The sequence below is a fragment of the Arthrobacter paludis genome, from assembly GCF_056782315.1.
The window spans coordinates 56806-113131 of record NZ_JBXAEW010000004.1; the positions used below are offsets into that span (position 1 = coordinate 56806).

Here is a 56326-nt window from a genome sequence, read left to right on the forward strand (position 1 = left end):
GCGGCGACGGGAAGACCCGGCCGCCGTCGTCGAGCTCGAACATCATCATGTCGAACTCGCCGGCGCCGGGGAACTCGATCTTGTCGTGGACCACCTTGAGCTCGTGGCGGGGCATCCCCGGCTGCAGGAACTCGGTCTCGGGGCTGCCCTCGTGCAGCTGGGCCGAGGCGAACGCGACCTGGCTGGCGAAGTGCGGGTGCTCCGGCGGGCGGAGGCCGCTCCCGGGCTCCGCGGTGGGCTCGGGCGGGCCGGCCGTGCCGTCCGGCGGGGGAGCCACGGGCCCCGGGGGCGCCGGCACGTCCGCCGGCTCCGCGACCGTCCAGTGGCCCACCAGCCCGCCCGGGTAGAGGCCGCCACGGGCCACCTGCGACGGCTCCGCGTGGCAGTGCATCGGGAAGTGCCAGTCCCCCGCCCGCGCGTCCCACACCTGGCGCACGGTCTCGCGCGGGCGGTGGAACGGCAGGACGCATTCCTTGCGGTCCAGCGGGTGGACCTCGACGACGTCCTCCCACTGCTGCAGGAGGATGTGCCCCTCCGCGTCGACGCGGCCCCGCCGGCGGGGGAAGTCCGCCCCGTTGCGGCGCAGCGTCCACAGGTGGTTGCCGTGGAAGTGCAGCTGGTGGTGGACCACGCCCGCGTTCACGAAGCGCATGAGCTGTCCGGCGCGGATCGTGTCCGGGGTGGCGGCCTGGTTGAAGTCGCGCGCGTCGACCTCGCGGGCGGAGCCGGACATCAGCGTGTCCTCCTCCCGCTCGCGGTTCGCGTCCTCGTCCAGGGTCAGGCCCAGCGACTGGAACCCGCTGCGGCCGTTGAGGGTGAAGTACCGGGGGTACGCGGGCACCGCGTCCGGGTCCACCTCCCGGCCCAGCGAGGCCAGGCGCGCCCACTCCGGGTCCACGTTGTGCAGCAGCCACAGCCACTGGCGCTCGAACTCCGGCCCGTCCCGCCACGGGGCCCACGCGTGGGCGGGGTCGATCACGACCAGCGCCCCGTGCAGCCCGAGCACGCGCTGGACGGGATCCGCGTCCGGGTTGGCCGGATCGCCGCCCGGATCGCAGTAGAGGTAGGTCCCGGGCGCGGGCGCGTCGAAGGCGAGGTCGGCGGTGCGGCCCGGGGCGACCGGCCCGGTGCCGAGGTGGCCGCCGCCGGCGGCGGCGGAAAGGACGCTGAGCGCGTGCGGCTCGGCCAGGTGGTTGTGGACGCGGAGGACGACGGCGGCGCCCGCCTCCACGACGATCGTCCGCGACGGGAAGTAGCTGGCCCAGTGCCTGCGGTGCACCAGGTACTCGCCCGGGTGGAAGGGGTCCCGGTACGCTGGAGCCGGGCGCCCGCGCGGCGGCAGGGCGGCCCGCAGCGGGTAGTGCCGGCTGGCGATGCTGCGCCCGTCCGCCGTGAGGACCCGCGGCGCCAGGGCGAGGCTCGGCGCCGGGTCGTCGGTGGCGGTCGGGCGGTCGCCGAAGCCCCGGTGGTAGACGAGGGACCCGTCCACCATGGGCAGGAAGCCGTCGTTGATGTGGACGTCCAGCAGCGCCATGTCAGGTCTCCAGCAGCGTCATGGGCGGCAGGCCGAGCCGCGTCGCGGTGCCCGTCCACGGGTCCGAGTACTCGACCGCGAAGTCCAGGGCGCCCTCGGGCGCGAGGTAGCCGGCCCACATGCGGGCGGCCCGGCCCGGCGGCAGCGGCCGCGCCGGCGCCGTGGCCCAGGGGGCGACCCCCGGCCCGGTCCCGCCGGGCACGAGGCGCAACTGGCCGGGGGAGAAGGGGACGGGACGGGTGCGGTCGCTGCGCACCTCGAAGTCGAGCAGCACGACGTCGGCCCAGGTGAGGTTCTGCGGTTGCGGCCAGCGCCGGCCGGGCCGGGCGCCGCCGTCGTGCCCCGCGTGGCCGCCCGGCCCGCCCGGGCCCGCCGCCAGCGGAAGCCCGCCGCCGTCGAGCATCGCCAGGGCCACGGCCGGCGTCACGGGCGACTCCCCGCCGTCCGGCGCCAGGCGGGCGAACCGGCCCGCGCGCAGCAGCTGCAGGGTCCCGAAGCCGGTCGCGGTCCGGCGCTGTCCGCGGTCGACGGCCGTGCCGACCAGGCCGTAGGCCGTGCCGGAGAGCAGCAGCGAGGCGGCGCCGGCCAGCAGCAGGCCCACCTGCCGCCGGGTCAGTTCCCGCGGCACCGCGGGCCCTTCCGCCGTCCCCCACGCCGGCGCGTCACGCCCCCTCGGGCCGCCGGGCTCCGCCGGTCCGCCTGGGTGCGCCGGCTCCCCGGCAGGGTGCTCCCGCGACATCTCGCCCTCCTCGGCGGTCGAAGGCTCGGTCCCACGGTCTCACCCGGACCTTGGGAAGAGGTTGGGGAGCCCGGCGGCCGTGGCCGCCGCCCGGTGTGGTTTGATGTGAGCCACGGAACACAGGGGCGCGTGGCGCGCCGAGCCGCGGCCCAGGCGGACGACGGCGGCGCGCCGAACGGGAGGGAAGGTGCGATGCGGCGGATCGTCATCGGGTGCATGGAGGACGACCGGGACCGCGAGGCCATCGCGCTGGGCCGGACCCTGGCGTCGTCGCTCGACGCCCAGCTCGACCTGGTGCACGTCGTCCGCGGCCCCTCCCCGGAGCGCTCGTCGACGGCCCAGGAGCGCAACTTCCAGTCCTTCCTCGCGCAGGAGGCGCGCGCGTGGATGGCGCGCGCGCAGGACCTGGTGCCGCCCGGGATGCGCTCCGAGAGCCACGTCGTCTACGCCGATTCCTTCGCCGAGGGACTCATCGACGCCGCGCGGGACCTCGGGGCCGCGGTCATCGTCGTCGGCGCCTCGAGCCGGGCGCCGTGGCGCCGGTTCACGGTGGGCTCCGTCGCCAACGCGCTCCTGCACGCCTCGCCGGTGCCCGTCGCGTTGGCGCCGTCCGGCTACCGCCCGCCCCGGTTCCTCGCCCGGCTCACCTGCGCCATCGGCACCCGGTCCGGGCACGAGGCGCTGCTCGAGTCCGCGGTCGAGGCCGCCGCGCTGCGCCACGTGCCGCTGCGCCTGATCTCCCTCGTCACGGTGGACGCCCACCGGGCCGGCGCGGAGGCGGTGGGCTGGGCCCGGGCCCACGCGCAGGTCGTGCTGGACCGCGCCGTCGCGGCCGTGGACCGCAGGACGCTGGTGCAGGCGGACATCGCCGAGGGCGCCTCGATCGAGGAGGCCATCGCCCGGCTGGACTGGGACGAGGGTGAGGTGGTCGTCATCGGCTCGAGCCGGCTCGCGCGCCGGCGGCGGATCTTCCTGGGCGCGACGGCGAAGAAGATGCTCCGGGCGCTGCCGGTGCCGATGGTCGTCGTCCCGCGCGACCACCCGGGGCTCGACCCCCGCCCCGACCGGCGTGGCTGAGCGCCGGAGGCGCGAGGACGCCACGCGCGGCCGCCCGGCGACGACCCTGATCGGGATCGACCCGTCCTCGCCGGTGCCCCTGTACCGGCAGCTGCGCCAGGCGCTCCAGCACCAGATCCTCACCGGCGGGCTCGACCCGGCCCTGCCGCTGCCCGGTTCCCGCGAGCTGGCCCGCGAGCTGGGGCTCTCCCGCAACACCGTCACCGCCGCGTACGAGGAGCTGCTCGCCGACGGGGCCATCGAGTCCCACCGCCGGCGCGGCTACTTCATCAACCCGGACATGGTCGCCGGCCCCGCCGCCGCCCGCGACGAGCCCGGCGCGAGCGGCGTCGACTGGGGCCGGCACGTCGTCCGCCGGGCCGACGCCGGGATGCCCGAGATCACGAAGGTGCGGGACTGGGCCGACTACCCGTACCCGTTCGTGGCCGGGCAGATCGACCCCGCGGACTTCCCGCGCCTGGCCTGGGCCCGGTGCCTGCGGGAGGCCCTGGAGCCGCCGCACCTGCACGTCTCCCTCCGGGACAGCGTCGACGAGGACGACCCCCTGCTGCTGGAGATGCTGTGCCGGCACGTGCTCCCATCGCGGGGCATCGAGGCCGCGCCCGAGAACGTCCTGGTCACCTCCGGCTCCCAGCACGGGCTCGACCTGCTGGCCCGGACCCTCATCGAGCCCGGAGACGCCGTCGGGGTCGAGGACCCGGGGTACGCGGACGCCCGCCACCGGTTCGTCCAGGCCGGGGCCCGGCTGGTCCCGTTCCCGGTCGACGGCGCGGGGCTGGTCCCCGACCGGGGCCTGTCCGGACTGCGCCTGGTCCACGTGACCCCCAGCCACCACAGCCCCACGAACGTGACGCTGTCGGGGGAGCGGCGGCAGCGCCTCCTCGCGCTCGCGGAGGAGGCCGACTCCCTCATCGTCGAGGACGACTACGACAGCGAGTTCCGGTACCAGGGCAAGCCGACGCCCGCGCTGAAGGCCCTGCCCCACAGCGGCCGGGTCGTCTACCTCGGCTCGTTCACGAAGTTCCTGGCCCCCGGCCTGCGGCTGGGCTACCTCGTGGCCGACGCCGCCCTCGTCGCGGAGCTGCGCAGCCGGCGCCGGTACCTGCTGCGCCACGTCTCGGGGCACCTGCAGCGCGCCATGGCCCTGCTCGTGGACTCCGGCCAGTACCGCAGGACCGTCCGCCGCCGCCGCACGCAGCTCAGCCGCAAGTGGACCGAACTCGCCACGGCGCTGGAGGAGGAGCTCGGCTGGGGGATCGGGGCGCCGCCCGGGGGCGTGAGCATCTGGGTGCCGGGCCCGCCCGGGCTGGACTGCGCCGAGCTCGCGGTCCGCGCGCTGGCCGCCGGCGTCGTCATCGAGCGCGGGGACGTGTTCTTCGCGGACCCGGCGGCCCACCGCAACTGCTTCCGGCTCGGGTTCGCGGCCATCCCCCTCGAAGCGATCCGCCCCGGCGTGGCGGCCCTGGCGCGCGTCATCCGCGACGCCCCGCCGCTGCCGTAGCCCCGCCGCGCCCCCATCTGGCACCACCAATTTCACCCCAAAGTGGTTCTTTGAAGGGTCCGTGAATGCGGGCAGAGTGAGCTGCACCACAGGCCGGCGCATCGGCGCCGGCGGCACCGCAGTCCGAACGGAGGGGTCCAGTGACCACCTTGGCCACGATGGCATCGCAGCAGCAGTCCACGTCCCGGAACCGCGCGCTGGCGCAGCAGCACATCTTCCCGCACTTCACCGCCGGCCGGGTCTGGCGCGACGAGAAGCTCCCCATCATCGTCCGCGGCGAGGGAAGCTACCTGTTCGACGAGGACGGCAACCGCTTCCTCGACGGGCTGGCCGGCCTGTTCTGCGTGAACGTGGGGCACGGGCGCCAGGACATCCCGGCCGCGGCCTACGCCCAGATGTCCGAGCTCGCCTACTGGACGAACTGGGGCTCCGCCCACCCGGCCGCCATCGAGGCCGCCACGGAGATCGCGAGCCTGGCCCCGGGCGACCTGGAGACCGTGTTCTTCGTGAACTCCGGCTCCGAGGCCGTGGAGTCGGCCATCAAGTTCGCCCGCCAGTACCACCGCAGCCAGGGCCAGCCGCGGCGCACGAAGATCATCGCCCGCCACATGGCCTACCACGGCACGACGCTCGGCGCGCTCGCCGTCACCGGCATCCCCGCCTACAAGGAGCCGTTCGGCGACCTGATGCCGGGCGTGCGCCACGTGCCGAACACCCTGGGCGAGTCCATTCCCGCCGGGGGCACGGCGGCCGACCTGCCCAGCATCCAGGCCATCCGCCAAGTCATCGAGGAGGAGGGCGCCGAGACGATCGCGGCCCTCTTCGCGGAGCCCGTCCAGAACTCGCGCGGCGCCCTGGTCCCGCCGGAGGGCTACTGGCAGGAGCTGCGCTCCATCTGCGACGAGCACGGCATCCTGCTCGTGGCCGACGAGGTCATCTGCGGCTTCGGCCGGCTCGGCGAGTGGTTCGGGAGCACCAAGTTCGGCGTCGTGCCGGACCTGCTCACGTTCGCCAAGGGATCCACCTCCGGGTACGCCCCGCTCGGCGGCGTCATCATCCGCGAGTCCCTGGCCGCCCGGCTGCTGGACTCGCCCGAGGCCGGAATGTTCACGCACGGTGCCACGTGGGGCGGCCACCCCGTCTCCACCGCCGTCGCCGTCGCCAACCTCAAGGCCCTGCGCGACGAGGACGTCCCCGGGCACGTGCGCAGCCTCGAGCCGTACTTCCAGAACGGGCTCAACCGGATCCGCGACGCGCACCGCAGCGTCCTGGAGTGGCGCGGCACCGGCTTCTTCTACGCGCTGGAGCTCACGGGCGACCGGGAGAGCGGCCGCGAGCTGACGCCCGAGCAGTCCAAGGCCCTGCTGACCGAGGTGATGCCCCAGGCGATGCGGGAGGTCAACCTCATCACCCGCCCGGACAACCGCGGCGCCACCATGCTGGTCCTGTCCCCGCCGCTGACTTCGGACCAGGACGTCCTGGACGACCTGCTCGGCAGCGTCGACCACGTGATGTCCGCCGCGGACCGTTTCCTGGGGCTGTAGCCGTGCACGCACCCACCCTGCCGGCGACCCCGGGGCGGCGGCCGTGAGCGTCGCGATGCTCCGGGACGCAGCCGCCACCGGGCTCGGCGCGCGCTGGCGCGCGCGGCTCGGCGGGTCCGGGCGCCGGGTCGTGCTGGCCGACGGCGCCGATCCCCGGATCCTGGAGGCCGCCGCCGCACTGGCCGGCCTCGGTGTGGTCCCCGTCGTCGTCGACGACCCGGACCGGGTCCGCGCCGCGGCCCACGGCGCGGGGCTCGACCTGCCGGCCGGCGTCGAGGTCCTCGACCCGGCGGAGCTGCGCCTCGGCACCGCCGGGGAGGCCGTCGCGGAGGCGGCGTCCCACCGGGACGCCGACCCCGGCGCCTGGCTGACGGACCCGCTCAACCTCGCCGTCGGCGCCGTCGCGGCCGGCCTGGCCGACGCGTGCGTGGCCGGGGCGACGCGCCCGACGGCGGACGTCCTGCGGGCCGCGCTGCGGATTGCCGGGACGGCCCCGGGCGCGGCGTGCGCGAGCAGCTGCTTCGTGATGGAGCTGCCGGACGGGCGGATGCTCGCCTACGGGGACTGCGCCGTCGTCCCCGAGCCCGATGCCGGCCAGCTCGCCGACATCGCCATCGCCAGCGCCGACACGTTCCGCACCCTGACCGGCGGGGACCCGAAAATCGCGCTGCTGTCCTTCAGCACCCACGGCAGCGCCGAGCACCAGAGCCTCCGCGCGCTGCGCGACGCCGCGGCCGCCGTGCGCCGGCGCCGCCCGGACCTGGAGGTCGACGGCGAGCTGCAGTTCGACGCCGCCGTCGTCGACGCCGTCGGCCGCAGCAAGGCGCCCGGCTCCTCCGTCGCCGGACAGGCGAACGTGCTGGTCTTCCCGAACCTCGCGGCCGGGAACATCGGCTACAAGATCACCGAACGCCTGGCCGGCGCCCGCGCGCACGGCCCGATCCTGCAGGGCCTGGCCCTGCCCGTCAACGACCTCTCCCGCGGCTGCACCGCCGCGGAGGTCGTCACCGTCGCCCTGGTCAGTGCCCTGCAATCCACCCAATTGAACGGCGGGCGTCCCGTGTCCGCCGCCGGGGCGGCGCCCGCCGCCCCCGAGGGAGTGAGGTTCCCATGAAACCGAGTACCCAGACCGCCGGCACGCCCGGCTCGACGTCCGCCCAGTCCGGCTCCACGCCCGGCGCGGCCGGGGCCGGTCCCGCGGCCGGGCCCTCCGCGCCCCCGCCCGCCGGCGGCGGGGACCAGCCCGAGCGCCTCGCCAAGACCCTCAAGCCCAGCTGGGTCTGGGCCATCGCGCTCGGCTCCGCCGTCGGCTGGGGCGCGTTCATCCTGCCCACCGACTGGCTCGCGACCGCCGGCCCCGTGGGCGCGATCACGGGCTTCCTGATCGGCGGGGCACTCATGGTCGTCATCGCCGTCAGCTACGGGATGCTCATCCGCAGCTTCCCGGTCTCCGGCGGCGAGCTCGCCTACGCACTGATCGGCTTCGGGCGGACGCACGCCTTCTTCGCCGGGTGGTTCCTGACGCTCGGCTACACGTGCATCGTCGCCCTCAACGCGTCCGCGTTGGCGCTGCTGTTCCGGAAGCTCCTGCCCGGGATCGTGCAGCAGGGGCACCTGTACACGATCGCCGGGTTCGACGTGTACCTCGTCGAGGTGCTCATTTCCATGACGGCCCTGATCGTCTTCGGCTTCCTCAACGTCCGCGGGGCCGCCCTGTCCGGGCGCGTGCAGTTCATCGCCTGCATCATCCTCCTCGTGGCGGTGGCCTGCATCCTCGTGGCCGTGCTGGCCAGCCCCCAGTCGCTTCTGTCGAACGCGACGCCGGCCTTCCCCAGCGACGTGGCGCCCGTGTCCGCGGTCCTCGCCATCGTCGCGATCGCCCCGTGGGCCTACGTGGGCTTCGACAACGTCCCGCAGGCCGCGGAGGAGTTCGACTTCGCGCCCAGCAAGGCGATGCGGCTGATCGTGCTGGCGCTCGCCGCCGCGGCGCTGCTGTACGCCGCGATGATCGGGGCCGTGGCGGTGTCCGGCCCCTGGCAGCGGCTCGTCTCCGGGGACTCCGCCTGGGGGACGGCCGACGCGCTGACCGGCATCCTCGGCGGCGGAGGCATGGCGCTGCTCGCCATCGGCATCACGATGGGCGTCAGCACAGGGCTCAACGGGTTCTTCGTCTCCGCGAGCCGCCTCCTGCTCGCCATGGGGCGCGCCCAGATGATCCCGCGCGTCTTCGCCAAGCTGCATCCCGTGCACAAGACCCCCTCCGTGGGGATCTGGTTCGTCGCGGCGTTCTGCCTCGTCACCCCGTGGTTCGGGCGGGCCGCCCTGGGCTGGGTCGTGGACATGACGTCCGTCGGCGTGACGATCGCGTACCTCTACACCTGCCTGTGCGCGTACCGGGTCTTCCGCTGGAGCCACGTGCCGGACCGCCCGGGGGAGGTCGAGGCCACCCGCTCGACGGCCAAGAAGCTGCTCAGCGCGCTCGGCGCCGTCACGGCCCTCGTGTTCCTGGCGCTGCTGCTCATCCCGGGCTCCCCGGCCCTGCTCGGCCCGCAGTCCTTCACGGCCCTGGCGGTCTGGGTGGCCATCGGCGTGGTGTTCTTCCTGTCCCGCCGGAAGCACTTCCGCTCCCTCACCGACGAGCAGGTGGACCTTCTGGTGCTGGGCAACCCGCGCCCGGAGTTCCTGCGGCTGGGCCGCAAGCCGGCGCCGGCCGTGTCCCGCGGCTGACGCCCGCCCGGGCCCCGGTGGCCGGCGTGCCCCACGGCGCGCCGGCCACCGGCGTGTGGGGGTGGGTCCTCCGGCTCGCAGGCCATGCATGTTGGAGCGTAGTGGTTGGTCAGGCCGGATCCTGGAGCGTAGTGGTTGCTTTGCGGGCCGCAGACCAACCACTACGCTCCATTATTTTTCCTACCGTCTGTTGCGGTGCCGGTCTTAGGGCGCCGGCACGGGCAGGCGAGCGATGACGCCGAGCAGGTCGGCCACCGACTCCGACGTGCCGAGCCGGTCCGGGTCCAGGATCGTGGAGCGGCGGAAGTACGGGCTCATGTCCAGGCCGAGGCCCACGCCGACGACCGTGGTCCCGGACGCCTCGGCCCCGCGGACCGCGGCAGCCAGGTGCGCGCCGAGGTAGCCGTCGTCGTTGGCCAGGGCCGTCGCGCCGTCCGACGGCGACCCGTCGGAGACCACGAACAGGATGCGGTGCCGCTCGGAGCGCCCCGCCAGCCGGCCGGCGGCCCACTCGACCGCCTCGCCGTCGATCCCCTCGCGGTAGAGCGTCGTCTTCAACAGCGCGGCGAGGCCGAGGCGGGAGGACCGCCAAGAGGCGTCGGCGTCCTTGAACACCAGGTGCTGGACCTCGTTGAGGCGCCCGGGGTGCGGCGGCGAGCCGGCGCGCTTCCAGTCGCGCAGGGCCCGGCCCCCGTTCCAGGTCGCCGTCGTGAAGCCGAGGACCTCGCAGGCGACGCTGGCCCGGTCGAACGCGCGGGCGTACGCGTCGACGAGCGTGGCCAGCGCCTCCCCGTGCTCCTTCATGGAGCCCGAACAGTCGAGCAGGAACGAGACCGCGCTGGCCGAGACCGGTCGCGCGGCGGGCCGCGTGAACAGCCGGCGCTCCGTGGGGGAGGCGACCAGCTGGGCCAGACGCGCGCCGTCGAGGTGGCCATCCTCGTGGCCGCCGTCGAACCCGTCCGGCTCCGGAAGGCACAGGAGGGCCTCGAGCCGCCGGGCCAGGCGGGGCACATTGAGGCCGGCCGCGGCGGTCCGCGCGTCGACCGCCTCCCGGTACCCGCGGAGCGCGTCGGCCCGGACGAGGGACGCCGCGGGCAGCGTGCGGTCGTAGGCCGTCGTGAAGCGCCGGTAGCCGTGGGCGGCCAGGGCCGGGGAGGGGGTCCCGTCCCCGGCGGACCCGTAGTCGCCGGCGGCCTCGTCCAGGGGGACGAAGAGGCTGAAGTCCGGGGCGCGGCGCCCGGGCCGCGGGCGTCGGACCCGCGGGTCGGCCGGCTCGGCCCGCTCCTGCGCCAGCCGCGCGAGGTGCAGCGCGTGCGGGGCGAACGCCCGCTGGTCGAAGCGGTGCGTGCGCAGCGCCCCCAGGTGGATGCCGGCGGCCGCCACGAGCTCGACGCGCATGCCCTCGATCGCGTCCTCCGTGTCCGGCACCACCGGCTCGCCCGTGAGCCGCGACCGGCAGACCTGCGCCACGGTGTACAGGAACATCCCCAGGTCGGTCTCGGTGAGGCCGCTGGCGTGGAAGCGGCGCGACCACTCCACGTGCCGGGCGCGCAGGTTGGCCCGCCACCCGGGCAGGGGAGGGGCGAGGGACTCGGTCCGGTACTGCTCGAGCAGGTCGAACACGGCCGCGGCGGCGGTCTCCTCCGGGGCGAATCCGGCGTGCACCGACGCGTCCGAGTGGCGCAGCCGCAGGGCCATCCCGTCGACGGCGCCGCGGAAGGACCCCAGCGAGTCCTCGCCGTGCCGCGGGTACAGGTGCGGGGCGCCGAGCGGCAGGAGCCCGCCGCCGCGGAACACGTAGCCGCCGCGCAGGTCCAGGGCGGGGTCCGCGGCCTCGGCGCGCAGGCTGGCCGCGCAGACCTGGCGCAGCGCGTCGGCGTCCCGGGACGCCCGGGTCGGGGCCGGCATCGCCTACGCCGGGACGGGCTCGGGGGAGAAGGCCTCCGCCAGCTCCGTGCCGAGGCAGCGCTGGTAGTGCTCGGCTACCAGGGGGCGCTCGGCCTCGTCGCACTTGTTGAGGAACGTGAGCCGGAAGGCCGTGGCCGGATCGGCGAAGATCCGGATGTTCTCGGCCCACGAGATCACGGTGCGCGGGGACATCAGCGTGGACAGGTCCCCGGCGCGGAACGCCTCCCGGGTGAGGTTCGCGACGGCGACCATCCGGGCGAGCAGCTCCCCGCCGTCGCGCTCCGCGACCTCCGGGACCCGCGAGGCGACGATGTCCGCCTCCTCGCGGGGCGAGAGGTAGTTCAGCGTGGCCACGACGTTCCACCGGTCCAGCTGCGCGTGGTTGAGCCGCTGGACCCCGTGGTAGAGCCCGGTCGTGTTGCCCAGGCCCACCGTGTTGGCGGTGCCGAAGAGCCGGAACGCGGGGTGCGGGCGCAGCACGCGGTTCTGGTCGGCGAGCGTGAAGGAGCCGTCGCGCTCGAGGAGGCGCTGGACCACGAACATGACGTCCGGGCGGCCGGCGTCGTACTCGTCGAGCACCAGGGCGACCGGCCGCTGCAGGGCCCACGGCAGGACCCCCTCCTGGAACCGCGTGACCTGCCGGCCCTCCTCGACGACGACGGTGTCCTTGCCGACCAGGTCCAGCCGGCTGAGGTGCCCGTCCAGGTTCACCCGGAAGCACGGCCAGTTCAGCCGGGCGGCGACCTGCTCGATGTGGCTCGACTTGCCGGTCCCGTGCAGGCCCTGGACCAGGACGCGGCTGTTGTGCGCGAAGCCGGCCAGGATCGCCAGGGTGGTGTCTCGGTGGAAGAGGTACCCGGGGTCGCGCTCGGGGACGTGCTCGGTCGGTTCCGCGAACGCCGGGACGCGCAGGTCCGCGTCGATCCCGAAGGCCTCGCGGACAGAGACGGACCCTCCGGGCCCCGGCTGGCCGGCGCTCACCGCGCCGCCCCCGCCAGCTCGGCCTCCCGGGCGTCGGAGGCGAGCTGCTGCGCCTCGATCCCGGCCAGGGCGTCGGCGGCCTCGCGCAACAGGGGCAGGAGCTCGACGAGGTCGTCGGCCGTCTTGCGCACCACCGGGGCCTGGACGGCGACACAGAGGTTGGAGCGGCCGGCCCCGCTCGGCACGAGCACCGCGATGCAGACGAGTCCGTCGAGGAACTCCTCCCGGTCCAGGGCGTACCCCTGTGCCCGGACCTGCCGGAGCTCGTCCTCGAGGAGGGCGGGGTCGGTGGTCGTGTGCCGGGTGCAGGCCTCGAGGCCGCCCTCGGGAAGGATCCGCTGGCGCTGCGCGGGACCGAACTGGGAGACGATCATCTTCCCGCTCGCGGAGGCGTGGGCGGGCACGCGCGAGCCCGGCCCCAGGTGGATGCGCAGCGGCTCGGTCGTCTCCACGCGGTCGAGGTAGATGACCTCCCCGCCCGAGAGCGAGGTGATGTTGCAGCTCTCGCCGACCGCCTGCCCGAGGCGCCGCAGGACGGCGTGGCGGGCGCCGTGGCGGGTGTCGTTGAGCAGCACGTCCTCGGCGAAGCGGCGCATCCGCGACCCCGTGCCGTAGTGCTTGCCGTCGCTCTGGCGCATGAGCAGGTCCGCGCCCTCGAGCTGCTGCAGCATCCGGTGCAGCGTCGGCTTCGGGATGCCCGTCTGCTCCACGAGGGACTGCAGCGTGAACAGCTGGTCCCTGGTGGTGATGAACTCCAGCAGCGCCAGCAGGCGCAGCGCCGGGGTCTCGCCCTGCACGCTGCCCGCGGCGCCCAGCTCCGGTTCGGTCACGCCCTCCATGGCGGCACCTCCAATCGCTCCTGTTTCAAAAAACCGTACCATCCGCACTAAAAAACAAGATAGCCCTTGACTGTTGTGAGCCAAGTCGCATAGCTTGAACACGAATCCCGGTTTCGGGAACGAATCGCACCGGAATCCGGAACAGGAGCGGTGCCCGGCAATCCACAAGGAGACTCGAGATGAGCGAAGCGCAGGTCGAGAAGAGCGGAGCGCAGCCGGGGCGGGAGGTCGTCCAGGGCAAGCAGCGGATGACGACGTCCGAGGCCTTCGTCGAGACGATGGTCGCCAACGGCGTGACCGACATCTTCGGGATCATGGGCTCGGCCTTCATGGACGCGATGGACATCTTCGCGCCGGCCGGCATCCGGCTGGTCCCCGTCGTCCACGAGCAGGGCGCCGCGCACATGGCGGACGGCTACGCCCGCGCCAGCGGCCGCCACGGCGTCGTCATCGGCCAGAACGGCCCCGGCATCAGCAACTGCGTCACCGGCATCGCCGCCGCCTTCTGGGCCCACAGCCCGGTCGTCATGATCACCCCGGAGGCCGGGACGAACAGCATCGGGCTGGGCGGCTTCCAGGAGGCCAACCAGCTGCCGATGTTCCAGGAGTTCACGAAGTACCAGGGCCACGTCGTCAACCCGTCCCGCATGGCCGAGTTCACGGCCCGCTGCTTCGACCGCGCCATGTCGGAGATGGGCCCGACCCAGCTGAACATCCCCCGCGACTACTTCTACGGCGAGGTCGAGACCGAGATCCCGCGCCCCAGCCGCGTCGACCGCGGCGCGGGCGGCAACGCCAGCCTGGCCGCCGCCGTCGAACTCCTCGCCGAGGCCAAGAACCCCGTGATCGTCTCCGGCGGCGGCGTGGTCATGGCCGACGGCGTCGAGGAGTGCAAGGCGCTCGCCGAGCGGCTCGGCGCCCCCGTCGTCAACAGCTACCAGCACAACGACTCGTTCCCGGCCAGCCACCCGCTGTGGGCCGGCCCGCTCGGGTACCAGGGCTCCAAGGCGGGCATGCGGCTCATCTCCGAGGCCGACGTCGTCCTGGCCCTCGGCACCAGGCTCGGCCCGTTCGGCACGCTGCCCCAGTACGGCCAGGCCTACTGGCCCGAGAACGCGCGCATCATCCAGGTCGACGCGGACCACAAGATGCTCGGCCTGGTCAAGAAGATCGACGTCGGCATCACGGGCGACGCCAAGGCCGTCGCCGCCGAGCTCGTCGAGCGCCTGGCCGGCCGCGACCTCGCCGCGGACTCCACCAAGGCCGAGCGCGCCGCGTACGTCAAGCAGGTCAAGGCGGACTGGGAGCAGGAGCTCTCCGAGTGGACCCACGAGCGCGACGAGTACTCGCTGGACGTCATCGCCGAGGCCGAGCAGGAGGAGGGCGACTGGCTGCACCCGCGCCAGGTCCTGCGCGAGCTCGAGAGCGCCATGCCCGAGGACGTCATGGTCTCCACGGACATCGGCAACATCAACTCCGTGGCCCACAGCTACCTGCGCTTCGAGAAGCCGCGCAGCTTCTTCGCCCCGATGAGCTTCGGCAACTGCGGCTACGCGCTGCCGACCATCATCGGCGCCAAGGCCGCGGCCCCGCACCGCCCGGCCGTGGCGTACGCCGGCGACGGCGCCTGGGCCATGAGCATGGGCGAGGTCCTCACCGCCGTGCGGCACGACATCCCGGTCACCGCCGTCGTCTTCCGCAACCGCCAGTGGGGCGCCGAGAAGAAGAACCAGGTCGAGTTCTACAACCGCCGCTTCGTCGCCGGCGAGCTCGACAACGGCGAGAGCTTCGCCGAGATGGCCCGCTCGATGGGCGCCGAGGGCGTCGTCGTCGACCGCCTCGAGAACGTGGGCGCGGCCCTGAAGGAGGCCATCAACGCGCAGATGGTCGACGGCAAGACCACGGTCATCGAGGTCATGTGCACCCGCGAGCTGGGCGACCCGTTCCGCCGGGACGCCCTGAAGAAGCCGGTCCGCATCCTCGACAAGTACAAGGACTACGTCTAGGAGGCCACCGGCCGGGCGGCGCCGCGGGGTGGTGGGCCCCGCGGCGCTGCCGCGCGTCCGCCGCCGGAAACCCCGTGAACGGCGCCGCCCCGCGTGCTAGGGTTCCCCGCGACCAGCGCAGCGTGCCAACCCCCGGCGTGCGGCGCGCGAGCCCCTAGGGAACGAGGTTCCGATGACCCCACCGACTCCGCCCTCCGGGGCCGGCCCCCGACCCGGCACGCCGGGCGCAGGCGTCCCTGCCGCAGCCGGAGGCGACCCCGAGCGCCTCGCCAAGACGCTGAAACCCGGCTGGGTCTGGGCCGTCGCGCTCGGCTCCGCCGTCGGCTGGGGCGCGTTCGTGCTGCCGACCGACTGGCTCGGCACCGCGGGGCCCGTGGGCGCGATCACGGGCTTCCTGATCGGCGGGGCACTCATGGTCGTCATCGCCGTCAGCTACGGGATGCTCATCCGCAGCTTCCCGGTCTCCGGCGGCGAGCTCGCCTACGCGCTGATCGGGTTCGGCCGGACGCAGGCCTTCTTCGCGGGGTGGTTCCTGACGCTGGGCTACACGTGCATCGTCGCCCTCAACGCGTCGGCCCTGGGGCTGCTGTTCCGCAGGCTGCTGCCGGACATCGTCCAGCAGGGACACCTCTATACGATCGCCGGGTTCGACGTGTACCTCGTCGAGGTCCTGATCTCGATGACCGCCCTGGTGGTGTTCGCGCTGCTGAACGTGCGCGGGGCGGCCCTGTCCGGTCGGGTGCAGTTCATTGCCTGCATCGTCATGCTCGTCGCGGTGGCGGCCATCCTCGTCGGGGTCCTCATGAGCCCGGGGGTGGTCCTGTCGAACGCGACGCCGGCCTTCCCCGACGGCGTGGCCCCGATCTCCGCGATCCTGGCCATCGTCGCGATCGCCCCGTGGGCCTACGTCGGCTTCGACAACGTCCCGCAGGCCTCGGAGGAGTTCGACTTCGCGCCGAGCAAGGCCATGCGCCTGATCGTCCTGGCCATCGCCGCGGCCGCCCTGCTCTACGCCGCGATGATCGGTTCCGTGGCGCTCGCCGGCCCCTGGGAGCGTGTGGTCTCCGGCGACGCCGCCTGGGGCTCCGCGGACGCCCTGACCGGGGCCCTCGGCGGGGGCGGCATGGCGCTGTTGGCGATCGGCGTGGCCATGGGCGTGGGCACCGGCCTCAACGGGTTCTTCGTCTCCGCCAGCCGGCTCCTGCTGGCCATGGGGCGCGCCCAGATGATCCCCGGCCGGTTCGCCAAGCTCCACCCGGTGCACAAGACGCCGTCGGCGGGGATCTGGTTCGTCGCCGCGGTCTGCCTCATCACCCCGTGGTTCGGCCGGGCCGCCCTCGTGTGGGTCGTCGACATGAGCGCCGTCGGGGTCACCGTGGCCTACCTGTACACCTGCCTGTGCGCCTACAAGGTCTTCCGCTGGAACCACGTTCCGGACCGCCCCGGCGAGGTGGAGGGCACCCGCTCCACGTCGAAGAAGATCCTCAGCGCGCTCGGCGCCGTCACGGCCGTGGCGTTCCTCGGGCTCCTGCTGGTGCCCGGCTCGCCCGCGCTCCTCGGCCCGCAGTCCTTCACTGCCCTGGCCGTCTGGGTCGCGCTCGGGGTCGTGTTTTTCCTGTCCCGCCGCCGCCACTTCCGGACCCTGGCGGACGAGGACGTCGACCGCCTCGTGCTCGGCGGTCCGCGTCCCGAGTTCCTCGGCCTGCGCGGCCACCGCGCCCCGCTGGGCTGACTCGGCCCTCCTCCGGGGCATGGAAGAGGGGGACGACGGCGGGGCTCCCGCCGCCGTCCCCCTTCGTCCGTGCGCGGCGGCTACGCGCCGGTCCCGGCGAGGGCCCCCGTCGTCCCGTCCCCGGTGGTGCCCGCGGACCGCGCCGCCGCCCTCGCGGCACCGGCGGCCGGCCTCCGCGAGGCCGCGTGGAGTGCGGTCCGCCCCTCGGCTGGCGGGTGCTCCGCCACGTCGACGAGGCGCTCCATGAGGTCCTCGAACCGCTGTGTCATCCGGCCCAGGGAGTAGCCCCGGGCGTGGAGTTGGGCCTCGGCCCCAGAGAGCCGCCGGGCCCGCAGGGCCGCGCGGGCGAGCGCCTGCGGCGAGCAGTCCTCCGCGACGACCCCGGTGCCGGGCACGAGGAGCTCCTTGGCGGAGGCGCTGGGCAGCGCGGCCACGGGCGTGCCGCAGGCCATCGCCTCGAGCGCCGCGTGTGGGAACGGCTCCTCCCACTGCGGGGCGTTCAGGAACACCTCGGCGGAGGCGAGGTGCGGGGCCAGCTCCTCCGGCCGGAGGTGTCCGACGTACTTGTGGTGGTGGTTCAGGCGCGGGACCACCTCTTCGGTGAAGTAGTCGTGGTCCTCCACCCGGCCAGCCAGCGTCAGCCGGAGCCCGGCCTGCGTCGCTGCCTCAAGCGCCACGTGCGGGCCCTTGTGCGGGGCGATGCGGCCGGTCCAGACGGCCGTGCCGGGCTCCTTCTCGTCGACGGGGCGCCACCAGTGCATGTCGATTCCCGGGGGGATGGTCTCCATCCGCGGGATGTACGGCCGCCAGGCGATCGCATTCGGCTCCGAGACCGTGATGTGGGCGTGGAGCGGATCGGAGCGGAGCCCGCCCCGCAGCGCCATGCGCACCCGGTGCGCCTCCCGGAAATGATGGACGTGCACCGCCGGGAAGCCGGCGAGGCGCTGCGGAACGACCGGGCTGTCCGAGGCATTGAGCACGACGTCGAACGCCCCGCCGAGAACCACGTCCATGGCCTCGTTCATCGCCCCGTCCAGGCGCGCGTGCAACGCCCGGAACTCGCCGTCCTTGGGATAGCCGTCGATGTCGAACGCCGCGTCCATGGTTTCGACCAGGCCGCAGGGAACGTGGCTGCCTTCCTTGGAGAAGACGGTGACCTCGTGGCCGCGCCGGTGCAGGGCCGCCGCCAGTTGGGCGGTGTGGGACTCGACGTGACCGGCGAACGGCACCACCAGGGGGTGGTGCGGCCGGGCGACGACGGCGATGCGGAGCCGGCGCTCGACGCTCTCTCCAGGGCGCACGGGGGCGTGGGAATCCCCTCCGGAATGGGGCGCGTCGCTTGAATCTTGTTTTTTCACTGTGATGTAACCTCCCCGGTCATATAACGGTTTCGTATCCCAAACCGTCCGGAGAAGGAAGACTTGACATCAATATTCACTCAGATTGTGAAATTCGCCATAGTCTCTTCGGCCGCAAACCCCGTCCTCAGCCGCATTCTGGACTGTTCCGTCTAGAAGCCGACGCCCGGTCCTGAAAGGTGATGGTTTACATCCTCCGGCCGGGTTTCACAGCCCCCTGCCTAGGGCGACCGTAGGCCACGACCGGCAGCTTGGACACCCCCACGTTTAGGTGTTTACTTTCGCTTCGCCCGTGCTTACCGTGGAGCCAATTCCGCCTCGGACCGGTCGTCCGGGGCCGCGCTCATCGGGGGGTGCATTGTGGGGGGACGTCTGGCGACGCTTGCCGCCGCATCCCGCGTTGCCCTGGGTCTTGGACTGGGGGTCGGAGGCCTCTGGCTCGGAGCCTCGGCGGCGCAGGCGGAGACCACCGCGCCCGCGTTGTCCGTCGTCGACGAGGCCACCTTCCCGGTGACTGAGACCGCCACGACCGGCGGCACCGTGGCGAAGGCCGGCTCATCCGCGCCGAGCGGGACCCAGGCCTCCCCGGAGACGGTAGACCCGGGTGCGGTCAAGGGTGCGCTCGAGACCGTGAGCGAACCCGTGGCCCCCACGCCCGCCAAGGCACCGGTCGCCGAGGCGCCCGCGCGGGAGCCCATGACGGACACTGCCGGGCCAGTCCTCGACACGGCGAAGCCTGCGGTCGAGCCCATCGTCGACTCCGCCGAGCCGGCGCTTGAGTCCATCGCCGGGACGGCCAAGCCGGCCGTCGACGCCGTCGAGGATGTGGCTGTGCCGGTGGTCGTCGACGCCGTCGATACGGCCGGCCCCGCCGCCGAGTCCGCGGTGGAGGCCGTGAAGCCGGTGACCGGTGCCGTCGGCGGCGTGGCCGACTCGGTGAAGCCCCCGGTCCTGGAAGCGGTCCTGCCCCGGGCCGAGGTCCCGGTCCCCGTGGAGCCCGCACCGGCAGAGCCGAAGAACGCCAGCGCGCCCGCCGGGGCCCCCGTCCCGGCGCCACCGGTTGCAGACGATGCCGCAGCGCCTTCGGCGGACCGGGTCTCGACCGCGCCCGACCCCGCCCCGGAGACCGAGTCCGTTGTCGGCGGCTCCGCCGACGATCCCGGATCGGGCGAGGACGCGGCGCCGCCAGGTCTCGAGGTCCTCCCGGAGCTCCTCCTTGGCGGGCAGGACCCGGCCTTGGACGGCGACCGCAACCTCTGGGGCCAGTTTGTCGACTTCCTCTCCGGCGCCGTGGAGCGGGATGCGGCGGCGCCGCCGTCGTCCGCCCACGGGCCTTACGGCGCCCCTGCACCCGCACCACTCGGCGCGACCGGGGGAGCGGCAGCGGGCGCAGCCGGCGGGGCCGGTCCGCCGATGGCCGACTGCCCCTGCGGCCCCGTACCGCTCGAATTCGCCGCAGCGCTCGTGCGCGCCGCCGGCGACGCCCTCCTGCCCGACGGGCCGGCCTTCGACCCCGGTTCCACTCCCGACTGAGTGCGGCCGCGCCACCCCTGGCGGTGGCACGGTCCCGCGGCGCTCGCCGCCGCAACAACACCAGTCTTCAGGAGCAGAACCATGCGCAAGTGCTTACAGCGGGGGCTCTACGGCGCCCTCTTGGCCGGGGGCGTCGTAGCCCTCGGAGCGGCGGCCGCCACGGCCGCCACCACCTCCGGCGACGACGGCGCGGCCTCGGGAAACCAGGCCGTGGTCGACGCCACCGCCCCTGTCACCGTGGGCGGCAACGCGGTCTCCGGGGTCGGAGACTCGACGTCCGAGGGAGCGGCCACGGACGCCGGCGGCGACGCGGACGCGCCGAGCGCCACCACCTCGGGAACCGATGCCCTCCTCGGCGGGCAGCAGGGAGTCGTTGAGGTCGACGTTCCCGTGACGGTCGGCGGGAACGCCGTGTCCGTGGTTGGGGACAGCGGTTCGTCGGGTTCGACGGCGGCGTCCGATGCGGGTGCCGGTGGCGGTGCCGCGGCGGGCGATGCCGGGGCGGCGACCTCGGGCGACGAGGGCACGGCGTCCGGGACCCAGGCGGTCGTGGACGCGGACGCCCCGGTGACGGTCGGCGGGAACGCCATCTCTGTCCTCGGCGACAGCAACGCCACTGGCTCGGAGGCGACGCCAGGAACCGGCGACGGCACCGCCGCGGATGGTGCCGGGACGGAGCCGGCCGGGGCGGCGACCTCGGGCGACGACGGCGCGGCGTCCGGGACCCAGGCGGTCGTGGACGCGGACGCCCCGGTGACGGTCGGCGGGAACGCCATCTCTGTCCTCGGCGACAGCAACGCCACTGGCTCGGAGGCGACGCCAGGAACCGGCGACGGCACCGCCGCGGATGGTGCCGGGACGGAGCCGGCCGGGGCGGCGACCTCGGGCGACGAGGGCGCGGCGTCTGGGACCCAGGCGGTCGTGGATGCGGACGCCCCGGTGACGGTCGGCGGTAACGCCGTGTCCGTGGTTGGGGACAGCGGTTCGTCGGGTTCGGCGGCGGCGTCCGATGCGGGTGCTGGCGACGGTGCCGCGGCGGGCGATGCCGGGGCGGCGACCTCGGGCGACGAGGGCGCGGCGTCTGGGACCCAGGCGGTCGTGGACGCGGATGCCCCGGTGACGGTCGGCGGTAACGCCGTGTCCGTGGTTGGGGGCAGCGGTTCGTCGGGTTCGACGGCCGGGTCCGATGCGGGTGCCGGTGACGGTGCCGCGGCGGGCGATGCCGGGGCGGCGACCTCGGGCGACGAGGGCGCGGCGTCCGGGACCCAGGCGGTCGTGGACGCGGACGCCCCGGTGTCGGTCGGCGGGAACGCCATCTCTGTCCTCGGCGACAGCAACGCCACCGGCTCGGAGGCGACGCCAGCAACCGGCGACGAGGAGGCTCCGCATCCGGACGACGGCGAGGAGGCTCCGCACCCCGACGAGGGTGACGAGGGCGCCGACGCGGGCGACGGCCACGAAGGCGACGGCGGAACCACCGGCGGTGTGAACCACGGCTCCGGCACGGTCGGCGCCGACGCGGGCGCCGATGCGGGAACCGACGCCTCTGCGGGGACGGAGACGGACGCCGACCACGGCACCGACACCGCGACCGACGCGGAGCACGACGCGACCGTTGGTGCCGGCGCCGAATCCGGGACCGACGCCGGCACCGCGACCGGCACGCACGCCGGCGTCGCCACCGCCGGCACGTCGACGGCGGGCGCGGAGGGTTCGCTTGCGGACGGAGATGCCGGGAGCGGCACCCTCGGCGCGGACTCCACGGTGACCGCCAGCGGGAGCGGGACCCTCGAGTCGTCGGGGTCGGCCGGAGAGCAGGGAACCGGCGATGACCGGGCCCCGGGCCTGTGCACCGTCCTCTCGAGTGCCGCGACGGCCTCCGGGCCGACCGATGGGATGGCGCTGACCGCCGGCTTCCTCGCGGTGGCCCTCCTGGGGGCGGCCCTGGGACGCGTCGGGAGGCGCCCCGCCCGCGCGTAGGGCAGGGGGCGTAGCGCCCCCACGGGTCTCCCGGCCGGTTCCCCCTCCGGCCGGGAGGCTCCCGCGCGTCCGCGGGCCGTCTCGGTGGCCGGGACCGCTACGCCGCGCGCTCGAGTTCCCGCTCGGGGCGCGGGGCGGCCCGGACGCCCCACAGCGAGGCGGCCGCCAGCCAACACAGCACGGCGGCGGACAGCCAGGCCAGCAGGTAGGAGCCCGTCGCCTCGCGCAGCCAGCCCGCGGCGACCGAGGCGATGCCCGCGCCCACCATGTGCGCCGCGAAGACCCATCCGAAGACGACGCCGGCGCGCTCCACCCCGAAGTGCGTCCGGCACAGGGCCACGGTGGGCGGGACGGTCGCGACCCAGTCCAGCCCGTAGAAGACGATGAACACCCACAGCGGCGCCGCGATCTCCGGACCGAGCAGCGTGTTCAGGAAGACGAGGGAGAGACCGCGCAGCCCGTAGTAGGCCATGAGCAGCACGGCCGGATTGAACCGGTCCGTCAGCCACCCGGACGCGACGGTCCCCACGAGGTCGAAGATCCCGATGAGGGCGAGCAGCCCGGCCGCGGTGGTGGCCGGCATGCCGTGGTCGTGCGCGGCGGGGATGAAATGCGTCTGGACCAGGCCGTTCGTGGACCAGCCGCAGACGGCGAACGTGAATACGAGGACCCAGAAGGGGCGGTGGCCCGCGGCCTCCCGCAGCACGCGCACGGCCATCCTGCCGGCCGGCTCCGCGGGCGGCCCGCCATGGGCGGGTGCCGCGCTGGCCGGCGCGCCGCCGTCGTCCGCCGTAGTCCCGGGGGAGGACGACGGCGGGGCCCCGTACGGCAGGAGCCCGCGCTGGGCGGGGGAGTCGGCGAAGAACAGGGCGAACAGCGGGATGATGAGTGCCGCGACCAGCGCCGTCGCGAGGGCCGCCGCGCGCCACCCCGGGTCCTGGGCCAGGGCGACGACGGCGGGCAGGAAGACCAGTTGCCCGCACGCGTTGGCCCCCGAGAAGAGGCCCATGACCAGGCCGCGGCGCGTGGCGAACCACCGGTTGGCGACGATCGAGCCGAACACCAGGGCCATGACGCCCGTGCCGGTGCCGACGAACAGGCCCCAGAGGACCCACAGCTGCCAGAGGGAGTCCATGAATACGGTCAGCCCGCTGCCCAGCGCGGTCAGGGCGAGGCCCGCGACGACCACGCGCTTGATGCCGAACCGCTCCATGGCGGCTGCGGCGAAGGGGGCGGTCAGGCCGTACACAACCAGGTTCAGGGTGACGGCCCCGCTGGTGCCGGTGCGGGTCCAGCCGAACTCGGACTCCAGCGGAGCGAACAGGGCGCCGGTGGTCGAGCGGAACGCGGCGCCGGCGACCAGCGCGAGCAGCGTCAGTGCGGCGACGGCCCAGGCGGGGTGGAGGCGGCGGAAAGGGGAGGGCACCCGACGATTCTAGGGATACTGGTCCCATGGCCATCGACGGGAACGACCTGACCCATCTCCGCCGCTGCGTCGAACTGGCGCGCGAGGCGCTCGAGGACGGCGACGAGCCGTTCGGCTCGGTCCTCGTCGCGTCCGACGGCGCCGTGCTGTTCGAGGACCGCAACCGGGTCAAGGACGGGGACCGGACCCGGCACCCGGAGTTCGCGATCGCCCGCTGGGCGGCGGAGCACCTCGCGCCCGCCGAGCGCGCCGCGGCGACCGTCTACACGTCGGGGGAGCACTGCCCGATGTGCGCGGCCGCCCACGCGTGGGTGGGGCTGGGCCGGATCGCGTACGCCTCGTCCTCGGAGCAGCTCGGCCGTTGGCTCGCCGGGTTCGGCGTCGCTCCGGGCCCGGTCGCGCCGCTGCCCATCGGGGCCGTTGCGCCGGGGGTCCCCGTGGACGGTCCGGTGGAGGACCTGGCCGCGGAGGTCCGTAGCCTGCAGGAGGCGTACCACCGGCGCTAGCGCGGCCCTACACCCGGTCCACCGGGACGAGCTCGACGCCGCGCAGCGCCCCGCCGTCGGCGACGGCCCGCATGAACGTGCAGACCGGCTGCCGCCGCCGGTCCGTGGGGGAGCCGGGATTCAGCAGGCGCAGGCCGGTCGGGGCCACCGTGTCCCACGGGATGTGGCTGTGCCCGAAGACCAGGACGTCGGCGTCGGGGTAGTCCGCGGCGCACCGCGCCTCGCGCCCGGCGGCCGGTCCCGTCTCGTGGACCATCGCGAAGCGCACGCCGTCCAGCTCCACGCGCGCGACCTCCGGCAGCCGCGCCCGGAGTCCCGGCCCGTCGTTGTTCCCCCAGACCCCGACCAGCCGCCGCGAGCGCCCCTCCAGGGCGTCCAGCGTCGCCTCGTCGACCCAGTCGCCGGCGTGGAGGACGACGTCCGCGGCCTCCACCTCGCGCCACAGGTCCGGGTGCAGCCCGCGGGCGCGCCGGGGCAGGTGCGTGTCGGCGATCAGCAGGATGCGGGTGGGCATGCGGACATCGTCGCACGCCACCGCGGCCGGGTCAGGCCAGCTCGATGGCCAGGCCCGCCGGGCCGGCCGCCGCGCGGACGCGCTCCAGGGAGTCGACGACGGCGTCGGCCCCCGCCAGCTCCCCGGCGGCGTGCGTCCCGGACACCGCCAGCACCGCGGCCCCGGAGGCGCGCCCGGCCTCCACGCCGGCCGGGGCGTCCTCGACGACCAGGCACCGCGCCGGGTCGACGCCGAGGCGCCGCGCGCCGAGCAGGTACCCCTCGGGGTCGGGCTTGCCGTGGGTCAGGTCGTCCACGGTGACCATGTGCCCGGGGGCGGAGAGCCCGAGGGCCGCCATGCGCACGCCCGCCAGCCCGCGCGTGCAGGAGGTCACGATCGTCCAGCGTTCCGCCGGCAGCGAGTCCAGCAGCTCCTGGGCGCCGGCCTTGACGACGATCCCGTCGGTCTCCGCGGCCTCCAGCCGGTCGATCAGGGCGCGGGCCTCCGCCTGCCGCTCCGGCTCGACGTGGGCGGCCACGATCCGGTAGGCCGGGACGCCGTGGAAGCGGTAGACGAACCCGTCGAGGCCGAGCTCGTCGGCCCACCGGGTCCAGGCGCGCTCGGTCGCGGCGGTCGAGTCGATCAGGGTGCCGTCGAGGTCGAAGAGCACGGCCTCGGCGTCGAAGGTGGTGGGGGACATGGGCCCACTCTAGGCGTCCGCGCGCTCCTATGCGGCGGCCGCGGCGGCGAGCCCGAGGGCCTGCGCCGCCAGGAAGAGCCCACCGAGCGCGCCCGCGGTGCGGAACAGGATCCGCGCGTGGTCCTCCGGCGGCTCGAGCCGCCACTTGCGGCGGCTGCCGGGGACGTAGTGCACCGTCGCGTGCTCGGGGGGCGCCGCGCGCCCCGCGGGTCCGCGGTCCGCCGCGCCGTGGGCGGCCAGCCGGGGCCCGCCCGTCTCCCGCAGGCCGGCCGGGAGGGCCTCCGACTGCACCGTGTCGTCCTCCGTCGTCCACACGACGCACGGCTGGCCCTCGAGCGTGCGGATCTCGCCGTGGGCCGTGCGCCAGCGGCGCGCGCGCCGTCGCGCGACCAGCGCCGCCACGAGGAACGCGAGCCCGGCCGTGGCCGCGACCCATCCGACGAGGTCCAGGGCGGGACCTGCGGAGGCGGCGAGGGATTCCATGCCAGAAGTGTAGGCGCGCCGGGCCGCGGCGTCCCTACCGCACCCGGAAGACGTCGATCCGCACGCCGCTCGGGCGCCGTTCGCCGGTGCCGATGAACAGGGTCCGGTTCACCCAGGCGTGCGGACCGGAGTCGTCGGCGCTGAGCGTGGGGACGCAACGGAAGTAGATGCGGGACGGGTCCACGGTCTCCCCGGCCATGATGCGCCGCAGGTCCTCGGGGTCCCCGGTGCGCAGGGCGAGGTTCTCGACGAGGATCCGGTGTCCGTCGTCGAGCTCCAGGACGTAGTCGGCGGACAGGTGGGCGACGTCCTCGGAGGGGTAGCGCTGGAAGTCCGCCCCCGCGTTGAGCACGCGGCCCTGGAGGCCGGGTCCGGTGACGCGGCCGCCGCGGATGGGGACGACGCGGCGGACGCCGTTGGCGGTGGCGCCGATGTCGATGGGGGCGTCGACGTCGACCTCGATGGTGGCGGTGTGCTCGAGCCGCGGGGCCTCGGGGGTGGGGTTCACGGTGTCGGGTGTCCTTCCGTATCGGTGGTGGAGAGCAGGTCGATCGCCTCGGCGACGCGGCGGGGCAGGCGCCCCGGCGGGACGACGCCGACGATCCGGTTGGCCGGGATCCGGTCGGCGATGGGCCGGTAGACGACCTCGGGCCCGGCGAACGTGGCCCCGGTGGCGGGCAGGCTGTTGGCGAAGGAGAACCCGAGGCCGCGTCCGACGAGCGAGCGGATGGTCTCCATGTTGGGGCTGGTCCACCGCACGTCGAGCCGAAGCCCGGCGGCCTCGACGATCTCGGTGAGCCGCTGGGCGGTGGGCGGGACGTCGAGCAGGACGGCGGGCTCCTGGACGAGGTCGCGCAGCCTGACGCTTTCCAGTCCGGCGAGACGGTGCCCGGCGGGCAGCATGGCGTGGAGCCGCACGGGCGCGATGTCGACCGTTTCGACTCCCTCGTTCGCCTGCAGCGCGTACACGAAGGCCACGTCCAGGCGTCCCCCCAGGACGTCCTCCTGCAGGGAGGTCGGCGCCCCCTCCGTGAGGCGCAGGTCGACGGCGGGGTGCTCGCGCGTGAAGTGCTCGGCCAGCAGCGGGACCACGCGCGGGGAGAGCGTGAAGCTGGTGCCGATCCGGAGGGGCCCGCGCATCGCGCCCAGGCTCTCCGCGACGGACTCCCGGGCCTCCACGAGCCGGTCCAGGACCCCGCGGGCGTGGACCGCGAACTCCCGCCCGGCCGGCGTGGGCACGACGCGGCGGGAACGGTGGCGCACCAGCAGCGGCGCGCCCACGGCCTTCTCGAGCTGCGCGATGGCCATGGACGCCGCGGCCTGGGAGATGTGGCAGTGCTCCGCCGCCGCCGTGATGGAGCCCAGGTCCACGGCGGCAAGGAAGTACTGCAGCTGCCGCAGCGTGACCTCACTCATAGATTCTCCTGATGCTTTCCATTCAGTCTATTGAGTTCCCATATTACGTGACGCGGAGCACACTGGAGAAAACAGCCCGCCAAGATCTGGAGCACCACACATGGACCACACCCTCGCCACCGCGGAGGCCGCGCCCCGCGTCGTCACCCTGGGCACCGCCGGCGGGCCCAAGTGGTGGCGCGCGGACCGGCCGAGCCGGCGGACGGGAATCGCCACCGCCGTCGTCGTCGGGGACGCGTTCTACCTCGTCGACTGCGGCCACGGCGTCGGCCGCCGCCTCTCCGAGGCGGGGCTGGCGCTGCGCAACCTGCGCGGCATCTTCCTGACGCACCTGCACTCGGACCACACGGTCGACCTCGCGTCGCTGGCCGTGTTCGGCCTCTACGAGCTGCTGGAGCGGACCGGCGACCCCGTGCCGGTCGTCGGCCCCGGCAACCGCGGCGTCCTGCCGCCCGCCTCGCCGCGCGCCGCCGTCCCGCCGACCCCGCTGGCGCCCGAGTGCCCGACGCCGGGGACCCGCGAGATGTTCGACCTGCTGATGCGCGCCCACGCCACGGACCTGAACGACAGGATCATCGACTCCCTGCGGCCCAGCCCGCACGAGCTGTTCACGGCCAGGGACATCGAGATCCCGGCGGGGACCGGGTACCACCCGAACGACAACCCGACGCCGGACATGGAGCCGTTCGTGATCCACCGCGACGAGCTCGTCACCGTCACGGCGATCCTGGTCCAGCACCCGCCCGTGGCGCCGGCCTTCGGGTTCCGGTTCGAGACCGCGGGTGGCTCCGTGACGATCTCCGGGGACACCTGCTACACCCCGAACATGGTCCGGCTGGCCCGCGACACCGACTTGCTGCTGCACGAGGCCATCGACTTCGATTTCATCGAGTCCATGTACGCGGGCCGGGACGACGTCGGATCCCGGGCCGCCCGCGACCACCACTACAAGTCCCACACCTCCGCCGCCGACGCGGCCCGCGTCGCCACGGAGGCCGGGGCCCGGCAGCTCGCCCTGCACCACCTCGTCCCGGGCACGGCCGACGACGACGCGTGGCGGGCCGCCGCCCGCAACTTCGCCGGCCCCGTCCACATCCCCGACGACCTCGACTCCATCGTCCTCCGTCCCGCCGCCGACCGCGTCCCCGCGTAAGCCCCACCCGTCCAGGAGCATCCCAGTGAGCAACAGCACCCACGTCCGGCCCAGCGGCCCGGCCCCCGCGGCGACCGCGGCGCCCGAGTCCCTCAACACGAAGGACATGCGGCGGATCCTCGCCTCGAGCTTCGTCGGCAGCGCCATCGAGTACTACGACTTCATCCTGTACGCGACGGCGGCGTCCATCGTGTTCGGCCCCGTCTTCTTCTCCAACCTCGGGCCCGGTTTCGCGGTCTTCGCCTCGTTCGCGACGCTCGCCGCCGGCTACCTCGCCCGGCCCCTCGGCGGGGTCGTGTTCGGGCACTTCGGCGACCGCGTCGGACGCAAGAAGATGCTGGTCCTGTCCATGCTCATCATGGGCGTCGGCACCACGTTCATCGGCATGCTCCCGACCACGGCGCAGATCGGCATCGCGGCACCCATCGCGCTCGTGCTGCTGCGCGTCCTGCAGGGCATCGCCGTCGGCGGCGAGTGGGGCGGCGCCGCCCTGATGGCCCTGGAGCACGCGCCCCAGAGCCGCCGCGGCTTCGCGACCGCGTTCGCCAACGGCGGCGGCCCCGCCGGCGCCATCCTCGCCACGCTCGTCGTCTCCTTCTTCTCCGCCGTGACCGGCGACGAGTTCCTCGAGTGGGGCTGGCGCGTGCCGTTCCTGCTCTCGGCCGTCCTGATCGCCGTGGGCCTGGTCATCCGCCTGAAGGTCGCCGAGACCCCGATGTTCCAGAAGCTGCAGGACGAGTCCGAGTCGCGCCGGGCCCGCCTGCCCATCCTGGACGTGCTGCGCAACCACCCGCGCGCCGTCGTCCTCACCCTGGTCGCGACCATGAGCTTCTACTGCTGCCAGGGACTCCTCACCATGTGGGGCGTCTCGGTGGCCGTCGGCAACGGCGTGGACCGCGAGGGCGTGCTCAACTGGAAGGCGGTCGGCGCCATCCTGACGCTCCTCGTCACGTTCTGGGCCGCCCGGATGTCCGACCGCTTCGGCCGGCGCCGGATGCTCATCGTCGGCAGCGTCACCGGCATCGTCCTCGCCTACCCGCTGCTGCTCCTGCTAGACAGCGGGACCCTGTGGGGCTTCGCGGTCGCCATCGTCGTCGGCAACGGCCTGGTCCAGGGCCTGCTCTACGGCCCGATCGGCGCCTACATCGCCGAGCAGTTCCCGACGCGGGTCCGCTACACCGGCGCCTCCCTGGCCTACCAGGGCGCCTCGACGCTGGGCGCCGGCTTCACCCCGATGATCGCCTCCGGCCTGGTGCTGGTCGGCGGGACGGTGGCCGTCGCCGGGTTCTGGATCGCGGTCCTCGTGGCCGGCCTGGTGGCCGTCCTGCTCACCGCCGAGGGCACCCGGAAGGTCCTCGACTAGCCCCCCGGAAAAGGCGGGCCCGGCACCATCCCCAGGTGCCGGGCCCGCCGCCGCGCCCGGTGCCCCGGGTCGGCGCCCCGGGTCAGAGGTTCTTGGGGTCGAGGTCCTCGTCGACACCCAGGCCGTCGTCGTAGTCCGGGGTGTCCTCGCCCGTCCGCCGGTCCTCGAAGAGCACCGAACGGTCCTCGTCGACGCCCGGGTTGTCGCCGGGGTCCTCCGCGGGGCGCGCGTCCTCGGCGTCGATCGCGCCGGTCGCCAGCGCCTCGGCGTCGGCCGGGTCCAGAGGCTCCAGATTCTCGGTCATCACGCACCTCCTGCTCGTCGGGGACACCACCGTAAGCCCGCTCCGGGACGTTCTCAAGGGCAGCCCGGGGCGGGAGGCGCCGGGGCCGGCGGCCTGGGGACGCCCGGGACACATCGGCTCCCCGGTGGCGTGAACGCGGCACCGGATACCGGCGTGTCGGTCGCGACACGCCGGGGACGGGGGAGGGCCGGCGCACGAATGTGTCCCTGGCGTCCCCGCGGCAGGGGCCGGGCGCCGGGACCTGGCGCCTCAGGGGCGGGGACGGGCCTCCATCCTGACGGCGCCGATCCCGGCGCAGACGACCAGGGCCATGCCCAGGACGTCGAGCCAGCCGAGCGACTGCCCCAGCACCACGAGCCCGGCGACGGCGGCGGCCACCGGGGACAGGCAGACGACGATCGCGAACGTCGAGGCGCGCAGCCGTCGCAGGGCCTGCATCTCGAGGGCGTACGGCACGGCCGAGGACAGCAGCGCCACCCCCAGGCCCACGGCGAGCACGACCGGATCCAGCAGCGCCGTCCCGGCCGAGCCGATCGCCGCCGGGAGCACGGCGACCGAGCCGATCGCCAGGGCGAGCGTCAGGCCGCTCACGCCGGGGAACAGGGAGCCGGCGCGCTGGTTCGCGAGGATGTACGCGGCCCAGCAGGCCGCGGCGGCCAGGGCCAGCAGCACGCCGACCGGGTCCAGCCCGTCGGCGGCGCCGCCCAGGCCGTCGCGGCCGAGCAGCACGATCCCGGCCAGGGCGAGCCCGGCCCAGGCCAGCCCGGCGGCGCGGCGGCCGGCCACGACGGAGAGCACCAGCGGGCCGAGGGCCTCGATGGTCACGGCGACGCCGAGCGGGATCCGGTCGATCGCCCCGTAGATCGCGGCGTTCATCCCCGCCAGCGCCAGGCCGAGCCCCGCGGCGGCCGTCCATTGGCGCCGGTCGAGGCTGCGCAGGGCCGGCCGCGCGACCGCGACGAGCAGCGCCGCCGAGAACACCAGGCGCAGCGCGACGACGCCGAGCGGCCCCGCGGCGGGGAACACGAGCACGGCGAGGGCCGCCCCGCCCTGCTGGCTGAACAGGGAGGCCATCACGAGGGCCGTCGACGCGGCGGGGGAGTGCTTCACACCCACACGCTAGGACGGGTTCCGGCCGGCGGTGAAACCGGCGGCCGACCGGGCGCGCGGCGACTCCGGGACCGGGCCGCGTCAGCGGCGCCCCGCGTCGCCCTCCTCGCGCCCGCCGCCCGGTCCGCCCGGTCCGGGGTCCTGCCGCCCGCGGGGGTTCCCGGTGTCCTCCGGACCGGTCGCATCGGTCCCGTGCGCCGTCCGGCCGTCCTCCGGGCTGGCGGTGCGCTCCGTCCCGCCGTCGTCCGGCTCGGCGGGGTCGCTGCCCTCGGGCGTCCAGCCGTCGGCGTACTCGCCGGCCTCGTAGTCGTAGTCGACGGGCTGGCCCTCCTCGTCCGTGCGCTGGTACCACTCGGTGACGTGCGGCGCGGTGGAGTCGAAGCTCGCCCCCGCGCCCTCCACCCCCTCGGGCGCCTTGCGGACGGAGATCACGAAGTCGTCCCCGTGCTGGTCGATCCCCGCCTTCACCGCCTGCTGCAGGGCCGCCTGGGCGTAGCGCCGGCGGATCACGAGCGGGTCGGTGGCCAGGTCCCGTGCGAACGAGATCAGCATCAGCACGAAGATCAGCGCGAACGGCAGGGCCGAAACGATCACGAGGTTCTGCAGGCCCTGCAGGGCGGTGTCCCCGCCGACGAGCAGCATGACGACGGCGATGCCCATCGTCGCCAGGCCCCAGAACACCGTGACGCGCCACGTGGGGTTCGGCTTGCCCCGCTGCGACAAAATGCCCATGACCACCGACGCCGAGTCGGCGCTGGTCACGAAGAAGATCGAGATGCACACCATCGCCAGGATCGGCGTGAACTCCGCCAGCGGCAGCGAGGCGAGCATCTGGAAGAACAGGTCCTGGGGCGAGGCCGACGGATCGACCGGTCCGCCGGTGATGTAGGAGTTGATGGTCGTGCCGCCGAAGATGGTGAATGCCGCGACGCACACGAGGAACGGCACGGCCAGCACGTAGAACACGTATTCGCGCAGCGTCCGCCCCCGGGAGATGCGGGCCAGGAAGACGCCGACGAACGGGGCCCACGAAACCCACCAGGCCCAGTAGAAGACCGTCCACGAGGACGCGAACTCGGCCGCCTCCGGCCCCCACGACGCGCCCTTGCCCATCATGTGCAGCAGCTCGGCGAAGTACTGCGCGATCGCGGCCGGCACCAGGTTGAGGATGAAGAGGGTGGGCCCGGCGACGAACACGAACAGGGCCAGGATGAACGACAGGGTCATGTTGATGTTGGACAGCCAGCGGATGCCCCGGCTGATGCCGGAGACCGCCGAGGCCACGAACCCGGCCGTGAGGACCGAGATGATGATGATCAGCGCCGCGTTGGGCAGGCGCCCGAGGCCGGCCACGATCTCGACGCCGCGGCCCACCTGCAGCGCCCCGATGCCCAGGGACGCGGCCGTGCCGAAGAGCGTGGCGACGATGGCGAACATGTCGATCAGCCGCCCGGCCAGGCCCTCCGTGTGCCGGGCGCCGAACAGGGCCGTGAAGACGGAGCTCATCAGCGGGACGCGGCCGCGCCGGTACGAGCCGTACGCGATCGCGGCGCCGACGACGGCGTAGATCGCCCAGGCGTTCAGGCCCCAGTGGAAGAAGGTCTGCGCCAGGGCCTGGTGCAGGGCGTCTGGCGTCTCCGGCCCGGCGGTCCCCGGGGGCGGCGACAGGTAGTAGGTGAGCGGCTCGTAGGGACCGAAGAAGAACAGGCCGATCCCCACGCCGGCGGAGAACATCATGGCCACCCACGAGAACTTCGAGTACTCGGGCTCCTCGCCGTCCCGGCCGAGCGGGATGGAGCCGAACTTGCTGAGCCCGATGAACACCATGAAGCCGAACACCACGACCATGAGCGAGTTGAACAGCCAGCCGGTGTTCGAGACCACCCAGGCGAGCGCGGAGTCGGAGGCGGCCTTGAGGGACTCCGTCGACGTGATGCCCCAGACGATGAACGCGATGATGAGGGTGGCGGCGACGCCGAAGACCACGCGGTCCGTTCCGTAGCGGATCCGCTGCTCCTCCACGCCGATGCCGGGCACCAGGCCGGGGTGGATGTTGTGGGGGTAGTTCTCCTCGACCGTGTGCAGGGTTCGCCGAGCGCGCTCGCCGAGGCCCTCGTGGTCCTCGTGGGGGGCGGCGTCGGGCCGGCCGCTGTTTGCCATGGTTCCTTCCCGACCCCGCGCGCCGTGCCCGGGGTGCAACGAGAGTAGGCGAACGGGCCCGCCGATTCCATGGGACGGGCGGGAAGCCGCCACGATTAGACTGGTCTCACACCCGAACCTGGAGGATCCATGCCCCGCGCCCGACGCCGGCTCGCCCTGTTCGCCGCCGCGGCCGCCGCCGTGCTCCCGCTCTCCGCCTGCGGCCCCACCGGCCCCGCGGAGCAGACCGACGGCGGGGCCCCGCCGTCGTCCGCCGCGTCGTCGACGGCGGCGACCACCACGCCCGACCCGATCTCGATCTCCCCGGACCCCCACGGCCCGGGGGCCGTGCTCGAGGAGATGACGCTGGAGCAGAAGATCGGGCAGGTCCTCATGGTCGGCGTGCCGGCCGAGGGCGTCACCGCCGCGGAGCACGCGGCGCTGGAGGACAGCGCCGTCGGCAACGTCTTCCTCAAGGGCCGCAGCTCGGCCGGGGTCGAGGCCACGGCCGGCGTCGTCGAGGAGCTGAAGGCGACGGTCGAGGCGGCCCAGGACGGCCGGGAGCCGTTCGTGGCCACGGACCAGGAGGGCGGGGCCGTGCAGGTCCTGTCCGGCCCCGGCTTCACGGACATCCCCGCGGCGCTCGAGCAGGGCTCCTGGCCCGCCGCGGAGCTGCGCGCCGCCGCGGCCGAGTGGGGCGGCGAACTGGCCGAGGCCGGCGTGGACGTCAACCTTGCCCCGGTCGCCGACACCGTCCCGGAGTCCGTGGGGCGGGCCAACGACCCCATCGGCTTCTTCGGCCGCCAGTACGGGGACACGCCCTCCGAGGTCGTGGAATCCGCCGGCGCCTTCGCCACCGGCATGGAGGAGGCCGGCGTCGCGACCGTGCCGAAGCACTTCCCCGGCCTGGGCCGCGTCACCGCGAACACGGACACGGCCTCCGGGGTCGTGGACACGCAGACCACGCGCGACGACGAGAGCGTCGAGCCGTTCCGCGCCGCCGTCGAGGGTGGCGCCGAGTGGATCATGGTCTCCAGCGCCGTCTACGACCGGATCGATCCCGGCGTGCCGGCGCCGTTCTCCCGCACGATCGTCACGGACATGCTCCGCGAGGACCTGGGCTTCGGCGGGATGGTCATCTCCGACGACCTCTGCCAGGCCAAGCAGGTCGAGGACATCCCCTACGCCGAGCGGGCCACCCGGTTCTTCGCCGCGGGCGGGACGATGCTGCTGTGCGTCGACACGGCGCCCGTCGGGGAGATGGCGGCGGCCATGGAGAAGGCGGCGAAGGCGGACCCGGAGTTCGCACGCGCCATCGACGAGGCCGCGCTGCGCGTGCTGGAGGCGAAGGCCTAGCCCCTAGCGGTGCGCCAGCACCAGGCCCAGCCGGCGCTCCGAGAGCAGGAGGGCCAGCCCGGCGCCGGCCGCGCCGAAGAAGGCGCAGACCCACCAGGTGGAGTCCCACCCGCCCGTGCGGGTGGCCAGCCACGCGACGAGGGCCGGGCCGAAGAAGTTGCCGGCCGTGTAGATCTGCTGCATGAGCCCCATGACCCCGGAGGCCGAGCCGTTCGGCGGGGCCAGGTCCACGGCGAGCCGCGTCAGGGACGACGGCACGAGCGCCCCCGTGAACGAGAACGCGCACGCGCACAGGAACTGCAGGGCGAACCCGCCGGGCACCGGGGCCCAGTCCACGGCGAAGAGCAGGAACGCGGCGACGGCCATGACGGCGAACGTCGGGATGATCAGCTGCCGCACCCCGTACCCGCGGCGGAGCAGCAGGCCGGAGACGACGGCGCCGACCGCGTTCAGCCCGCCCGCGAGCGCGGAGAGGGCCCCCGCGGCGAGCCCGCCCACGCCGTTCTCCGCGTAGACGGTCGGCAGGAACCCGATGACGGCCATCCATTGGACGGTGTAGCAGCCGAATACGGCCCCCGCCACCCAGGGCTTCCAGGTGCGCACGCTCGCCCCGACCCGGGCCAGGGCCGCCCGGGTGCCGCCCCCGGCCGGGGGCGGGTCGGCCGGCACGTGGCGCAGCACGAGGGGGAGGGGCAGCAGCGTCAGGGCGGCCATCACCCAGTACCAGGGGCGCCAGTCCGTGACCTGGAGCAGCAGGGCGCTGCCGAGGACGGCCAGGAACGTCGCGGTCCCCTGGAAGGACGCCCAGAACCCGAGGGCCGTGGTGACGCGGTGCAGGGGGGTGGAGCGCCGGATGAGCGGCGGTGCGACGACGGTGGCCGTCAGGAAGCCGGCCCCCTCGACCGCCCGGCCGACCATGAGGACGGTGGCCGTGGGCGCCAGCGCCCCGATGGCCGTGCCCGCCAGCAGCAGGACCAGTCCCGTGAGGAGGGCGCGGCGCAGCCCGACGCGCTCGGCGAACAGCGACACGGGTAGCCCGCCGACCAGGCCGGCCAGCTGGACTAGGCCGAGCAGGTAGCCGGCCTGGACGAGGCCCATCCCGAGCTCGTCGCTGATCAGGAGGAGCGCACTGGGCAGCTTCCAGATGTGCATCGCCGCGACGACGCCGGTCAGCACGATCGCGATCCACGCCGCGTCGCCGCCGGCCCGCCTGGTCGCGGGGGCGGCGGGGTCCGCCATGGCCATACGCCCCTGCTCCTCCGGCCGTGCCGCCGGCGTCAGCGCCGGATCGGCACCACCCTAGCCACGGGGACCGGAACGGGGACGAATGTGAAGCGGCTACGGGCAGGCGATCGCCGGGTTGAACGCCGTGAACGTCCCGGCGGGGTTCTCCTCCCACACCCACACGTGGCGGGACACCTGTCCCTCAAACGGGCCGGGCTCGAACTCGACGCCGGCGACGTGGGCCGACGGTGCGTTTGAGATGTACTCGGCCGCGACGAGCTCGAAGTCGCCGGCCTCGTCCGGCATGTACACCAGGACCTCGGGCTTGAGCCGCTGGATCTCGTCGTCGATGGCCGTGAACTTGACGAAGTGCACGCCCATGGCGCCGAGGCCGGGCACCTCGATGCAGTCGATCGTGCTGACGTAGCCCGCCGCGACGGCCTCGTCGACGTCCCGGAAGTCGTTCAGCGAACGCTCGAGTTGGCGGACCAGGTTCCGCTGGGGGTGGGTGAGGCCGTCGTCGTGGCCGGGGTCCGCGAGGGCGGTGCCGGCGGGGACGAGCAGCAGGGCAGCCGCGGCGGCCGCGGCGGACAGGACGGGGGTGCGGGTGAACGCGGGCATCGAGGTCTCCGATCGGGAGTGGGCCGCGGGGCGTCGGGGCGGCACCCGGCGGTGGTCCCACGATGCCAGCACCGTAGGCGCTGCGGGTCCGGCGCCGAAGCGGGGGCCACCCCAGCACTCGCGGGGGTTCATCGTGCGACGGCGCTCTTGTGCCCGGGGCGTCCGCGTGCAGGTCGCGGATCGTCCGCCCCGGCAGCACGTGACGCCTCGTCGGACCAGTGGGCGCGCAGTGCGGCCATCGCCTCGGCGACGAGGGCGCTGGCGGGGATCCCGGAGGGCCGGGAGGCCACGACCGAATTGCGCTGGACCGCGTCCACCAGGGGGACGAAGACCAGCGGGCGGCCCTCGGGGCTGGAGGCGACCGGCTGGTTCAGGAGGGAGTAGGCGAGGTTCCGTCCCACGACGTTGTGGATGGCGGGCACGCTCGCGGAGTGCCAGAGGACGCGGGGTTCGACGCCGGCTCCGGTGAACTCGGCGATGGTGTGCTGAAGGGCAGGTTCCTCGTCGAGGAGCATCGCGGGGTACCCGGCCAGGTCCTGCAGCCGCAGGGAGCTGTGCCCGGCCAGCGGGTGCTCGGAACTGAGCGCGACGTGCCGGTGGGCCGCCGCCAGCTCCTCCGCGGCGCACTCCCGGGCGGTCTGGGCCTCGTAGATGACGCAGACCTGGCAGCGCCCGGCCAGCATCGCGTCCTGGATCTCGGGGCCGGAGCCCTCGAGGAAGTCGAGCTGCACGCGGGGGTGCCGGGCGGCGAACCAGTCGACCAGCGGTGGGATCGCGTGGACGGACAGCGTCCGGAAGACCCCGACGACGAGGCGCCCGGACAGCTGCCCGTGCACCTCGTCGACGGCGGCGGAGATCGCGGCGACCTGGTCCGTCACGAGGCGCGCGCGGGCGGCGACGGCCTGGCCCTCGGGCGTCAGGGCCAGCCCCTTGCCGCGCCGGCGGATCGCGAGCGGCGCGCCCACGGACTGCTCCAGCTGGGCCAGGCCCAGACTGACCGCCGCCTGGGTGACGTGGCACCGGGCGGCGGCCTCGGTGACGGAGCCGGTCTCCGCAATCGCCGCGAAGTACTCCAGCTGCCGCAACGTGACCTCGGCCATGAGTCCTCCTTATGGGTCGCTCAAGATCTTATAGCTTGAGAAATGTGATGCCAATCACGAAGGTTGGTGCAGACCCATTTCCCACGGAAGGACACCATGTCCGATTTCTCCGCCCCCTACGTCGTGGCCCTCGGAACCGCCGGCGGTCCGCGCTGGTGGACCGACCACCAGGGCGCCCCGCGCGCCGGCATCGCCACCGCCGTCGTCGTCGGCGACACCTGGTACCTCGTGGACTGCGGCCAGGGAGCCGGCCGCCAGGCCCACGCGGCGGGCCTGCGCATGAAGGACCTCGGGGGCGTCTTCATCACGCACATGCACTCCGACCACACGGTGGACCTGCCGTCGCTGCTGCTGTTCGGGGCCTTCGAGCTCAAGAACTCACCGCGCGAGGCCATCCCGCTGGTCGGCCCCGGCGACCGGGGCAAGCTGCCGCCGCTCTCGCCGCGCGCAACCGCGGTGCCCGAACCCGTCGCGGCCGCGCGCCCGACGCCCGGCGTGGCCGGCCTGTTCGACGGCCTCCTGGCCGCCTACGCGACGGACTTCAACGACCGCATCTTCGATTCGCTCGCCACCGGCCCCGCCGAGCAGTTCGAGCCCCGGGAGATCGAGATCCCCGCCTCCAGCGGCTTCGACCCCGACACGAACGTCGCCCCGGAGATGGAGCCGTTCGAGGTCTTCCGCGACGCCCACGTGGTGGTCTCGGCGATCCTGGTCTCCCACCACCCGACGGCGCCGGCGTTCGCATTCCGGTTCGAGACGGAGGCCGGTTCCGTGACGATCTCCGGCGACACCGCGCCCTGCGCCAACATGGTGCGCCTGGCGCGCGGCACCGACCTGCTGCTCCACGAGGCGATCAACCTCGAGGTCCTGGCGCGGCAGTACAGCGACGCCGCGATGCTCCAGGCGACCATGGACCACCACCGGCGGGCCCACACCACGGCCGCCGATGCGGGGCGGATCGCCGCGCAGGCCGGCGCTGCCCGGCTGGCCCTGCACCACCTCGTCCCCAGCTACTCACCGCCGGAGGCCTGGGCCGAGGCCCGGACCACGTTCGGCGGCCCCCTCCTCGTGCCGAACGACCTCGACACCATCCCCTTCGGCCGCGCCCTGGCGGAACCCGCCGCCGTCGCCCTCGCCTGACCCGCCCCCGGCCGGCGCACCCGCCCGGCCGCGACCAGAAGGACGCGCCATGCCCACGAACCCCGTGCCCGCCCACGGCACCTACCACGCCCCGCCGCGCGAGATGCGCCGCATCCTGTTCTCGAGCTTCCTCGGCACGGCCGTGGAGTACTACGACTTCATCCTCTACGCCACGTCCGCCGGGATCGTCTTCAACCAGGTGTTCTTCGCCGGGCTGGACCCGGCCACGGCGCTGTTCGTCTCGTTCGGGACGCTCGCCATCGGATACGTCGCCCGGCCCCTCGGCGGCTTCCTCTTCGGCCACCTCGGCGACCGGATGGGCCGCAAGGCGATCCTCATCGGCACCGTGCTGATCATGGGCATCGCCTCCACCCTCATCGGCCTCCTGCCCACCAGCGCCCAGATCGGCCTCTGGGCCCCGATCCTGCTCGTGACCCTGCGGCTGTGCCAGGGCATCGCCGTCGGCGGGGAGTGGGGCGGAGCCATGCTGCTGGCCTTCGAGAACGCGAAGCGCGAATCGCGCGGGTTCGCCTCCGCCTTCGCCTACATGGGGGCGCCGGCGGGCACGATCACCGGCACCCTGATCCTGGCCGGCATGGCCTCGACGCCGCAGGAGCAGTTCCTGTCCTGGGGCTGGCGCGTCCCGTTCGTGCTCTCCGCCGTCCTGATGGCGGTCGCGATCTTCATCCGGATGCGCGTCTCGGAGTCCCGGGTCTTCCGCGAGCTGTCCGAGCGCAGCGAGAAGTCCAAGCGCCACGTCCCCGCCGTCGAGCTGTTCCGCGAGCACCCGAAGTCGCTGCTGACCGCCGTCGCCACGGGGCTGTCCGGGCAGATGGCGCAGGGGCTGATGGGCGCCTGGGCGGTCGCCTACGCCGTGCAGCAGGCCGTGCTCGCCCCGACCGAGGTGCTCAACCTCAAGGCCGTGGGCGGGGTCGCCACGATCGTCATGATCATCGTCGCCTCCAAGCTCTCGGACCGGCTCGGGCGCCGGCGGGTGCTGGTGGCCGGGAACATCGGCGCCATGCTCCTCGCCTTCCCGGTCATGTCGCTGCTCGAGCTGGGGTCGACGGCGGCGTTCCTGCTGGCGATCTTCCTCGGCCTGTCCACTGTCCAGGGCTTCACCGCCGGGCCGTACGGGGCGTACGCGGGCGAGCTGTTCCCGACGTCCGTGCGCTACTCGGGCACCTCGATCGGCTACCAGCTGGCCTCGACGCTGGGTGCCGGGTTCACCCCGATGATCGCGACCGCCCTCGTCGTGGCGGGCGGCGGGTCGCTGCACCTGGTGGCGGTGCTGTGGATCGCCTTCTCGGCCGTGAGCCTCGTGGCGCTGCTCGCGTCCAAGGACCGCTCCGGGCAGGAGATCCAGGACCTGGACGGCCCGGGCGAGGCGTTGCCGGCCGCGGCCCCGGCGCCGGACCGGGCGCCGGTCGCCTAGCGCGCCGACGTCCCCGACCGCCGGGCCGCGCCTACTCCACGGGCGCGGCCCGGCGCTCGCGCGACTGCAGGGTGAACTCGGCGACCCGCTCCAGGCGCGGGTTGTCGTGGTCCCCGTCCTCGACGATCCCGGTGTCCCACCACAGGCGCAGCCCGGCCGGCGTGTCCTCGAGCGTGGCCAGGTTGTTGTCGAACCACGGGCCCCGGATGCCCCGCCACGCGAACGGCGGGTCGGGCACGTGCGCGGACAGGGCCATGAGGTGGCCGACGACGGCGGCCGGCCCGTACGCCATGGCCGCCGAGAAGAAACGCATGAACCGCGGCAGCGGGTTGCGGACCGGCGAGCAGACGGCCTGGAAGATCCGGCTGCCGGAGTCCCGCTCGACCTCGGCCACGTAGGAGAAGTGCACGTCGCCGGACAGGAACGTGACCGTGTCCGGGGCCGGCCCGCGCAGTCCGTCCGCGACCTCCGTGGCCATCCGGGACACCTCCCGGAAGCTCGACTGGAACGCCGCCCAGTGCTCCAGGTCCACGGCGCGGCGCAGCCGCTCGCCCAGCCATGCCCAGCCGCGGCCCCACGCGCCCTGGCTGATGGCCTCGTCCCACGCCTCCACGTGGTGCAGGCCCGTCGGCAGCATGAACGGCAGGGACGTCCCGATCAGCAGGTGGCGCACGCCCCCCGCCAGCACGGCGTCCACCCAGTCCAGCTCCGACGGGTCCAGCAGCGCGCGCTGCCGCGGGTCCAGGACGCGGGCGGCCCGCGAGTCGACGACGACCAGCCGCACGTCCCCGAAGTCGCGCTTGAAGCTGAACCGGTACGTGGTCGGCTCGGCGTCCACCCGCCGGGCGAAGGCGTCCAGCGCGTCGGAGAGGTCCGGCTCGGCGTCGCCGTCGCCCCGCTTCGCCAACTGCCACAGGGCGTCCCGCTCCCGCTCGGCGGGAGTCAGGTTCCCCAGGTGCTGGTACACCCAGTAGGACCCGAGCCCGGCCGTGATGCGCCCGTCCCACCACGACGTGCGGTCCATCTCCCGGCGCCAGTCGAGGGAGGAGTTCCAGTCGTCGCGGATGTCGTGGTCGTCGAAGATCATCGCGGTCGGCAGGGTGGAGAACAGCCAGCGGTTCACCGGGTCCGACCACGCGAGCTTGTACAGGTGCGCGTACTCCTCGTAGTCCTTCAGCTCCGCGCCGGGCGGGTCCTTGAGGCTGCGCCGGGTCGCGATGAAGTCGCGCATCTCCGCGCTGGTCGAGTCCGCGTACACCTGGTCGCCCAGCAGCAGCGCCAGGTCCGGCCACCGTCCGTCCTCGGCGGCGAGCCGCAGCGCGAAGGCGCGCATCGCGTCCACGCCGTGGCGGCGGTTGCCGTCCGAGTCGTGGGGGACCGACGTGCGGCAGGAGCCGAACGCCATCCGCAGCGGCCGGTCCGGGTCCAGGGTGGCGATCCGCGGCGCGGGCAGCCGGTCGTCCAGGGGCCACGCCTGCGCGCCGTCGACCTCCAGCGTGTACGGGTACTCGCGGCCCGGCTCCAGCCCGTCCACCTCCACGAGCGCGTAGTGGTGCCCGTGGGCGGCGAACGTGTGAGCGGTCCAGGAGCGCTCGCCGGAGCGGACGACGGCGGTGCCCGCGTCGCGGGTCTCCACCCAGATGGACGCGGACTCCTCGTCGACATGCCGCAGCATGGGTCCGAGCACGAGTGTCCCGTCCCGGGCGTGTGCCTTCATCGCGCGTCCTTCCCACACCGGATCCCCAGGGGACCAGCTTCCCGCATCGGCGCGCGCACGCAAAGGGCCGGTCCACGCCGCGGCCGGGCAGGTCGTTGCCGCCGCGTGGCGCCCGGTTCACCGGGGCGCAGGCGCCGCGTCACCCGGGCGGGCGACGATGTGGGCGCCAGCGCCTCGACGGAAGGAAAGCCCATGCCCGCCCCGCACCAGCCCACCCCGCCCGCCGCCAGCCGCACGTTCACCCGCCGGACCGCCCTCGCGGGCCTGGGCGGCGCCGCCGCGGTCGCCGCGGCGGGCCTGTCCGCCGGCCCGGCCGCCGCATCCACCCGACGCTCCGAGGCCGCCCCGCTCATCGGCCCCGCCCGGCCCGGCCGCCTGCACGTCATGAGCTTCAACATCCGCTACGACCGCGCGGGCACCCAGCCCGGCCAGGCCGACTACTGGCCGGAGCGCGCCCCGCTGGTCGAGGAGCTCGTCCGCCGCGAGCGCCCCACGGTCCTGGGCGTCCAGGAGGCGGAGTTCACGCAACTGTCCGCGGTCGAGGCGGCCCTGCCCCCGGCGTACCGGATGGTCGGCTACGGGCGCGACGGCGGCAGCGGCGGGGAGTACTCCTCGCTCTTCTTCGACACCGAGCGCCTCGAGCTGCTCGAGTGGGACCAGTTCTGGCTCTCCGACACCCCGGACACCATCGGCTCCGCGACCTGGGGCAACAGCGTCACCCGCATCGTCACGTGGGCCCGCCTGCGGGACCGCGCGGCCGCCACGGAGTTCGTCGCCGTCAACACGCACTTCGACCACGAGTCCGAGGAGGCCCGGGTCAAGAGCGCCCGCGTGCTCGTGGACCTGGCCGCCGGCTTCGGGGGACTGCCCGTCATCGCGACCGGCGACTTCAACGCCGCCGCCGGGGACTCCGCGCCGTACGAGGCGCTCGTCGGGTCCGGGGCCTTCGCCGACACGTGGGACTCCGCCGCCGAGCGCTTCACCCCGGCCTGGGGCACGTTCCCCAACTACAAGGATCCGGTCGAGGGCGGCCGGCGGATCGACTGGCTGCTGGCCACCCCGGGCAACGTCGCCGTGCACGCCGCCGCGATCAACACCTGGACGAAGGACGGCCGCTACCCGTCGGACCACGTGCCCGTCCAGGCGCTCGTCTCCCTGTAGGGGCCCGGGCCGGACGCCCCGGACCCCGCCGACGGTGGATGATGGGGGATGGGCCGCGCGGGGCGGCCCGGCGAGACGGAGGTGCGGATGCGGACGACGGCGGGGCGACCGGCCGGGCCCGGACTGCTGGCGGCGCTGGTCGGCGCGGTGGGGATCGGGCCGCTGCTGACCTACGGGCTGAGCGCGACGAGCGACCTGGTCATCGCGGACCTCGGCATCGGGGCCGCGGAGTTCGGCCTGCTTGCCACGGCCACGTTCGCGTGTGCGGCGGTCGGCAACGCGGCACTGGGCCGCGTCGCCGACCGGCACTCCGACCGGTCCCTCATGGTCGCGATCTTCCTGCTGGCGGCGCTGGGCCTGGGCCTCGCCGCGATCCCGGGCGGCTACGTGCTGCTGCTCGTCGCCGCGGGCCTGGCCGGCGTCGCGCAGTCCTTCCCCAACGGCGTCACCAACCGGATCCTGCTCCAGCGGGTCCCGGCCCACCAACGGATCGGCTGGACCGGGATCAAGCAGTCCGGCGTCCAGGCCAGCCAGCTCGTCGCCAGCATCGCCTTCCCGGCGCTCGCCGTGTGGATCGGGTGGCGGGGCGCCTCCCTCCTCGGCGCGCTCCTCGCCCTGGTGCTGCTGTTCCTGGCCCTGCGCGCGCTCGCCGCCGTGCCGTCATTGCCCGACGACGGCGGCGCCCACGCCCGGAGGCCCACGGCCGGTGCGACCCAGGAGGCCGGCCCCGCCCCGGCGACCCCGCCGTCGTCCGCGACCTCGGGCGCGGACCCGACCCCGCCGTCGTCCGCGACCTCGGGCGCGGACCCGTCGACCGCGCCCCCGGGTGCGGACCCGTCGTCCGCGCAGCCGGGCGCCGGCCCGGCCCCGACGTCGACCGCGGCGCAGGCGTCCCGGACGCGGCGGCTGCCGCGCTCCGAGCAGCCGTTCGTCGTCTGGGCCCTGGCCGCCTTCGGCTTCCTCAACGGCCTCGGCGTGCAGGCCACCAACGTCTACGTGCCGCTGTTCGCCGTGCGGGAGCTGGACTTCAGTCTGGTGCTCGGCGGGGCGGCCGCCGCGGCCGCCGGCGCGATCGGGGTCGCCGCCCGCGTGGGCTGGGGGCGCGTGATGTCCCGCGGCGCGTCCGCCCCCGCGCTGCTGCTGACGCTCGCGCTCATGGCCCTCGTCGGGGCCGGCGTGTTCCTGGCCGCCGGGGCCACCGCGTGGGCACCGCTGCTGTGGCTGGCGGTCGCGCTGCACGGAGCGTCGGCCCTGGGGGTCTCCGTCGTGCTCATGGCCGCGCTGCTGCGGAGCATCCCCGCGACGTCGATGGGGTCGGCGAGCGGCGTCGTCTCGGCCGGCCTGTTCAGCGGATTCACGCTCGGACCGCTCATGATGGGCGGGCTCATCGGCGCGACCGGCGGCTTCCAGGCCGGATGGATCGCCGTGGGGGCCTCGTATCTGGCCTGCGTCGTGCTGGCGGGCTACCTGATCCGGCGCCGCCGTCGGGCCGAAGCCGCCCGCGGCTAGCCGGCCCGCCGCGAGGCGACCCCCTGCGTGCCAGACGACCCGCTGCGCACGAGGCGACCCCTTGCGCACGAGACGACCCGGTGCGTGCGAAACACCCCGGTATGCCGGGGTGTTTCGCACGCGGCGGGGTGTCTCAAGCGCGGCGGGGTGTTTGGCGCGCGGCGGGCGCTTCGCACGCGCCGGGGCCGGTCGGCGCGGGCAGTGGTCGCGGCGCCTCGGCGTCGCCCTCGGTCGGGGATCGCCCCGCCTTACCGTGCATAAATCCGGCCCGCGTGGTGTTATACCTGCAAGGACGGAGGTCCTTGCCATGGGAAACACCCCCAGCACGATTGCCACCCGGGCCCCGGAGGCGTCCGCGCCCGTGGCCCTTCCGCTGATAGGGCCGGCCCTGGGCGCCGCCCTCCACATGATGTCCTTCAACATCCGTGGCGACTTCGGCTGGCCCGGGCCCGCCGACGCCGACTACTGGCCCCGCCGCGCCCCCGTCCTGACCCGCCTGTTGCGGGAGGAGCGCCCGACCGTCCTCGCCGTCCAGGAGGCGATGCGCCACCAGCACGCCGCCATCCGGATGGGGCTGCCAGGCCGGTACCGGATGCTCGGTTTCGGGCGCGACGGCGGCCGCCGCGGCGAGTACAACGCCCTGTTCGTGGACCAGCGCCGCCTGCGGGTCTGCGACTGGGGGCAGTTCTGGCTCTCGGACACGCCGTCGGTGGCAGGGTCGCGGACGTGGGGCAACCGGGACCCGCGGATCGTCACGTGGGCACGCCTCTTCGACCGGGCCAGCGACCGGGAGTTCGCGGTGGCCAACACCCACCTCGACCACCTCTCGCGCACGGCCCGGAACCGCGGGGCGGTGGCCCTGCTCGCCCTGTCGCGGCGCTTCGCGGGACTGCCGATGGTCCTGCTGGGCGACTTCAACGAGGCCGCGGGCTCCAGCGCCGTGTACTCGAAGCTGGTGGACTCCGGGGCGTTCGTCGACACGTGGGAAGCGGCGTCGCGGCGCCTCACCCCGGCGTGGGGAACCGACACGGAGTACGCGCCCCCGGTCGACGGCGGCGTCAGGATCGACTGGATCCTGGCCCGCCCGCGCGGGCTGGACGTGCAGGCCGCGGCGGTCAACCCCTGGACGCTGGGGGGACGGTGGCCCTCGGACCACGCCGCCGTCCAGGCGCTGATCGCCTTCTGAACCAAGGTTCAAGTGCCCTAGGTCACAATTTGGTCATGGAGAGTGACGACCATCACAAGCGTCGGTATGCTTGTCGAGGAAAGTCCGGGGGGACTACCAGGGGCGGCAGCCCCACAGGGTTTCGACCGAGGACCACAGCTAGCGCTGGCGGCATCGCCAGTCTGGTCCAGAGGCAGGCCCTTCCACCCGCCGTTTGGGCCCCGCGCCCGCGGCCCCAGCCATGCGCCGACAATGGAGTCGCCGCTGGCCGGGACCGTGGTGCGGGGCCGCGGTCTTTAACCGGCGAGGGCCCGCGTGAGGGCGTCCACCAACTCGCCCTTCGTGGGCAGCCCGGCCGGGCCGTTCGCGCCCGGGTAGACGCGGCAGGTGTAGCCCGCCGGTCCGCTCGACGGGAACAGGTCCCGCCCGTCGGCCGTGAACGACGGCGACCCCGCGAAGCCCAGCCGCTCGGCGTCCTCGGGCCCCGCGACCACGGTCTCCTCGGGCGCCGCATCCAGGCCGACGGCCGCGCATGCCTCGCGCAGCAGCTCGCGGGCGCCGCCCGTGTTGGGGCAGTCGGGGATGACTTGCAGGCCAATGCGCATGGCTGGTCCTTTCCTAGTTCCTGGTGCGTCGAGTCCATGCCCAGTATCCGCCCATCCGGCCGGCGCCCATATGCCTTCCCGGCGCCCAGCGATTCGATGCCGACCCTCCAGTACCTAGGGGCCCGAGGTACCTAGAGGTGCTAGGCTATCGATACCAAGCACTTCTAGGTATCAGGGGGCCCCGTGCACATCGACAAGGAACTGGTCGCCGCATCGGCGACCCCGCTCGTGCTGGGCATCCTCGCGGACGGCGAGCTCTACGGCTACGCCATCCTCAAACGCGTCAACGAACTCTCCGGCGGGCGCATGCAGTGGACCGACGGGATGCTCTACCCGCTCCTGCACCGGCTGGAGCGCCTGGGCCACCTCTCCTCCTCGTGGGGGGTCTCGGACGCCGGCCGCCGGCGCAAGCACTACGCGATCACGCCCGCGGGCCGCCAGGCGCTGGCCGAACGCCAGGAGCAGTGGAGCGTCGTGGCGGACGCACTCAAGCAGGTCTGGCGGACGGCGCCCGGCGCACCGCGCGTCGCGGAGGGGTGGGCCTGATGGAGCTGAAGCCCGAACTCGAGACCCAGATCGACCGGTGGCGGCGCTACGTCCAGCGGCGCCAGGCGATCTCCGCCGCAGACGTCGAGGAGCTGGAGGACCACCTGCGCGAGCAGGTCGCCGACCTGACCGCGACGGGCCTGGACGACGACGAGGCCTTCCTCGTCGCCATGAAGCGGATGGGCAACCTCGACGAGATGTCCCGGGAGTTCGCCCGCGAGCACTCGGACCGGCTGTGGAAGCAGCTCGCCGTCGTCCCCGACGCGCGCGACGCCACCGGACCCCGGTGGCGCGAACTCGCCGTCGTCCTCGGCCTGGCCGCCGGCGCGGGCCTCGCGGCGAAGCTCGGGACCGAATGGATCGGCGGCGGGCCGGCGCTGATGCGCAACCTCGGCCTACTCGTGTTCCCGTTCCTGGCCGCCTACCTCGCCTGGAAGCGCCGGCTTTCCGCCCGGACCGTGGGCCTGCTGCTGGTCCCGTTCGCGGCCCTCGCCGTCGTCCTCAACGCCTACCCATTCGCGCCGTTCGGCTCGACGGACGTGCTCGCCGCCCTCCACGTCCCCGTGGTGCTGTGGCTGCTGGCCGGCCTCGCGTACGTCGGGGGCAGGTGGCGCTCGGACGTGCGCCGCATGGACTTCGTCCGGTTCACGGGCGAGCTGTTCATCTACTACGTGCTGCTCGGACTGGGCGGGATGGCGCTCGTCGGCCTGACGTTCGGGGTGTTCGCCGTGGCAGGCGTCGACTTCGAGCCCGTCCTCGAGGCGTGGATCCTGCCCCTGGCCATGCCCGGCGCCCTCGTGGTCGCCGCGTGGCTCGTGGAGGCCAAGCAGAACGTCGTCGAGAACATCGCGCCCGTCCTGACGCGCGTGTTCACGCCGTTGACCGTGCTCATGCTGCTGGCCACGCTGGCCGTGCTGGCCACGTCCGGCGGGCTCGTGGCGGTCGACCGCGAGCTGCTGATCCTCATGGACGCGATCCTGCTGCTGGTCCTGTGCCTGGTCCTCTACTCGATCTCGGCCCGGGACTCGCTCGCGCCGGCGGGGCCGTTCGACGCCCTGCAGCTCGTGCTGCTCCTCGCGGCGCTGGCGGTGAACGCGGTGATGCTGACCGCGATGCTCACCCGGATCGCCGAGTTCGGGTTCAGCCCCAACAAGGTCGCCGCCCTCGGGCTGAACATCCTGCTGCTGGTGCACCTGGCGTGGGCGGCGTGGCTGCTGTTCGGGTTCCTGCGCCGCCGCCGCCCGTTCGCCGCGGTCGAGCGCTGGCAGACCCGGTACCTGCCGGTCTACGGGGCGTGGGCGGCCGTCGTCGTCGCCGCCTTCCCGCCGGTGTTCGGGTTCGCGTAGGGGCGGGGATGACGACGGCGGCGGCCCCGCAGGGGACCGCCGCCGTCTCAGGGCCTGCCGCGCTACCCGGTGGTTGGCGGTACGTCCCCGGCGGTCCGGCCGCGGATGAATTCCGCCACCGCGTCCAAGGCCTCGCCGCTTGCCGGCAGGACGTTGACGAGCGAGAAGAACGCGTGCATCTGCCCTGGCCACCGGCGGTGGACGACGTCGACACCCGCCTCCGCGAGGAGCCGCGCGTACTCTTCGCCCTCATCGCGCAGGACGTCGTGCTCCGCGGTGATGACGAGCGCCGGCGGCAGGTCCGCCAAGGAGGCCGCCCGCAGCGGGGACGCCTCGGGGTGCGCCCGGGCCGCCCCGTCCGGCGCGTAGTGGTTCCAGAACCAGGCCATGAATTCGGAGGTGAGGAAGAGCTGGTTCTCCGGCTCCAGATAGGACGCGCGCCCCGGGTCGCTGTCCGTTGCGGGGTAGACCAGGACCTGCCCCGCCAGGCTGGGGCCGTTCCGGTCCCGGGCGCGGTGGGTCATGACGGCGGCGAGGTTGCCGCCGGCGGAATCGCCGGCAACCCACAGCGGCACGGCGCGGCCCGCGATCGCCGTGGCCTGCTCCGCCGCCCAGGCCAGTCCTGTCCAGGCGTCCTCCACGGGGGTCGGGAACGGGTGCTCGGGTGCTTTGCGGTATTCCACGAGCACGACGGCGGCGCCGGCCTGCTCTGCGAGCCGCCGGGCCAGCGTGTCGTAGCCGTCGAGGTCTTCCAGCACCCAGCCGCCGCCATGGAAGTAGACCAGGACGGCGGCGGGATCGGTCTCGGGAACGAAGACCCGCACGCGAACCGGACCGCCGTCGTGGCCCGTCAACGCGTGGTCCTCGACGCGGCGCATGCGGGGCCCGGGACCGTAGAGGTCCCGCAGGCCGCCGCCGGCGGCGCGTGCCTCCGCGGGGGTCATTTCCCAGAGCGGGGGAGTGCCTGCCGGTGTACCGGCGGCGAGGTCGGCGAGAAACGCCTGGGTGGCGGTGTCGATGGCCATGGTGGTCCTTTCAGGAAATCCGTGAGTGGGGGCCCAGACGGTGCCAGGCGCGGTTGTGGTAGACGAGCGGCGCGTCGGCGGCATCGGCATCGGGAAGACGGGCCTGGAGGAGTTGGAGGGCGACGACGACGGAACCGCCGGCCTCCATGGTGTTGGCGATGCGCCCCCGGAGCCAGACCGGGGCCTCCGGCAGGACGGGTTCCCCGGTGGTCAGGCGCGTCCAGTGGGTGCCCTCGAACCGGTCCACGTCAGGAGTGGCGAACTTCTTGGCCAGGTCTGCCTGTCCCGCGCCGAGGAGGTGGACGACGGCGGTCTCGGCTTCCGCAACGACCGGCGTGGCCCTTGACCCGGCCGACAGGGAGAAGACGAGCAGGGGCGGCTCTGCCGACACGGAGATCACGGAGCTCACGGTCAGTCCCAAGGGGCCCGCGGGACCGTCGACGGTGACGATGGCGACGCCGGCCGGGTGGTTCCTGAACGCCGCCTTGAACTGGTCGGCGGTGATCCCGCCGCCAGGCAGGAGTGCGGGGGCGCGGTGGTCCCGCGCCTCGTCGTGCGGTTCCCGCGACGGGGCGGTCACTGGGGTGCCTCGGTCAGGGAGAAGAAGACCCACCGGGCGTCGGGGGCAAGGCCGGAGAGCTTGCGGCCGCAGCCCTGCAACACCACCGGGCCGGAGGTCATGTGCTGGGTCCCGGCGTGCATGTCGCGGAAGAACCGCTGCAAGGTCCCGTGGCGCAGGGCCGCCGTGGCGGACCAGGTGTAGACGGCCATGCAGACCTCGTGCGCGGACCAGGTGGCGTTGTTGAGGGCCAGCCGGGTCAGGGTCTCCTGCTCGTCATCCAGTTCCATCCCGGCGGCGAGGGTCGCCTCGTTGTCCGCCCAGACGTCCATCACGAAGGCCTTGGCGGAGCGCAGGGTGGCCTCCGCCCGGGCGTATTCGGCCGCGAACTGGTCCGTGTCCACGCTCGCGAACGGCGACCCCGACTTCTTCGCGGCGAGCGCCTTGAGCTCGTCGAGCATCCTCCTGGCGACGCCGAGCGCCCAGCCGGCATGGTTGATGCCGGACATGTTGGCCAGTCCCATGCGGTAGACGGCGCCGCCGTAGACCGGGCTCTTCGTCGTGACGTCGTAGGTGTACTCGTCCGGGACGAAGAGGTCCGTGCAGTGGTAGTCGATGCTGCCCGTGGCCTTCAGCCCCATGACGTCCCAGTTGTCGACGATGGTCGCCTGCTGCTTGGGGAACGTGAAGATCAGGGGCTGCCCCGTCTCCTCGACGAGTGCCGCGGTGTGGATGTGGCTGGCCAGCGGCAGGCCCGATGCGAATTGCCACGAGCCGGAGAGCAGGTAGCCGCCCTCGGCCTTCCGTGCCGTGCCCATGCGGGTTCCCTGGCCGGCCACCAGGTGGTAGCCGCCGTCCCCGAACAAGGCGTCCGTGGCCGTGCGGTCCTGGTATGCGGCCGTCGTCCCCGTGATCATCTGCAACGCCATGACGGCCCAGCCGGTCGACGCGTCGGCGTAGGAGAGCTTGGCGATCGTCTCGATCACCTGGCGCGGGCTGGCCTCGTATCCGCCGAGCTCGCGGGGGATCCCGAGCCGGAAGACGCCGGAATCGTGGAGCGCCCGGACGACGTCGTCGCGCAGCGTGCCGAGCCGCTCGTTGTCGTCGCCGGCCTCCATGAGCAGCGGAGTGATGGCCTCGAGGCGCTCCAGCAGCGCGGGGACCTCCTCGCTGGTGTGCAGGGCGTGCGGGGCCTGTGTGGAAGTGGCAGTCATCGTCGACTCCTCGGCTCGTGCGGGGTTGATGAATCGACCCTAGGTGTGGCTGGAGTCACACTTGTTATTCTGGGGTGCACCACCATTCCGTTCCTGTGCACAGTGCGACGCGCGCCCCGGGCCGCGCCGAAGAGGGGGCAATGATGCCGCAGCCGGAGGACGGCGGCACCTACGAGGCGCTGGCCGACGACGCCGTCCGTTGGCGCGGCGCGATCGCCCGCACCCTGGTCCCGCTGGACTTCGAGGCCCCGTCGCGGAGCGGGTTCCACGGTCGCGTCCGGGCCCACCGCGAGGGCGGGCTGCGGCTGGCCGTCGTGGAGGCCACGGGCCACACCGGGCGGCGTGATCCCGGAGCCGGGCCGGCCGAGGGCGGGGACTACGTCGTCTGCCAGATTGTCGACGGGAGCGCCGTGGTCTCGCAGTTGGAGCGCGCCGCGGTCGTCGGGCCGGGGGACCTGGTCGTCTATGACTCGACGCTGCCCGCCGAGGTCGCGGCGCCCCACGGCTTCACCAGTAGGTTCTTCACTATGCCGCGCCACGAGGCCGGTGCGGCACCCGACGCCCTGCACGGTCTCGTGGCCCGGCGGATCAGCCCGGATGACGGTCTGGCAGCCGTGGTCGGCGCGGCCCTCGACGGACTCGCCGGTTCGGCGGCCCGGCTCTCCCGACCCAGCAGGGCCCGCTCGTTGACGGGGTTGGCCGGCCTCGTGGGAGGCCTGCTGCTCGACCGCGTGGGGGCGGCCAGAGGGGAGGCGGAGCGGGAGCGGTCCGCCTACGCCCGCTTCACCGCCCACCTTGAGGAGCACCTCGGTGAGCCAGGGCTTGGCGCCGCCGACCTAGCCGCCGCGCACTTCGTCTCGGTCCGTCTGGTCCACAAGGTGTTCGCGGCCGAGGGCACGAGCGTCGGGGCGTGGATTCGGCACCGCCGCCTGGAGCGGTGCCGAGAGGACCTCGGGCGTCCGGACCTCGCCGGTGTGCCGGTCGCTTCCGTCGCCTCCCGATGGGGGCTGTCGAACCCGAGGCACTTCTCCACCGCTTTCCGGGTGGCCTTCGGCGAACCGCCGGCCGCCTATCGGCGGGGCGTCCTTGGAACTTGACCCGGGGGACTGGGTGCCCTGCAGCGCGACGGCGGCGGCCCCGCGTCGGGACCGCCGCCGTCTCAGTGTCGGCCGCGTTAGGCGTCGGCGGGCGCGAGCACGATGTCGAAGCGCGTGCGTGCCCAGTCCGTGGCGAGCGTGCGGCCGTCGGGTGTGGGGGTTCCGGCCGGCTGGTGCTCGAAGCGCTTGATCAGGGACTCCTTGACCCCGAAGACGCTGTCGCCGATCGCGATCTGCGGGTCGCCGTCGACGAAGATGTGCGTGACGAGCGTGCGCAGGTTCTCGGCGGTGACCATGAAGTGCAGGTGCGAGGCGCGCACGGGGGAGCGGCCGACGGCCTCGAGCATCTGCCCCACCGGCCCGTCGTGCGGGATCGGGTAGGGGGTGGGGGTGAGGCCCCAGAACGCGTACTTGCCCTCGGCGTCGGAGAACAGGTGCGCGCGGCCGGCGATGCGCCCGTCGGTGTACTGGACGTCGTAGAAGCCGTCGTCGTCGGCCTCCCAGACCTCGATGCGCGCGTGGGGGACCGGGTTGCCGTCCGTGTCGGTCACGGTGCCCTCGACCCAGCAGGGCTGGCCGTTGGCACCGCCGGCGATGTCCCCGCCGATCGGGATCTCGGGGGCGTCCTCGACGAAGAACGGCCCGAAGACGGTGGCCTCCGTCGCGTCCCCGTAGGCCTCGTTGTTCACGGCGATGGTCTGCATCGAGGCGCCCAGGACGTCGGAGAGCAGGACGAACTCCTGGCGCTTGTCGTCGGTGATGTGCCCGGCGGCGGTCAGGAAGGCGATGGCGGCGTTCCACTCGTCCTCGGTGAGGCGCACATCGCGGATGAAGGCGTGCAGGTGCCGGGTGAGGGACTGCATGACCTCCTTCAGGCGCGGGTCGCCGCAGCGGTCGAAGGAGGCGACGACGGTGTCGGTCAGCTCCTGCTCGACGCGCTGCTGCTGGCCGGTCGCCGACCCGGCGCCGGCGGTGCCGGACGCGGAGCCGGTGGTGCTGTGCTGGTTCATGGATGCTCCTGGTGGTTAGGCGCGGGCGGGCGCGGGGTCGGCGGCGAGGGTGGCGGGGTCGGCCCCGGTGAGGGCCGCCTCCAGCAGCGCGGTCAGGTTCTCCCCGGTGACCTGCCGGGGGTTGTTGGCGGGGATCGCCGGCAGGGCGACCTCGACCGCCTCGGCGATCCCGTCGGCGGTGAATCCGTAGTCGGCCAGGGCCTTCGGGGCGTCCAGGCGTTCCCGAAGCGACTGGAGGCCCTCGAGCGCGGTGGGCGTGCCGAAGGCTGCCGCCATCCGGGCCTCGGCCTCGGGGGCCTGCGGGGCGTTGAACGCGAGCACGTAGGGCAGGACGGTCGCGTGGGTCTGCGCGTGGGGGAGGTTGAAGGTCCCGCCGAGCACGTGGCAGATCTTGTGGTGCATCCCGGAGCCCGCGGAGGCGAAGGACACCGCGGCCAGGTAGGCGCCGTAGAGGGCCTGGTCCCGGCCGGCGGTGCCGGTCGGGTCCTGGGCGATCGCGGGCAGCCCCTGGGCGAGGGCCCGGATCCCCTCGGCGGCGAGGGCGGCGTTGATCGGGTCGGCGCGCGGGCCCCAGAGGGAATCGACGCAGTGGGCCATCCCGTTCAGGCCGGAGGCCACGGACATCTCCACCGGCAGGGACAGCGTGAGTTCCGAGTCGTAGACCACGGAGGCCGGCAGGACCCTGTCGTCGACCCCGGTGGTCTTGCGGGCGGCCTCGGTCAGGCCCCACACGTTCGTGGCCTCCGAGCCGGCGTAGGTGGTGGGCACGGCGACGATGGGGATCCCGGTGGTGAGGGCCACGGCCTTGGCGAGCCCGGTCGTGGACCCGCCCCCGACGCAGACGATCGCGTCGATGCCGTGCCCGGCTGCAGCGGTCCGGGCCTTCTCGGCCTTCTCGACAGGGACGTGCATGACCACGTCGCCGTACTCCAGGGCCACGTCGATGCGGCCGGCGACCCGGCGGGCCAGCTCGGCCTCCGGGGCGGCGGCGATCACCATGACGCGTTCGGCCCCGAGGCGGTCGACCTCGGCGGCCACGTGTTCGGCGGCCTTCCCGGCCCCGAACAGGACCCGCTGTCCCAGGGTGGTGTGCGTGAATTCCAGGCTCATCTGTTGCTCCTTAGCGTCCGAGGATGGAGGAGACCGCGTCGCGCAGGGCGCCCTCCGGGTCCGTGGGCAGGGTTTCCGAGCGCCAGCCGACGTGCTTGTCCGGCCGCACCAGGACGGCGCCGTCCTCGGCCACCCCGCGCAGGCGCTCCCAGTCGAAGTAGAGGTCGGTGACCTTGCGGCCCGGGCCGATCACGACCGTCCGGACGGTGATGCCGAGTTGGTCGGAGACCTTCTGGGCGGCGGTGTCCCAGTCCTCGCCGGTGATGCCGGTGAAGAGCGTGAACTGCCCGTATGGGGCGAGGTCGTGCGTCGAGTGCTTCTGCGTCCAGTCGCCGACCCACGCGTGGGGCAGACGGACGCCCGGGTGCGTGCCGGGCTCGTAGTACAGCTCCGGGTCGCGGGCGGGGGCCGGGCGCTGCGTCCCGTCCGGGACGACGGCGGCGGACGCGTAGTGCTGGCCCATCTCGACGCCGTGCGCGTTGAACTCGTAGTTCTTGATCTCCATCGCCTCGCGGATCGCGGCGCGCTTGGCCGCGCCCTCCGGCGTGTTGTCCTTCCGGGACTCGATGGCGGCGTGCATCTCGGCCTCCGTCTCGGCCTCGGTGAGCCCGAGCGCCTCGAAGAGCTTCACGAATTCGCGGCCGGACTGGTTGGCCCGCGTGACGATCTGCTTCGCCACCGGGGCCCGCTCGGCGGTGTACGTGTCGAGGAGCGACGCGTCGGCCTGCCCGTTGAGCACGGCGGCGAGCTTCCAGGCCAGGTTGTAGGAGTCCTGGATGGACGTGTTGGAGCCCAGGCCGTTGCTCGGCGGGTGCTTGTGGACGGCGTCGCCCGCGCAGAAGACGCGCCCGGACTGCAGCGTCGTCGCGTACTGCTCGTTGTTGCCCCACAGGGAGATGCCGGTGATCTCCGCATCCAGGCTCGGGACGCCGATGAGGTTCCGGACCACCTGGAGGGCGTCCTCCTCGCTGACCTCGGGCGTGCCCTGGGTGATATCGAAGCCCCACACGATCAGCCACTCGTTCCACGGGCGGACCATGCGGACCAGGCCGGCGCCGATGCCGCCGATGTTGGAGCCGGGCTGGACCACCCAGTAGAGGACCGAAGGGCGGTGCCCGACGAGCTTGGCCAGGTCCGCCTTGAACGTGATGTTCATGGAGCCGGCGATGTCCATCTGCCCCTCCAGGGGCAGGGCGACGTCGGCGGCGACCTTGGAGCGCGCGCCATCGGCCCCGATGAGGTACTTGGCGCGGATCGTGTACTCGTGGCCGGTGAGCCGGTTGAGGACCCGGACGGAGACGCCGGCGTCGTCCTGGGTGTGGGAGAGGTACTCCGTGGAGAACTGGGCCTGGGTCCCGCGCATCGTCGCGTTCTTGACCAGGATCGGCTCGAGGTAGGTCTGCGGGATGTCGCAGTTCAGCGACGGCGACGCGAGCTCGTAGTCCGCGTGGCGGGCGGGGTGGTTGCCCCAGGTGAGGATCCGCCCGATCTCGTCGCCTGCGATGGAGGTGCAGAAGACGGTGTCGCCGATCATCTCGTGCGGGGTGGCCTCCGCGAGGACCTGCTCCTCGATGCCGAGGTCGCGGAAGATCTCCATGGTCCGCTGGTTGGTGATGTGCGCTCGCGGCGTGTTCGCCGTCCAGCGGTACTTGGTGATCATGATGTTCGGGACGCCCAGCGAGGACAGGAAGAGGGCCGCGGACGATCCGGCGGGGCCGGAGCCGACGATCAGGACGTCGGTCTCGACGACCGTGCTGTCGGGCGTCTGGGTCTCGGCGACGCCGTCGTTGAAGACAACCATGGGTGCTCCTTGGGTTCGGCCGGCTGCGCTGCCGGCGGGACTGGAACCAGCATCGCTGCGCTGTGGGTCACAGGGGCGCGTGGTGGCAATCACGGCGGAAAAAGACAAAAACGACGACGGCGGCGGGTTGCTGCGGGAGTGCGACGGCGGCGCTCCCCGCGCTGCGCGGGGGTGGGGGCGGCCTACCGTGCGGCGAGGAGCTCGCGGCGGTGCCGCAGCGGCGGGGTCCCGAACCGCGCGCGGTAGCTGCGGGAGAACTGGGCCTGGGAAGCGAAGCCGCACCGGGTGGCGAGGTCGGAGAGGGGCACGTGGGCCAAGGCGGCGGTGCCCAGCAGGCGGTGGGCGGCGCCGAGGCGGGCGTCCAGGATCTCTCGGGGGACGCTGGTGTCGGCGGCGGCGAGTACCCGGGAGAGCTGGCGCTCGGACAATCCGATCGCGGCGGCGATGCCCGCGGCGGAGAGCTCCTGCCGCCGGTAGTGCTCGCCGATGAACGACCGGGCGGCCTCGAGGTGCCCCGCCGCGGGGCCATCGGTCAGCAGCTCCGCGACAAGTCCGACGAGCTCGGTCTCCAGGGGATCCCACGCCGTGGGCTTGCCGGCGAGGGCGTCACCGGCGAGGTGGGCCAGGCGGCCGCCGGCGCCGCCGTGGTCGCCCCCGAACTCGAACACGAGTGGCCGACGCAAGAGTGGCCCGCGCTCGCCAGCGCCACCCAGCAGGCGGCGAGGCACCTTGACCGCGAGCTCCGTCAGCCCCGCGGCGAAGGCGCGTTCGAAGGGCTGGTCCCCGTCGACGAGGATGCCGTGGCCCGGGGCCACGGTCTCCGTCCCGTCGCGGTGCGTGAAGCGGCCGGTGCCCCGCACCGCCAGGTAGGCCACCAGGCCCCGGGTCGGGTGCGCGGCGACGTGTGCCTCGTCCCGCGCGACCCGGTGCGCCGTCCCGGTGACCCGCGCGAGCCCGAGCCGGGGGAGGGCCAGGTTGAGCTCCGTGGCGCGCAACGGCGCCGCGCCCTCGGTCCTGGCCTCCAGGGCGACGA

General features: G+C 73.9%; 48 protein-coding genes (2 of these 48 running past the window's edge). 21 read left to right on the top strand and 27 right to left on the bottom strand.

Translation table 11 applies throughout. The features are described from left to right. Both AC1Q5D_RS04440 and AC1Q5D_RS04445 read right to left on the bottom strand, forming a co-directional pair. Positions 1 to 1534, bottom strand: partial view of a multicopper oxidase domain-containing protein gene (locus AC1Q5D_RS04440; protein WP_481737360.1) — the 5' portion only. Its footprint begins 905 nt before the window's first position; 1534 of the gene's 2439 nt are visible here — the first part of the coding sequence; its start codon is at positions 1532 to 1534; its stop codon lies off the left edge, out of view. Between the two features lies 1 nt (position 1535). Then, positions 1536 to 2162, bottom strand: coding sequence for a hypothetical protein (locus AC1Q5D_RS04445; RefSeq protein WP_481737361.1), 627 nt, complete (start codon positions 2160 to 2162; stop codon positions 1536 to 1538). A 303-nt stretch (positions 2163 to 2465) separates the two neighbouring features. Between AC1Q5D_RS04445 and AC1Q5D_RS04450 the strand changes: the two genes are divergently transcribed. The 5 genes from AC1Q5D_RS04450 to AC1Q5D_RS04470 all read left to right on the top strand — a co-directional run bounded on the left by AC1Q5D_RS04450 (position 2466) and on the right by AC1Q5D_RS04470 (position 9122). Next, the gene (locus tag AC1Q5D_RS04450) at positions 2466 to 3350 is read left to right on the top strand and encodes a universal stress protein (protein WP_481737362.1); all 885 of its coding nucleotides are present in this window, start codon (positions 2466 to 2468) and stop codon (positions 3348 to 3350) included. Next, a complete protein-coding gene (pdxR, locus tag AC1Q5D_RS04455; RefSeq protein WP_481737363.1) occupies positions 3343 to 4851 on the top strand; it encodes a MocR-like pyridoxine biosynthesis transcription factor PdxR in 1509 nt (502 codons plus the stop codon). Before AC1Q5D_RS04450 ends, pdxR begins: the two co-directional genes overlap by 8 nt. Positions 4852 to 5009: 158 nt before the next feature. Beyond that, complete coding sequence (locus tag AC1Q5D_RS04460) at positions 5010 to 6395, top strand: aspartate aminotransferase family protein (RefSeq protein ID WP_481737536.1); 1386 nt, start codon at positions 5010 to 5012, stop codon at positions 6393 to 6395. 43 nt (positions 6396 to 6438) lie between these two features. Further along, on the top strand, positions 6439 to 7509 hold the full coding sequence (locus tag AC1Q5D_RS04465; protein WP_481737364.1) for a phosphotransacetylase: 1071 nt from the start codon (positions 6439 to 6441) through the stop codon (positions 7507 to 7509). After that, a complete protein-coding gene (locus AC1Q5D_RS04470) occupies positions 7506 to 9122 on the top strand; it encodes an APC family permease (protein ID WP_481737365.1) in 1617 nt (538 codons plus the stop codon). Before AC1Q5D_RS04465 ends, AC1Q5D_RS04470 begins: the two co-directional genes overlap by 4 nt. 204 nt (positions 9123 to 9326) lie before the next feature. Here the strand turns inward: AC1Q5D_RS04470 and AC1Q5D_RS04475 are convergent, their stop codons facing one another. From AC1Q5D_RS04475 to AC1Q5D_RS04485, 3 genes are read right to left on the bottom strand one after another with little or no spacing between them, the layout of a single operon-like run. Further along, positions 9327 to 11030 carry a cobaltochelatase CobT-related protein gene (locus AC1Q5D_RS04475; protein ID WP_481737366.1) on the bottom strand — a complete coding sequence of 568 codons (1704 nt, stop codon included), beginning with the start codon at positions 11028 to 11030 and terminating at the stop codon, positions 9327 to 9329. A 3-nt stretch (positions 11031 to 11033) separates the two neighbouring features. Beyond that, a complete protein-coding gene (locus AC1Q5D_RS04480) occupies positions 11034 to 12011 on the bottom strand; it encodes an AAA family ATPase (RefSeq protein ID WP_481737367.1) in 978 nt (325 codons plus the stop codon). After that, positions 12008 to 12850, bottom strand: a complete 843-nt coding sequence (locus AC1Q5D_RS04485) for an IclR family transcriptional regulator (protein WP_481737368.1) — start codon at positions 12848 to 12850, stop codon at positions 12008 to 12010. The genes AC1Q5D_RS04480 and AC1Q5D_RS04485 overlap by 4 nt, the downstream gene beginning before the upstream one ends. 179 nt (positions 12851 to 13029) lie before the next feature. Here AC1Q5D_RS04485 and xsc point away from each other — a divergent pair, with 179 nt between their 5' ends. Both xsc and AC1Q5D_RS04495 read left to right on the top strand, forming a co-directional pair. Next, positions 13030 to 14856: a sulfoacetaldehyde acetyltransferase gene (xsc, locus tag AC1Q5D_RS04490; RefSeq protein WP_481737369.1), complete on the top strand. Its 1827-nt coding sequence runs from the start codon at positions 13030 to 13032 to the stop codon at positions 14854 to 14856. 172 nt (positions 14857 to 15028) lie between these two features. Further along, positions 15029 to 16588, top strand: coding sequence for an APC family permease (locus AC1Q5D_RS04495; protein ID WP_481737370.1), 1560 nt, complete (start codon positions 15029 to 15031; stop codon positions 16586 to 16588). Positions 16589 to 16668: 80 nt separating this feature from the next. Here AC1Q5D_RS04495 and AC1Q5D_RS04500 read toward each other — a convergent pair whose 3' ends face one another. Then, positions 16669 to 17889, bottom strand: a complete 1221-nt coding sequence (locus AC1Q5D_RS04500; RefSeq protein ID WP_481737371.1) for a glycosyltransferase — start codon at positions 17887 to 17889, stop codon at positions 16669 to 16671. A 567-nt stretch (positions 17890 to 18456) separates the two neighbouring features. Here AC1Q5D_RS04500 and AC1Q5D_RS04505 point away from each other — a divergent pair. Together AC1Q5D_RS04505 and AC1Q5D_RS04510 are read left to right on the top strand one after the other, a co-directional pair. Beyond that, positions 18457 to 19479 (top strand): hypothetical protein, encoded by a 1023-nt coding sequence (locus AC1Q5D_RS04505; RefSeq protein WP_481737372.1) that lies wholly within the window; start codon positions 18457 to 18459, stop codon positions 19477 to 19479. 81 nt (positions 19480 to 19560) lie between these two features. Continuing rightward, positions 19561 to 21459 carry a beta strand repeat-containing protein gene (locus AC1Q5D_RS04510; RefSeq protein ID WP_481737373.1) on the top strand — a complete coding sequence of 633 codons (1899 nt, stop codon included), beginning with the start codon at positions 19561 to 19563 and terminating at the stop codon, positions 21457 to 21459. Between the two features lie 97 nt (positions 21460 to 21556). On the opposite strand, the gene AC1Q5D_RS04515 is transcribed toward AC1Q5D_RS04510, so the two are convergent. After that, positions 21557 to 22885, bottom strand: a complete 1329-nt coding sequence (locus AC1Q5D_RS04515; RefSeq protein WP_481737374.1) for an MFS transporter — start codon at positions 22883 to 22885, stop codon at positions 21557 to 21559. 26 nt (positions 22886 to 22911) lie between these two features. Here AC1Q5D_RS04515 and AC1Q5D_RS04520 point away from each other — a divergent pair, with 26 nt between their 5' ends. Next, complete coding sequence (locus tag AC1Q5D_RS04520) at positions 22912 to 23391, top strand: nucleoside deaminase (RefSeq protein ID WP_481737375.1); 480 nt, start codon at positions 22912 to 22914, stop codon at positions 23389 to 23391. A 7-nt stretch (positions 23392 to 23398) separates the two neighbouring features. On the opposite strand, the gene AC1Q5D_RS04525 is transcribed toward AC1Q5D_RS04520, so the two are convergent. The 5 genes from AC1Q5D_RS04525 to AC1Q5D_RS04545 are packed head-to-tail and all read right to left on the bottom strand — an operon-like array spanning position 23399 to position 26483. Then, on the bottom strand, positions 23399 to 23905 hold the full coding sequence (locus tag AC1Q5D_RS04525; RefSeq protein ID WP_481737376.1) for a metallophosphoesterase family protein: 507 nt from the start codon (positions 23903 to 23905) through the stop codon (positions 23399 to 23401). Positions 23906 to 23936: 31 nt separating this feature from the next. After that, positions 23937 to 24584, bottom strand: coding sequence for an HAD-IA family hydrolase (locus AC1Q5D_RS04530; protein ID WP_481737377.1), 648 nt, complete (start codon positions 24582 to 24584; stop codon positions 23937 to 23939). Between the two features lie 27 nt (positions 24585 to 24611). After that, complete coding sequence (locus AC1Q5D_RS04535) at positions 24612 to 25067, bottom strand: hypothetical protein (protein ID WP_481737378.1); 456 nt, start codon at positions 25065 to 25067, stop codon at positions 24612 to 24614. A gap of 34 nt (positions 25068 to 25101) precedes the next feature. Beyond that, on the bottom strand, positions 25102 to 25575 hold the full coding sequence (locus tag AC1Q5D_RS04540) for a DUF3237 domain-containing protein (protein WP_481737379.1): 474 nt from the start codon (positions 25573 to 25575) through the stop codon (positions 25102 to 25104). Beyond that, the gene (locus AC1Q5D_RS04545) at positions 25572 to 26483 is read right to left on the bottom strand and encodes a LysR family transcriptional regulator (RefSeq protein WP_481737380.1); all 912 of its coding nucleotides are present in this window, start codon (positions 26481 to 26483) and stop codon (positions 25572 to 25574) included. The genes AC1Q5D_RS04540 and AC1Q5D_RS04545 overlap by 4 nt, the downstream gene beginning before the upstream one ends. A 100-nt stretch (positions 26484 to 26583) precedes the next feature. On the opposite strand from AC1Q5D_RS04545, the gene AC1Q5D_RS04550 reads away from it, so the two are divergent. Beyond that, the gene (locus tag AC1Q5D_RS04550) at positions 26584 to 27636 is read left to right on the top strand and encodes an MBL fold metallo-hydrolase (RefSeq protein WP_481737381.1); all 1053 of its coding nucleotides are present in this window, start codon (positions 26584 to 26586) and stop codon (positions 27634 to 27636) included. A 25-nt stretch (positions 27637 to 27661) separates the two neighbouring features. Further along, on the top strand, positions 27662 to 28999 hold the full coding sequence (locus tag AC1Q5D_RS04555; RefSeq protein ID WP_481737382.1) for an MFS transporter: 1338 nt from the start codon (positions 27662 to 27664) through the stop codon (positions 28997 to 28999). Between the two features lie 82 nt (positions 29000 to 29081). On the opposite strand, the gene AC1Q5D_RS04560 is transcribed toward AC1Q5D_RS04555, so the two are convergent. The 3 genes from AC1Q5D_RS04560 to AC1Q5D_RS04570 form a co-directional block, all read right to left on the bottom strand. Further along, complete coding sequence (locus AC1Q5D_RS04560) at positions 29082 to 29303, bottom strand: hypothetical protein (protein ID WP_481737383.1); 222 nt, start codon at positions 29301 to 29303, stop codon at positions 29082 to 29084. 249 nt (positions 29304 to 29552) lie between these two features. After that, positions 29553 to 30377, bottom strand: a complete 825-nt coding sequence (locus AC1Q5D_RS04565; protein WP_481737537.1) for an EamA family transporter — start codon at positions 30375 to 30377, stop codon at positions 29553 to 29555. 117 nt (positions 30378 to 30494) lie between these two features. Then, positions 30495 to 32573 (bottom strand): BCCT family transporter, encoded by a 2079-nt coding sequence (locus AC1Q5D_RS04570; RefSeq protein WP_481737384.1) that lies wholly within the window; start codon positions 32571 to 32573, stop codon positions 30495 to 30497. A 129-nt stretch (positions 32574 to 32702) separates the two neighbouring features. On the opposite strand from AC1Q5D_RS04570, the gene AC1Q5D_RS04575 reads away from it, so the two are divergent. Then, positions 32703 to 33908, top strand: a complete 1206-nt coding sequence (locus AC1Q5D_RS04575) for a glycoside hydrolase family 3 N-terminal domain-containing protein (RefSeq protein WP_481737385.1) — start codon at positions 32703 to 32705, stop codon at positions 33906 to 33908. 3 nt (positions 33909 to 33911) lie between these two features. On the opposite strand, the gene AC1Q5D_RS04580 is transcribed toward AC1Q5D_RS04575, so the two are convergent. The 3 genes from AC1Q5D_RS04580 to AC1Q5D_RS04590 form a co-directional block, all read right to left on the bottom strand. Then, positions 33912 to 35153 carry an MFS transporter gene (locus AC1Q5D_RS04580; RefSeq protein ID WP_481737386.1) on the bottom strand — a complete coding sequence of 414 codons (1242 nt, stop codon included), beginning with the start codon at positions 35151 to 35153 and terminating at the stop codon, positions 33912 to 33914. Between the two features lie 93 nt (positions 35154 to 35246). After that, positions 35247 to 35753: a hypothetical protein gene (locus AC1Q5D_RS04585; RefSeq protein ID WP_481737387.1), complete on the bottom strand. Its 507-nt coding sequence runs from the start codon at positions 35751 to 35753 to the stop codon at positions 35247 to 35249. A gap of 128 nt (positions 35754 to 35881) precedes the next feature. Further along, positions 35882 to 36853, bottom strand: coding sequence for a LysR family transcriptional regulator (locus tag AC1Q5D_RS04590; RefSeq protein WP_481737388.1), 972 nt, complete (start codon positions 36851 to 36853; stop codon positions 35882 to 35884). Between the two features lie 96 nt (positions 36854 to 36949). Between AC1Q5D_RS04590 and AC1Q5D_RS04595 the strand changes: the two genes are divergently transcribed. Both AC1Q5D_RS04595 and AC1Q5D_RS04600 read left to right on the top strand, forming a co-directional pair. Next, positions 36950 to 37993: an MBL fold metallo-hydrolase gene (locus tag AC1Q5D_RS04595; RefSeq protein WP_481737389.1), complete on the top strand. Its 1044-nt coding sequence runs from the start codon at positions 36950 to 36952 to the stop codon at positions 37991 to 37993. Between the two features lie 49 nt (positions 37994 to 38042). Further along, positions 38043 to 39428 carry an MFS transporter gene (locus AC1Q5D_RS04600; protein ID WP_481737390.1) on the top strand — a complete coding sequence of 462 codons (1386 nt, stop codon included), beginning with the start codon at positions 38043 to 38045 and terminating at the stop codon, positions 39426 to 39428. 31 nt (positions 39429 to 39459) lie between these two features. Here the strand turns inward: AC1Q5D_RS04600 and AC1Q5D_RS04605 are convergent, their stop codons facing one another. Next, positions 39460 to 41145, bottom strand: coding sequence for an alkaline phosphatase D family protein (locus tag AC1Q5D_RS04605; protein WP_481737391.1), 1686 nt, complete (start codon positions 41143 to 41145; stop codon positions 39460 to 39462). Between the two features lie 192 nt (positions 41146 to 41337). On the opposite strand from AC1Q5D_RS04605, the gene AC1Q5D_RS04610 reads away from it, so the two are divergent. From AC1Q5D_RS04610 to AC1Q5D_RS04620, 3 genes are all read left to right on the top strand, one after another. Then, positions 41338 to 42306: an endonuclease/exonuclease/phosphatase family protein gene (locus tag AC1Q5D_RS04610; protein WP_481737392.1), complete on the top strand. Its 969-nt coding sequence runs from the start codon at positions 41338 to 41340 to the stop codon at positions 42304 to 42306. An 87-nt stretch (positions 42307 to 42393) separates the two neighbouring features. Further along, the gene (locus AC1Q5D_RS04615; protein ID WP_481737393.1) at positions 42394 to 43815 is read left to right on the top strand and encodes an MFS transporter; all 1422 of its coding nucleotides are present in this window, start codon (positions 42394 to 42396) and stop codon (positions 43813 to 43815) included. 307 nt (positions 43816 to 44122) lie between these two features. Next, positions 44123 to 45001: an endonuclease/exonuclease/phosphatase family protein gene (locus AC1Q5D_RS04620; RefSeq protein WP_481737394.1), complete on the top strand. Its 879-nt coding sequence runs from the start codon at positions 44123 to 44125 to the stop codon at positions 44999 to 45001. Positions 45002 to 45276: 275 nt separating this feature from the next. Here AC1Q5D_RS04620 and AC1Q5D_RS04625 read toward each other — a convergent pair whose 3' ends face one another. Then, a complete protein-coding gene (locus AC1Q5D_RS04625) occupies positions 45277 to 45585 on the bottom strand; it encodes a thioredoxin family protein (protein WP_481737395.1) in 309 nt (102 codons plus the stop codon). Positions 45586 to 45768: 183 nt separating this feature from the next. On the opposite strand from AC1Q5D_RS04625, the gene AC1Q5D_RS04630 reads away from it, so the two are divergent. Next, positions 45769 to 46131: a PadR family transcriptional regulator gene (locus tag AC1Q5D_RS04630; RefSeq protein WP_481737396.1), complete on the top strand. Its 363-nt coding sequence runs from the start codon at positions 45769 to 45771 to the stop codon at positions 46129 to 46131. Further along, on the top strand, positions 46131 to 47477 hold the full coding sequence (locus tag AC1Q5D_RS04635) for a permease prefix domain 1-containing protein (RefSeq protein ID WP_481737397.1): 1347 nt from the start codon (positions 46131 to 46133) through the stop codon (positions 47475 to 47477). Before AC1Q5D_RS04630 ends, AC1Q5D_RS04635 begins: the two co-directional genes overlap by 1 nt. 62 nt (positions 47478 to 47539) lie before the next feature. Here AC1Q5D_RS04635 and AC1Q5D_RS04640 read toward each other — a convergent pair whose 3' ends face one another. Genes AC1Q5D_RS04640 through AC1Q5D_RS04650 form a run of 3 tightly spaced genes read right to left on the bottom strand, consistent with a single transcriptional unit; the run spans position 47540 to position 50275 of the window. Further along, a complete protein-coding gene (locus tag AC1Q5D_RS04640; protein ID WP_481737398.1) occupies positions 47540 to 48502 on the bottom strand; it encodes an alpha/beta hydrolase in 963 nt (320 codons plus the stop codon). Positions 48503 to 48512: 10 nt separating this feature from the next. Further along, entirely contained in the window at positions 48513 to 49082 is a 570-nt protein-coding gene (locus AC1Q5D_RS04645) for a flavin reductase family protein (protein WP_481737399.1), read from the bottom strand. Then, entirely contained in the window at positions 49079 to 50275 is a 1197-nt protein-coding gene (locus AC1Q5D_RS04650) for an acyl-CoA dehydrogenase family protein (RefSeq protein ID WP_481737400.1), read from the bottom strand. The genes AC1Q5D_RS04645 and AC1Q5D_RS04650 overlap by 4 nt, the downstream gene beginning before the upstream one ends. 140 nt (positions 50276 to 50415) lie before the next feature. Here AC1Q5D_RS04650 and AC1Q5D_RS04655 point away from each other — a divergent pair, with 140 nt between their 5' ends. Then, complete coding sequence (locus AC1Q5D_RS04655; protein WP_481737401.1) at positions 50416 to 51372, top strand: AraC-like ligand-binding domain-containing protein; 957 nt, start codon at positions 50416 to 50418, stop codon at positions 51370 to 51372. 77 nt (positions 51373 to 51449) lie between these two features. Here the strand turns inward: AC1Q5D_RS04655 and AC1Q5D_RS04660 are convergent, their stop codons facing one another. From AC1Q5D_RS04660 to AC1Q5D_RS04675, 4 genes are all read right to left on the bottom strand, one after another. Continuing rightward, complete coding sequence (locus tag AC1Q5D_RS04660) at positions 51450 to 52382, bottom strand: dioxygenase family protein (RefSeq protein ID WP_481737402.1); 933 nt, start codon at positions 52380 to 52382, stop codon at positions 51450 to 51452. A gap of 15 nt (positions 52383 to 52397) precedes the next feature. Beyond that, positions 52398 to 53492 carry a maleylacetate reductase gene (locus tag AC1Q5D_RS04665; protein ID WP_481737403.1) on the bottom strand — a complete coding sequence of 365 codons (1095 nt, stop codon included), beginning with the start codon at positions 53490 to 53492 and terminating at the stop codon, positions 52398 to 52400. A gap of 10 nt (positions 53493 to 53502) precedes the next feature. After that, positions 53503 to 55293, bottom strand: a complete 1791-nt coding sequence (locus AC1Q5D_RS04670) for an FAD-dependent oxidoreductase (protein ID WP_481737404.1) — start codon at positions 55291 to 55293, stop codon at positions 53503 to 53505. Between the two features lie 182 nt (positions 55294 to 55475). After that, on the bottom strand, positions 55476 to 56326 hold the 3' portion of the coding sequence (locus AC1Q5D_RS04675; RefSeq protein WP_481737405.1) for a helix-turn-helix transcriptional regulator. Its footprint extends 109 nt past the window's final position; the window shows 851 of its 960 coding nt (coding positions 110–960); the start codon falls outside the window, past its right edge; it ends in the stop codon at positions 55476 to 55478.

Coding starts and splice junctions, on each gene's coding strand:
- AC1Q5D_RS04510 (WP_481737373.1), top strand. CDS start 19,561: ATGCGCAAGTGCTTACAGCGGGGGCTCTACGGCGCCCTCTTGGCCGGG.
- AC1Q5D_RS04575 (WP_481737385.1), top strand. CDS start 32,703: ATGCCCCGCGCCCGACGCCGGCTCGCCCTGTTCGCCGCCGCGGCCGCC.
- xsc (WP_481737369.1), top strand. CDS start 13,030: ATGAGCGAAGCGCAGGTCGAGAAGAGCGGAGCGCAGCCGGGGCGGGAG.
- AC1Q5D_RS04595 (WP_481737389.1), top strand. CDS start 36,950: ATGTCCGATTTCTCCGCCCCCTACGTCGTGGCCCTCGGAACCGCCGGC.
- AC1Q5D_RS04635 (WP_481737397.1), top strand. CDS start 46,131: ATGGAGCTGAAGCCCGAACTCGAGACCCAGATCGACCGGTGGCGGCGC.
- AC1Q5D_RS04475 (WP_481737366.1), bottom strand. CDS start 11,030: ATGCCGGCCCCGACCCGGGCGTCCCGGGACGCCGACGCGCTGCGCCAG.
- AC1Q5D_RS04560 (WP_481737383.1), bottom strand. CDS start 29,303: ATGACCGAGAATCTGGAGCCTCTGGACCCGGCCGACGCCGAGGCGCTG.
- AC1Q5D_RS04530 (WP_481737377.1), bottom strand. CDS start 24,584: ATGTCCCCCACCACCTTCGACGCCGAGGCCGTGCTCTTCGACCTCGAC.
- AC1Q5D_RS04625 (WP_481737395.1), bottom strand. CDS start 45,585: ATGCGCATTGGCCTGCAAGTCATCCCCGACTGCCCCAACACGGGCGGC.
- AC1Q5D_RS04570 (WP_481737384.1), bottom strand. CDS start 32,573: ATGGCAAACAGCGGCCGGCCCGACGCCGCCCCCCACGAGGACCACGAG.
- AC1Q5D_RS04640 (WP_481737398.1), bottom strand. CDS start 48,502: ATGGCCATCGACACCGCCACCCAGGCGTTTCTCGCCGACCTCGCCGCC.
- AC1Q5D_RS04610 (WP_481737392.1), top strand. CDS start 41,338: ATGCCCGCCCCGCACCAGCCCACCCCGCCCGCCGCCAGCCGCACGTTC.
- AC1Q5D_RS04660 (WP_481737402.1), bottom strand. CDS start 52,382: ATGAACCAGCACAGCACCACCGGCTCCGCGTCCGGCACCGCCGGCGCC.
- AC1Q5D_RS04535 (WP_481737378.1), bottom strand. CDS start 25,067: ATGGAATCCCTCGCCGCCTCCGCAGGTCCCGCCCTGGACCTCGTCGGA.
- AC1Q5D_RS04550 (WP_481737381.1), top strand. CDS start 26,584: ATGGACCACACCCTCGCCACCGCGGAGGCCGCGCCCCGCGTCGTCACC.
- AC1Q5D_RS04585 (WP_481737387.1), bottom strand. CDS start 35,753: ATGCCCGCGTTCACCCGCACCCCCGTCCTGTCCGCCGCGGCCGCCGCG.
- AC1Q5D_RS04450 (WP_481737362.1), top strand. CDS start 2,466: ATGCGGCGGATCGTCATCGGGTGCATGGAGGACGACCGGGACCGCGAG.
- AC1Q5D_RS04650 (WP_481737400.1), bottom strand. CDS start 50,275: ATGACTGCCACTTCCACACAGGCCCCGCACGCCCTGCACACCAGCGAG.
- AC1Q5D_RS04565 (WP_481737537.1), bottom strand. CDS start 30,377: ATGGCCTCCCTGTTCAGCCAGCAGGGCGGGGCGGCCCTCGCCGTGCTC.
- AC1Q5D_RS04590 (WP_481737388.1), bottom strand. CDS start 36,853: ATGGCCGAGGTCACGTTGCGGCAGCTGGAGTACTTCGCGGCGATTGCG.
- AC1Q5D_RS04545 (WP_481737380.1), bottom strand. CDS start 26,483: ATGAGTGAGGTCACGCTGCGGCAGCTGCAGTACTTCCTTGCCGCCGTG.
- AC1Q5D_RS04460 (WP_481737536.1), top strand. CDS start 5,010: ATGGCATCGCAGCAGCAGTCCACGTCCCGGAACCGCGCGCTGGCGCAG.
- AC1Q5D_RS04620 (WP_481737394.1), top strand. CDS start 44,123: ATGGGAAACACCCCCAGCACGATTGCCACCCGGGCCCCGGAGGCGTCC.
- AC1Q5D_RS04470 (WP_481737365.1), top strand. CDS start 7,506: ATGAAACCGAGTACCCAGACCGCCGGCACGCCCGGCTCGACGTCCGCC.
- AC1Q5D_RS04615 (WP_481737393.1), top strand. CDS start 42,394: ATGCGGACGACGGCGGGGCGACCGGCCGGGCCCGGACTGCTGGCGGCG.
- AC1Q5D_RS04655 (WP_481737401.1), top strand. CDS start 50,416: ATGATGCCGCAGCCGGAGGACGGCGGCACCTACGAGGCGCTGGCCGAC.
- AC1Q5D_RS04520 (WP_481737375.1), top strand. CDS start 22,912: ATGGCCATCGACGGGAACGACCTGACCCATCTCCGCCGCTGCGTCGAA.
- AC1Q5D_RS04495 (WP_481737370.1), top strand. CDS start 15,029: ATGACCCCACCGACTCCGCCCTCCGGGGCCGGCCCCCGACCCGGCACG.
- AC1Q5D_RS04525 (WP_481737376.1), bottom strand. CDS start 23,905: ATGCCCACCCGCATCCTGCTGATCGCCGACACGCACCTGCCCCGGCGC.
- AC1Q5D_RS04600 (WP_481737390.1), top strand. CDS start 38,043: ATGCCCACGAACCCCGTGCCCGCCCACGGCACCTACCACGCCCCGCCG.
- AC1Q5D_RS04485 (WP_481737368.1), bottom strand. CDS start 12,850: ATGGAGGGCGTGACCGAACCGGAGCTGGGCGCCGCGGGCAGCGTGCAG.
- AC1Q5D_RS04665 (WP_481737403.1), bottom strand. CDS start 53,492: ATGAGCCTGGAATTCACGCACACCACCCTGGGACAGCGGGTCCTGTTC.
- AC1Q5D_RS04580 (WP_481737386.1), bottom strand. CDS start 35,153: ATGGCCATGGCGGACCCCGCCGCCCCCGCGACCAGGCGGGCCGGCGGC.
- AC1Q5D_RS04605 (WP_481737391.1), bottom strand. CDS start 41,145: ATGAAGGCACACGCCCGGGACGGGACACTCGTGCTCGGACCCATGCTG.
- AC1Q5D_RS04670 (WP_481737404.1), bottom strand. CDS start 55,293: ATGGTTGTCTTCAACGACGGCGTCGCCGAGACCCAGACGCCCGACAGC.